This window comes from Brenneria izbisi (genome assembly GCF_025840185.1).
GTDB classification, from domain to species: domain Bacteria; phylum Pseudomonadota; class Gammaproteobacteria; order Enterobacterales; family Enterobacteriaceae; genus Brenneria; species Brenneria izbisi.
In genome coordinates this window covers 115,344-173,014 of record NZ_JAMPJU010000005.1, presented here as the reverse complement: position 1 = coordinate 173,014, position 57,671 = coordinate 115,344, and the positions used below count along the sequence as shown (strand labels likewise).

The following is a 57,671-nucleotide window of genomic DNA, read 5'->3' as shown; positions in this document are numbered from 1 at the left end:
GCGACCCGGCGCTTTCCGAACTCTACCTGGTGGAAGGGGACTCGGCGGGCGGCTCTGCCAAGCAGGGGCGTAACCGCAAGAATCAGGCGATCCTGCCGCTGAAAGGCAAGATCCTTAACGTTGAGAAAGCGCGTTTCGACAAGATGCTCTCCTCGCAGGAAGTCGCCACGTTGATTACGGCGCTGGGTTGCGGCATTGGCCGTGATGAATACAACCCGGACAAGCTACGTTATCACAGCATCATTATCATGACCGACGCCGACGTCGATGGTTCTCATATCCGTACTCTGCTGTTGACCTTTTTCTATCGTCAACTGCCTGAAATTATTGAACGCGGCCATGTTTATATCGCTCAGCCGCCGCTGTACAAAGTGAAGAAAGGTAAGCAGGAACAGTACATCAAAGACGACGAAGCCATGGATCAGTACCAGATTGCGCTGGCGCTGGATGGGGCCACGTTGCATGCCAATGCCCACGCTCCGGCGCTGGCGGGAGAACCGCTGGAAAAGCTGGTGTCTGAGCATTACGCCGTTCAGAAAATGATTGGCCGTATGGAGCGTCGCTTCCCGCGCGCACTGCTTAACCGTTTGATCTATCAGTCCGCATTGACGGAAGCCGATTTGGGCGATAGAGCAAAGGTACAACAGTGGATTGAAGCGTTGGTCATCAGTTTGAATGAGCAGGAAGTGCATGGCAGCGCCTATAGCTTTGTGATCCATGAAGATAAGGAACGTCAGCTTGTCGAACCGGCGTTGCGCGTGCGTACCCACGGCGTGGATACCGACTATCTGCTGGGCGCAAGCTTCATCACGGGTGGCGAGTACCGTAAGCTGAACCAACTGGGCGAAAAACTGCGCGGCCTGATTGAAGAAGATGCGTACATTGAGCGTGGCGAGCGTCGTCAACCGGTCGCCAGTTTCGAACAGGCGCTGGATTGGCTGGTAAAAGAATCCCGACGCGGCCTGGCGATCCAGCGTTATAAAGGTCTGGGAGAAATGAACCCGGAACAGTTGTGGGAAACCACCATGGACCCCACCAGTCGTCGCATGTTACGTGTGACCGTGAAAGATGCGATTGCCGCCGATGAGTTGTTTACCACGCTGATGGGCGATGCGGTTGAACCACGCCGGGCGTTTATCGAAGAGAACGCCTTGAAAGCAATGAATATCGATATCTGATAATCCCTTGCGCCAACAATCAGACAGGCCGGTGTTCCGGCCTGTCATGATATTTCGTTAATTGCCATTCGTTATAAAGTCCCCCCCTGTTTTTATCATCATGAAATAATAAATATAGCGTCACTTTTTCGCCACGCGCGCCTGTTTATGATCATGTTCAAAGATTATCAAACCCAATATGAAACCGGTGGCATGTTATTCCCTATATTGCTTGAATGAAAAAAACAAGCGATGAGGTGCGGGATGAAGAGGCTCTTACTCTGTTGTGCGGCGGGGATGTCTACCCGCATGTTAGTCCAGCGGATGGAGAAAGTCGCAAAAGAAAAAGGGATTGATATAGAGATAAAAGCGGCAGGATTTAATGACTTTGGCGATGTGATTGATGAATATGACTGTTGTCTGCTCGGACCGCAAATTAAATATAAACTGGCTGAGTTTAAAATTATTGCGCAGGGAAAGAATAAACCGATTGCGGTTATCAATACTACCGATTACGGCATGATGAACGGCGAAAAGGTACTGAATGACGCCCTCAAAATGATGCGCTAGATCCCGTATTTCAGGATAGCCCATCATCTTTCAGGTTCCGATACCCTGTATGCCGGGCCGCGTCGTCGCTGATCTATTACCCCTTATCCAAAATGTAAGCGCGCCAGCTTTTAGAGCAGGAGCAACGATCATAGGAAACCCAGGAGAGTCACTGATGAAGCTGGATGAAACCACTCTTATGGAATTGATTATTTATGCCGGAGAAGCGCGTTCGGATGCTATGGAAGCGTTGCGCGCGGCCAGAGAACATGACTGGGAAAAGACAGATCGGATGCTTAATTCGGCGTCTGTGGCGGCACGTAAAGCTCACCAGATCCAAACGTCGCTGATCAGCGCGGATGAAGGTCGTGGAAAAATTTCGGTTAATCTGATTCTGGTGCATGCGCAGGATCACCTGATGAACGCGATCCTTTGCCGTGATCTGGTGGAGGAACTGGTTTATCTGCACCGGGAAATCGCCGAACTGAAACGGGGATGATGCCGTATAAGGCCAGCGCGACTTTTTACTTTATATCTAATGGGTGTGTCATCACGCAGCATTTCACTGGCGACTTCATCGCTGAATCGCGTTAGCATAAAAACAAATACGGTGATGTAGGAAAATTATGTCTATAAAACTGATCGCAATTGATATGGATGGAACGTTACTGACGCCGCAAAATCAAATTTCTCCGGCGGTGAAAGCGGCTATCGCCGCGGCAAGAGCGAAAGGCGTCCAGGTGGTGCTGGCGACCGGGCGCCCGTTCATTGGCGTGGCGCGTTATCTGGCGGAACTGGATTTGCAGCAGGAAGAGTGTTTTTGCATCACCAACAATGGCGCGCTGGTTCAGCGTGCGATAAATGGCGAGTGCGTGGCGCAAACAACGCTGAGCTTTGATGATTATCTCTATTTTGAAGCGCTGTCCCGCAAACTGAATGTTCATTTTCACGCGATGGATTTCAATTTTGTTTATACGGCCAATAAAGACATTAGCGCTTATACCGTTCATGAATCACATTTGACCGGTATCCCGCTAAAATATCGCACGGTGGAAGAGATGGATCGCAGCATGACCTTCCCGAAAGTTATGATGATTGATGAGCCGCCGCTGTTGGATCACGCCATCAGCCAGATCCCGCCGCAAGCGTTTGAGCGCTATACCATCATGAAGAGCGCCCCTTATTACTTGGAAATTCTGGATAAGCGCGTGAATAAAGGCGCAGGGGTGAGAATGTTGGCCGAGCACCTTGGTATTGCGCGTGAAAGCGTCATGACGCTGGGCGATCAGGAAAACGATCTGGCGATGCTGGAGTATGCCGGGCTGGGGGTAGCGATGGGCAATGCCATTGAAACGGTGAAAGCAATCAGTCAGTTTGTGACTAAAACCAATCAGGAAGATGGCGTGGCCTATGCGATTGAGAAATTTGTGCTCAATGATGAGTGGGATGGCCAGTCGGTAGCCTAATTAAAATCCGCGTAAAAAAACGGACTTTCCTCTGATATGAGGAAAGTCCGTTTAATTTTTTGATTATCTTTTCAGGCCGCATCAGTTATAGATAACCGCAGTCCCGCGCAGCAGGTTATTACCGGTTGCAGAGGTGATGCTATACGCTGTAGCGCCCGCTTTTTCCGCTTTCTCAGCCAACTGTGCTTGCAGAGAGCTCAGGTCTTTGGCGGTTGCGCTGACCACGCCGGCTTTCTCCAGCTTCTGCGCCTGTTGAGCAGACACATAATCAGCGGCGGAAGCGCCGAAGGATAGGGTTGCGAGAGCGGCGGCGGCGGCGAAGAATTTTACGTTTTTCATGTGATTTTTCCTGTTCAATGTTGTTAGGTGTAAAAGGTCATTGCCTTTCGATGAAGGGAATACTACGCCGATAGAGGATGAAGAGAAAACGGAGCTTATTGAGGTATTCTTTCAGTATTTTTGATTTTTAGCGAAGCGTCTGCCATAACGTGTTTAATGATAAGGCGGGGAGGATACATATAAGGAAACGACCATGTTTTCCGGTCGTTTAATCACGCGGTTTTGCCTTCAATGAGGGTTTCTGCCGGTACAAATGGCGCCCTATCTGCGTTGCCAATCACTTCATTTAATTGAAATAACAGGGTGAATGCTTAGCAAGCGGTACCCGCCAACTCACTGCTTATCCCTCCTTGATTACCTGAGTATTGAAATTTATTGGCTATATATGTTGCAAAATTGTTTTTTATGCTCGTTTTGTGATCTTGATTGTAGTACGAATAATATAGATGGTACTACAATCAATTCAAGAAAGAAGCGTATGTGGCGGTTATTGTGCAACAGTTCTACGACGCTCAGCGGCATGACAGGTAAAGTAAAGGAAGCGATATCAACCCGTTTTGTATCTCTGAGGTGACGATGAATAAGCAGGAATTGAGTAAAACCGACCGCATCATTCTGAATATTGGTCAGCAAATTGTTGGCGGCAAGTACGCTCCCGGAGCGTCATTACCGGCAGAGGCAGAGTTATGTGAAGAGTTTCAAACCTCGCGCAACATTATTCGTGAGGTTTTCAGAGCGCTGATGGCTAAAAGGCTGGTGGAAGTAAAGCGGTATCGCGGCGCGTTTGTGGCGGCGCGTAACCAGTGGAATTATCTGGATACCGACGTATTGCAATGGGTTCTGGCCACCGACTATGACCCGCGGCTAATCCGCGCCATGAGCGAGGTGCGTAATCTGGTCGAACCGACGATTGCCCGCTGGGCTGCGGAACGGGCGACCTCAAGCGAACTGGCGGTTATTGAAGCGGCGTTAAACGACATGATCGCCAATCACCAGGATCGCGATGCGTTTAACGAAGCGGATATCCGCTTCCATGAAGCGGTGTTGGCGGCGGTACATAATCCAGTATTACAACAACTTAGCGTGGCTATCAGTTCGTTGCAGCGGGCGGTGTTCGAGCGGACCTATATGCCGGATAACGCTAACATGCCGCGCACGCTGCGTGAGCATCAGGATCTTTACGATGCTATCCGGCATCAGGATGCTGATGCGGCGGAACAGGCGGCGCTGACCATGATCGCCAGTTCGACGAAACGACTAAAGGATATTACATGAGTGAAAGCTATATCGCGGTTGACTGGGGATCGACCAACCTGCGGGCCTGGTTGTACCTGGATGGCGTTTGTATCGACACGATGAAGTCCGAGGCGGGCGTCACGCGATTAAACGGCCAGACGCCGCGGCAGGTTTTTCAGCACCTCGTCGCACCCTGGCGGCAGCACAATGTACCCGTGGTCATGGCGGGCATGATTGGCAGCAATGCCGGCTGGTTGTCGGTGCCTTATCTCCCTTGTCCGACGCGGTTGACGCAAGTGGCCCATCGGCTGACGCGGGTAGAGGAAGCCAGGCCGTTATCCGCCTGGATTGTCCCCGGCCTGAGTATTGAGCGGGACGATAACTGCAATGTAATTCGCGGTGAGGAAACCCAGCTTATCGGCGCGTATCGTGAATGTCCGGCACCGCTTTACCTGATGCCGGGCACGCATTCGAAGTGGGTGCGGACTGATGACAGCAATGTACTGGATTTCCGCACGGTGATGACCGGCGAACTTCACCATCTGTTGATGACGCACTCGCTGATTGGCGTGGGATTAGGTGAGCAGCAACCTGCGCCACAGGCATTCCAGCAAGGTCTGGCGCTTGCTTTCCATGATGACAATATCGTTCGTTGCCTGTTTGAAACTCGCGCGGCGCATGTGTTGGGCCGATTAGACAAACATGCGGTCAGTGACTGGCTATCAGGATTACTTATCGGTAATGAGGTGTCGCAAATGCAGCGCCACTATCTGGTGACGGCGGACGAGCCGATTACGCTGGTCGGTTCGCCCGCGCTGACAGCACGCTATGAGCAGGCATTATCACTCGCCGGATTGCGTTGGCAGTTACTTGATGGCGATCGGGCTTTTCAGGCAGGTATAAGGAGCATGGTTAATGAGTTGGCAGACTAATCTTCCCTTGATTGCCATTTTACGCGGCATTACGTCAGACGAGGCGGTGGAACATATCGCCGTATTGCTGGATGCGGGATTTGATGCGGTGGAGATCCCGCTGAATTCGCCAAATCCCTATCACAGTATTCAACTGGCGATTGAGCATTTTGGCGATCGCGCGCTGATTGGCGCGGGGACAGTGTTGCAGCCTGATGCGGTTGATCGGTTGCATCATATCGGCAGCAAGCTGGTTGTGACGCCCAATATTTCTCCCGCGGTGATCCGTCGGGCCATTGATTACGGCATGACGGTCTGTCCCGGCTGCGCCACCGCTACGGAAGCGTTTACCGCGCTGGATGCCGGCGCCCAGTCATTGAAAATTTTTCCGTCGGCGGCATTTGGGCCGGATTATATCAAGGCGCTGAAAGCGGTTTTGCCAAAAGAGATACCCGTCTTTGCCGTCGGCGGGGTAACGCCGGAGAACCTGAAGGATTACTTGCGCGCGGGTTGCATCGGCGCCGGATTAGGTAGCGATCTTTACCGAGCCGGACAGTCGGTCGATGTGACAGCGCAAAACGCGCATGCATTTGTTAACGCCTATAAGGATGCTGTTCTATGAAAATTACCAAACTTACCACGTACCGGCTGCCGCCTCGCTGGATGTTCCTGAAGATTGAAACCGATGAAGGTGTTGTCGGTTGGGGCGAACCGGTTATTGAGGGCCGCGCGCGTACCGTTGAAGCCGCCGTCCATGAACTGTCCGACTATCTGATCGGCCAGGATCCGGCCCGTATTAATGACATCTGGCAAGTGCTATACCGGGCGGGTTTCTACCGAGGCGGCCCAATCCTGATGAGTGCGATCGCCGGTATCGATCAGGCCTTATGGGATATCAAAGGCAAAGTGCTGGGCGTGCCGGTTTATCAATTACTGGGCGGACTGGTGCGCGATAAAATCAAAGCCTACAGCTGGGTAGGGGGCGATCGTCCTGCTGAGGTAATTGCGGGGATCGCAAAGCTGACAGAAATTGGTTTCGATACGTTTAAGCTGAACGGCTGTGAGGAAATGGGCATTATCGATAACTCACGCAAGGTGGATGCCGCGGTTGCGGTAGTGGCCGAAATTCGTGAGGCCTTTGGCAACAGCATTGAATTCGGTCTGGATTTTCATGGGCGCGTCGATGCGCCGATGGCGAAAATTCTAATCAAAGAACTGGAGCCGTATCGCCCTTTATTTATTGAAGAACCAGTTCTGGCTGAACAGGCGGAATATTATCCTCGTCTGGCGGCGCAAACCCATCTGCCGATTGCCGCAGGAGAGCGTATGTTCTCCCGTTTTGACTTCAAGCGTGTGCTGGCGGATGGCGGTCTGGCCATTATTCAGCCTGATTTATCTCACGCAGGCGGCATTACTGAGTGCTTTAAAATTGCGGCAATGGCGGAATCTTATGACGTTGCTTTGGCGCCGCATTGTCCGTTGGGGCCTATTGCATTGGCGGCCTGTTTACATCTTGACTTTGTTGCGCGTAACGCGGTGTTTCAGGAGCAAAGTATGGGTATTCATTATAATAAAGGCGCCGAACTGTTGGACTATGTAATAAATAAAGAAGACTTTGCCATGACCGACGGTCATTTTTATCCCCTGAATAAACCCGGACTTGGGGTGGAAATTAATGAAGACCTGGTTATTGAACGCAGTAAAAACGCCCCTGACTGGCGTAACCCGGTATGGCGTTATCCTGATGGCGCAGTTGCAGAATGGTAATAAGCCGAATGGTAATAATAAAGTAGAACGATTCACCAACGCATTATAGCGATTAAATATCGACTATCACACATATATTTATTTTGTGTGCGGGTGACTGTTTTGATTTTTATTGGCTTGGGGGGGTACAGTTTTTTTATGGCGTTCCATTATCAAGTTGAATCGAAATTTTTGTCCACCAGGGACATGTAAATAATCATTGCCATTATCTAGCCCACTATCTCAATAAATATTGAGATAGTGCGGTCATACCGGGGAAAAACAAAAGCATACCACCTGCTGGTGTTGTTTATATCTCAAAACAGTGGGCGGGAAAGATTACCGTCCGCGTAATAAATAGCGATAACAGGAATATAAGATGGATATAACATTAACTACCCGTCCTACAAAACGACGCTATCTCACATTACTGATGATATTTATTACCGTCGTCATTTGTTATGTGGATCGCGCTAATCTGGCTGTGGCTTCGGCTCATATTCAAGAAGAGTTTGGTATTACTAAAACGCAAATGGGATATATATTTTCAGCATTCGCCTGGACGTATACGTTATTCCAAATTCCAGGGGGCTGGTTCCTTGATCGCGTCGGCTCAAAACTGACCTATTTTATTGCCATTATGGGATGGTCGGTCGCCACGTTATTACAGGGGTTTGCGACCGGTCTGGCGTCATTAATCGGTTTACGGGCGCTGACCGGGTTATTTGAAGCCCCCGCTTTTCCGACCAATAATCGCATGGTGACAAGCTGGTTTCCTGAGCAGGAGCGTGCCTCTGCCGTTGGGTTCTATACCTCCGGGCAATTTGTCGGTTTAGCATTTTTGACGCCTTTGCTCATTTGGCTCCAGGAGCTCATGAGTTGGCACTGGGTATTTATCGTCACGGGCGGGATCGGCATCGTCTGGGCGCTCATCTGGCATTTTGTTTATCAGCCGCCGAAAAAAAGTAAAAAGATCAATCAGGCAGAACTGGACTATATTGCCACTGGCGGCGGTATCATTGATGGTGATGCGCCGTCTGAGAAAAAATCCCGCGCGCCTTTAACCGCCGCCGACTGGAAGCTGGTGTTTAACCGTAAACTGATTGGTGTGTATATCGGGCAGTTTGCGGTGACATCGACGCTATGGTTCTTCCTGACCTGGTTCCCAAATTACCTGACGCAGGAAAAGCAGATCAGCGCGTTGACCGCCGGCTTCATGACGGTTGTTCCCTTCCTGGCCGCGTTTTTTGGTGTGTTATTGTCAGGGTTTGTGGCTGATCGCCTGGTGCGCAGTGGTAAATCGATAGGATTTGCCCGTAAAACGCCCATCATCTGTGGTTTATTAATTTCAACCTGCATTATGGGCGCTAATTATACCAACGAACCGATCTGGATCATGACGCTGATGGCCGTCGCTTTCTTTGGCAATGGGTTTGCCTCCATCACCTGGTCACTGGTTTCGTCGTTGGCGCCGATCCGTCTGATTGGTTTGACCGGCGGTGTATTCAACTTTGTCGGTGGCCTTGGCGGGATTACCGTACCGTTGATTATCGGTTATCTGGCGCAGGATTACGGTTTTGCCCCCGCGTTAACCTATATTGCCGCGGTTGCTCTGATGGGTGCATTGTCTTACATCTTTCTGGTGGGCGACGTTGAACGCGTAGGGTAATCATTTGACGATATAAATTATCCCCAGCTAAAAAACCGGCTTGTCCTGATGAGGGGACAAGCCGGAAGAGGGTAATACTGATAAAGCTAATATTAGTTATAAATTACCGCAGTACCACGCAGCAGGTTATTACCCGTTGCGGACGTGATGCTATATGCTGTGGCGCCCGCTTTTTCCGCTTTATCAGCCAACTGTGCTTGCAGAGAACTCAGGTCTTTGGCCGTTGCGCTGACTACACCGGCTTTCTCCAGATTTTGCGCCTGTTGTGAAGACACATAATCAGCGGCGGAAGCGCCGAAAGACAGGGTAGCGAGAACGACAGCAGCAGCGATGGTTTTTACGTTTTTCATAATGTCTTATCCTATTCTGATTGATAAAGGTGAAAGGTGATGCCCTTTCGATATGAATAATGTTACGCCGATGCTAATGAAATAGATAACGGATGTTATTGAGGGTGTTGTTCTATTTTTTTGAACAAAATGCTGTCCAGACGTTCTGTTTTTGAGTTGATAAAACAATAACTTATACATAAAGTTGAATTTAATTTACAAAGTGTTGACGGGTGATAATTGTATGGAGAGATGATTTGCCTAACGAACTACAGTTAACGTTTAATGCTGCTGGTCATCAGATTACCAACATTAATGCCTGGTCATGTGATGGAAATTGGCTGGTTTATGATGTCAGGCCGCATGGATCTTCATTTACCGGACTGACCATTGAACGGGTTAACCTCTATAGCCGCGAAACCGAAGTGCTCTACCAGGCTAAAGCCGGTGCGCATGTCGGTGTCGTGACCTGTAGCCCGCAAGAGCCGCTGCGTTATGTATTTATTCATGGGCCGGAAAACCCGGATAGTCAGTGGCAATATGATTTTCATCACCGCCGTGGCGTTATCGTCCATGATAATCTTCCTGGTCATGCGGTGACGTTGGATGCATTTTCGATTACGCCACCTTATCAGGCTGGCGCGCTGCGTGGCGGAACGCATGTGCATGTATTCAGCCCGGATGCCAGCCGGATGAGTTTTACCTACAACGATCATGTCTTACATGAGATCGATCCGGCGCTGGATTTACGCAATGTCGGCGTGGCGGTGCCGCTATCGCCGATAACCGTGCCAAAAGCGCATCCGCGGGAATATGACGGCAGCCACTATTGTGTGCTGGTCAGCCGGACGACGCCGCATCCTCGCCCCGGCAGCGACGACATTAATCGCGCCTATGAAGAGGGCTGGATCGGTTGCGGCGGGTATCGTCGTCCCGATGGTACGCGGCAGCGCTGGGCGCTGGCCTTTATTGGCGATACGCTTTCGGCAGCGGCAGAGAAAGTGCCGGAAGTCTTTATTGTCGATTTACCAGAGGAACTGGCGGGTTATGCTTGTGCCGGAGAAATGCCGCTGGCAGGCACCGCCACAACGATGCCCGCACCGCCGCAGGGTGTACGGCAACGTCGCCTGACTTTTACTCAGCATCGCCGTTATCCTGGATTGGTGAACCAACCTCGTCACTGGCTGCGGGCTTCACCCGACGGCAACGCCATCGCTTTTTTAATGAAGGATGACAACGGCATTGTTCAACTGTGGACGATTTCCCCCAATGGCGGCCAACCCCGCCAGGTCACGCAGACGGCACATAGCATTCAGTCGGCATTTAACTGGCGGCCTGATGGTCGCTCGCTGGCTTTCGTCTGCGACAACAGCATCATGCTGTGTGACGCTGCAACCGGTGAATTGGTTCGCCTGACTCGGCGTACGGAAAAGACGCCCAGTGCGGATGCGGTGGTGTTCTCACCAGATGGCCGACACATCGCGTACATGCGCGAAATTAACGGATTTAATCAGCTTTTTGTCGTGGCTGCGCCCGCGTGAGGCAAATATTAAGGCGAGCGCGGATTAAAGCTGATTGTGGGCAGCGGTCGTGGGCGGTGAACCGGCGCTTTGGTTCTCTTGCTCACTTTGGTGAATGCGATCGTGCATAGAGGTGTGGTCATGCCCTGAACGATAATAGTCATAAGGCAGCAACAGAGTATCGGCAGCCGCGGAAAACGGCAGGTCAAGCGCCACCAGCGGCAGCATAGCCCAACTGGTATCGTCGTCGCGCAACATATCCATACTGGCGCGAGTGCCGGAGTAGTACCCTTGTTCGGAACCGGTGCGCGTCATTACGCTGGAGCAACCACTAAGCGAGGTGATGGCGCAGCTTGTGATGATGAAAGAGAAGCAAGCTCTTTTCAGTATGGCCGTTTTTAGCCTGATCATTGTATCGTCCGCCAGAGGAAAGCCTGTTCGCCCAGTCATCAAATATACCTGTCATCCCTCAAATGTTCGCGCACTTGCCTTGCTTGAAGATCGGATAAGCGCGATTCAGTGATTACGCAAATGTATCTTGTCTGTCGCTTATTGAGTGTATGTGATAACACCCATTTTATGAGTGAATTTTGCATGAAAAGCACGAATTTTTCTTTTCAGGCAATTGAAAGTCTGAGAAGGGTCACCATATTGATAACAAGCCGGACGAAAAGGATATGCCGTAAGGATATCTGTTCTGGCGGTGAACCTGTCCTGAGGGAAGGTTGATAGTTAATCCTCGCTGAATATATTAGGAGGCTGTTTTATGCGTAACCCTGATTTTTCTCCGCTTTATCGTTCCGCTATCGGTTTTGATCGCTTGTTTAATCTGTTGGAAAGCGGTCAGGCTCAAGGTAATGGCGGTTATCCCCCGTACAACGTCGAGTTGGTTGACGAAAACCAATACCGCATCGCCATTGCTGTGGCCGGTTTTGCCGAACAGGAACTGGATATCACCGCTCATGACAACATGCTGATTGTGAAAGGCGCGCATGCCGGTGAACAAACAGCCCGCAACTACCTGTATCAAGGCATTGCCGAGCGCAATTTTGAACGCAAGTTCCAGTTGGCTGAGCATATCCAGGTGAAAGGCGCCAATTTGCAAAACGGCCTGCTGTATATCGATCTGGAGCGTATCGTGCCGGAAGCGATGAAGCCGCGTCGGATTGACATCAAATAACCGACGTTGCCCTGCGGTCAGTTGTGACGGCACACGCCTGAGTGAATAAACCTGTCTCGTCCGCCGAATGGGGACGAACCCAGACACGCCTTGCCGTGACTGGGAGAGATTGTCTCGCTTCATAGAAGGAGTAAATATTATGCGTAACTATGATTTATCACCTCTGCTGCGTCAGTGGATCGGTTTTGACAAATTAGCCAGTTCGATGGGCGGTCAGGAGCCTATTGAGTTCCCGCCGTATAACATTGAGAAAAAAGACGATAACCACTATCGGATCACTCTGGCTTTAGCCGGATTTCAGCAAAGCGAACTGGATATCGAGGTGGAGGGGCCGCGCCTTACAGTGAAAGGCAACCCGACACCGGCGGAAAAAGAAGTGCAATACCTGCATCAGGGTTTGGTGTTTAAACCTTTCTCCCTGAGCTTTACGTTGGCGGAGCATTTGCATGTCTTTGAAGCACATTTCGAACACGGCTTGTTGCATATTGATCTGGTGCGTGAAGTGCCGGAAGCGCTGCAACCGCAGCGGATTGCGATTGGCGGTAGCCAGCCGGTATTAACCCAGTCTCCCGCAGAGAGTGAATCTAACGGGTAAGCTGACGGTTTGCGCCGGCGGTAACGCCCGCCTTGACGGGCGTTACCGAAAGTCGCGGTCTGATGGCGCGTAAATAATGCCGGTTTTGTTGGTTGTACCCGTGGCTTAGCCAAGCCGCGGGTATTGTTATGGCGGGCTATCTCTGTCCGCCAAAAGCGACGTTAAAAATTTCCCCTGGAAATTTTTTGTGCTGCCCGCCACATTTCTCCCTGAATCGTTCTGCCAGAATCAATAACAGTAAAAGCCCACACTCAAACGAGTGTCTGCTTTTGCTCATTTTCCAGGCAGACAAGTCCGTGCAATAAGGATATAAGGTATGAGTGATATCGCGCTTACCGTGTGTATGTTGGCGCTGGTGGCGGTTTTGGGCTTATGGATTGGTAACTGGCGGATTTATGGCGTCGGTTTAGGAATTGGCGGCGTCTTGTTCGGCGGGATCATTATCGGGCATTTCGCTCAGAGCTATCAGCTTAGTTTGAATAGCGATATGCTGCATTTTATTCAGGAGTTTGGGCTAATTCTGTTTGTGTATTCCATTGGTATTCAGGTCGGTCCGGGGTTTTTCTCCTCTTTGCGTGTTTCCGGTTTGCGTCTCAACGCCTTTGCCATTCTGACGGTATTTATCGGCTCTGCGGTAACCGTCGGCATTCATAAAATTTTCGATGTCCCTTTGCCTATTATTCTCGGGATTTTCTCCGGCGCCGTAACCAATACGCCCTCGCTCGGCGCCGGGCAGCAAATCCTGACCGATCTCGGTTCCGATGGTGCGATGATAAACCTGATGGGGATGGGCTACGCTATGGCTTATCCGCTGGGGATCTGCGGTATTTTACTGGTGATGTGGGTGTTGCGCGTGTTGTTTCGTGTGGTGATTGAGACAGAGGCAAAACAATTTGAAAGCCATTATGGGCAACACCATGAGCAACTTCATACGATGAACGTATCGGTGACCAACACCAATTTACAAGGGTTGGCGATTCAGGATGTGCCTATTCTGAATCATGACACGATCGTTTGCTCTCGCCTGAAACGTGGCGATGAACTGATGGTGCCTTCACCAATGACGGTTATTCAACTGGGTGACTATTTGCATCTGGTGGGGACGAAAAACGATCTGGAACAGGCGCGACTGGTGATCGGCCAGGAAGTGGATACATCGTTATCGACTCATGGTACTGATTTGCATGTCGAGCGGGTGGTGGTGACTAATGAAAAGGTGCTGGGCCGCAAGATCCGGGAACTGAACCTGAAGCAAAACTACGATGTGGTGATTTCCCGCCTGAATCGCGCCGGTGTCGAACTGGTCGCCAGTAACAATGCCAGTCTGCAATTCGGCGACATCCTCAATCTGGTCGGACGCCAATCTTCCATTGATACCGTGGCGGATATCGTGGGGAACGCGCAGCAGAAACTCCAGCAAGTACAGATGTTGCCGGTATTCATCGGGATTGGTCTGGGCGTTCTGTTGGGGTCGATTCCGCTGTTTATTCCTGGATTTCCTGTCGCGTTAAGGTTGGGACTGGCGGGCGGTCCGTTGGTGGTGGCGTTGATTCTGGGGCGGATTGGCGGTATCGGCAAATTGTATTGGTTTATGCCTCCCAGCGCCAACCTCGCGTTGCGTGAACTGGGGATTGTGCTGTTTCTGTCGGTGGTCGGGCTGAAATCCGGCGCAGGCTTTATTGATACCCTGTTGTATGGCGATGGGCTGTGGTGGATTGGTTACGGCGCGTTGATCACCATCATTCCATTGCTGATTGTCGGTATGCTGGCGCGGATATTGGGCAAGATGAATTATCTGACGCTGTGCGGTATGTTGGCCGGATCAATGACGGATCCGCCCGCGCTGGCGTTTGCGAATGGACTCCATGCGACCAGTGGCGCCGCGGCGCTTTCCTATGCCACGGTTTACCCGTTGGCGATGTTTTTACGCATCATGTCGCCTCAAATACTTGCCGTTCTGTTTTGGGCGATGTAGCTCATGCTCCAGGGGTTGAAAAATGCTGCTTAAAAAATGTGCTTGAATGTTATCGACAGGCTAAAAAATAAAACGAATAAGGCGAGGTGAACGACTCGCCTTAATTATTTTTTTTAATGAGAATATTGTGCTAAAAATAAATAAAGCCATATAACTGGTTGCCTATAAAAAGGAATGTTAAAACCATGCTAGAGGTAAGGCTTTATTGATGGGTTCAGAAGAAGAACGCTCGTTAATTTTATGTTCTTTTATTGTTGATTAATATTGAATTTAAAGGTTTTTTTGTTCTTTAAGTGTATTAAAAAATTTTTTATAAACAAATTAATAATTACATTTAGTAACTAAAGTAACGCTTCTTCCAGGGCGCTTTATAATATTATCTTTTCATTAGTTATTCGGTTTGATGGGGCGAGAAAAGCACCCTGACCTGATTATTTTCTCGTCTTTTTTTTCCACAGATGTTTCCTGTTGTGCTTGTTAATACCACATTAACTTGCAGGGTGATGAAGGAAGAAGAAAAGAAACACCAACTCCTCCGCACGGGACATCCGTTGTGAATTAACGATTTCGTTTTAATGAAGAGTGGTGTTCTTATGTCTGCAAATAGTAGCAGGTTGCTAAAGCTCCTGATTATCGTCTGTATTGCCGGTGGGTTATGGTTACTTCCGGTTCCTGAGGGGGTTCAACCCGATGCCTGGCACTTAATGGCGATTTTCATTGCCACCGTGGTCGGCCTGATCCTCTCTCCGTATCCTCTCGGCGCTATGGCGATGTTCAGCCTGACGTCTGTCGCAATATTAGGTCTGTTATCCATTAAAGAAGTTTTGGCCGGATTCAGCGATCCGACCATCTGGATGATTGCCTGTGCGTTCTTTATTTCCCGCGGATTTATTAAAACCGGTTTTGGCCGGCGTATCGGCCTGCTGTTTATCAGCAAGTTGGGTAATAGTTCGCTGGGGCTGGCCTATGGTCTGGTGTTTACCGATTTATTGTTCGCGCCAGCCATGCCGTCCACCTCTGCCCGCTGCGGTGGGATTATCACGCCGCTGTTCCGCTCCATCTCGGAAGCGTATGACTCAACGCCGGAAAAAGGCACGCAACGCCGTATTGGTGCTTTCCTGGTGCAGTCTATTTTCCAGTGCAATGCCGTGACGTCGGCAATGTTCATGACGTCCATGGCGGGTAACCCGATGGTCGCCAAGCTCGCTTCCCAGTTTGGTATTCACATCAGTTGGACCGACTGGGCATTGGCTACCTTGTTGCCGGGCTTCCTGTCGCTGGCGCTGATCCCTTACCTTATCTACCGTTTTTATCCGCCGGAACTGAAAAAAACCTCGGAAATGCGTGCGATTGCCGTCGAAAGACTGCGTGAAATGGGGCCGATGAGCCGCAATGAATGGATTGTGCTGGGCGTTTTCTTTGGTCTGGTCACGTTCTGGGTGCTGGGTTCTACGCTGAACATTGACGCCACCCTGACGGCGCTGGCGGGCCTGAGCGTGTTGTTGCTCAGCCGTGCATTGACCTGGGATGATGTGGTCAGTGAAAAAGAAGCGTGGCATACCGTTGTCTGGTTTGCCGTGCTGATGACGCTGGCGGGACAGCTTAACAAAATGGGGCTGATTTCCTGGCTGGGCGGTCTGGCGGGCAACGCGGTAAGCGGTATGCACTGGTTGCCGATGCTCGGTCTGTTGCTGCTGATTTACTACTACAGCCACTACCTGATGGCGAGTGCGATTGCCCATATTAGTGCGATGTATGCGATTTTTGTTTCCATTGCGCTGGCGGCAGGCGCGCCTCCGATGCTGACTGTGCTGGTTTTCGGTATCTTCAGTAACCTGTTTATGTCCACAACCCACTATTCCAGCGGTCCGGCACCGATTCTGTTCGGTTGCGGTTACATGCCGTTGAGCACCTGGTGGAAGATTGGTTTCTCTATCAGCCTGGTGATTATTCCCATCTGGCTGGGTGTGGGCTCCATGTGGTGGAAACTGCTTGGTTTCTGGTAAGGCCAGATAACGCATTTGTCTTCAGTTTTATTCAATTCTCCTTCTACTATGACGCGCTCGGCCACTTGTGGTGAGCGCGTTTATCCCAACACGCGGAAAGTGATGAAACAGTATAAAATAACGGTGTAATGATGGTTATTCGGGAGAGCGACATGAGCAAGAAAAAAACACCGCTGAAATTAGGTACATCGGTGTTTCTGATGGTTTCTGTTGTGCTTGGCGCCGTACTGTTGGTAGTGTATTCCTTATTATTTTTTCGTATCAATCAATTATCAGAAGATCATCTGCGGGAAAAAGCCTTCTCGATTGCCCGAACACTTGCCTCGTCTCCTGCGGTCATTAATGAATTGAATGGGATTGGTGATCCAGAAACGGTACAAAGGGAGGCGGAAATGGTTCGGCGTCGTAACCAGTTGCTCTTTGTGACCGTCACCGATATGAATACTGTCCGCCATAGTCACCCGGAGCCTCAAAGAATTGGTGAATATTTTGCAGGCCGTGACATTTATCCCGCGCTGCTTGGGATGGAGCACTCCTCAATCAATCGCGGTACGCTTGATCCGGCATTAAGGGTTTTTGCACCGGTTTTTGATAGCAATAATCGACAGGTTGGCGTGATCGCGTTGGGTATTGCGCTGACCAGCGTGCAAAAAGTCATCAGCGAAAACCGTTGGATGATCCCCTGGGCCATCCTTGCCGGGGCGCTGGTTGGTTGGTTGGGGACCTTGATGTTGGTGAAAGTGCTCAAACGAATTATGCTGGGTTTTGAACCCTACGAAATATCCAATCTGTTTGAGCAACGTAATGCCATGCTAAAGCATATCAAGGAAGGCGTGATCGCGGTGGATGAGCAGGGGCGCATTACTGTCATTAATGATGAGGCCAGACGATTATTCCGTCAGGATAATCAGGATAATTCGGTAGAGTTCATCAGTGAGCAGTCGTTGGACCACTTGCATCTTAAACAGGTTCTGGAGAGCGGGATCCCGCTGCGGGATGAAGAAATCAACTTTAACGGACACCTGTTGCTGACCAATACCGTGCCGGTGTTTGTGAAAGGCGATATGATTGGGGCCATCGCCACATTCCGTGATAAAACGGAAATCAGTCAGTTACTGCAACGTTTGACGGGGATGTCCTACTATGCGGATGCGCTAAGAGCGCAGTCGCATGAATTTATGAATAAACTGCACGTCATATTAGGGATGCTGCATTTAAAATATTATTCTCAACTGGAAGATTATATTTTGAAAACCGCCAATAATTATCAGGCGGAAATTGGTTCGATTATCCGTAAAGTAAAATCGCCGGTGATAGCCGGTTTCTTATTGGGTAAAATTAACCGAGCGCGCGATCTTGGCATTACGTTATCCATCAGTGAAAAAAGTCTGCTGCCGGACACGGATGACGTCGATGCAACCAATGAATTGATTACTGTGCTGGGCAACCTGATTGAAAACGCCATGGACGCCATAAACGGCCAGGAAAATTGCGAAATCAGCGTCAGTTTCCATCATCAGGATGGACTTTTACATGTTACTGTCGGTGATGATGGACCTGGGATTGCGCTGGCGGATCAGGAACGTATTTATGAGCATGGTTTTTCCACCAAAGGCAGTGGACGCGGCATTGGCCTGTATCTGACCAAACAGAGTCTGGAGAAGATTGGCGGCCAAATCGATTTTGAGTCGGAACCTGAGGTATACACCCAGTTTTTCGTTATTATTCCCTACCAAGCAAGGCTGTTTGACCATGATTAATGTACTGATTGTTGATGACGATGCCATGGTTGCAGAGCTAAATAAATCTTATCTGAATCAGGTTTCTGGATTTAGCTGCTATGCGACAGTACCTACATTGCAGCAGGCGAGAAATCTTCTGATGCAAACCAACTCTGAAATCGACCTGGTGTTGCTGGATATCTATATGCAGCAGGATAACGGTCTGGATTTATTGCCGACCATCCGGGAATTCAGCGAAAAAACGGATGTGATTATTATTTCTTCTGCCAGCGACGTCTACACCATCAAAAAAGCGTTGCACTACGGCGTGGTGGATTATCTGATTAAGCCTTTTCAGTTTTCGCGTTTTGAGCAGGCATTGACGGCCTACCGCGAAGAGGCGAATTTGCTAAAACATCGCGACTTCGTTGCGCAGTCTGATATCGATCATCTAATCCGTCGTACCAGCAGCACCTCGGCCAGCGAGCGTAAGAAATTGCCGAAAGGACTGACCAGCTTAACGCTGCGTACCGTTTGCGAGTGGATTGAAGGTAATCAGGGGGCCGAGTTTTCAACGGAAATGTTGGCGAATGCCATTGGCATTTCCCGCGTGTCGTGCCGTAAATATCTGATCTATCTGGCTGAGACGGGTATTCTTGCCACCAATATTCTCTATGGTTCCACGGGCCGGCCAGTGTACCTCTACCGCCTATTGCCAGAGAAACAGGATGCGTTGCGGCAGTATTGCGAGTAAGTCTGGCACCTCTGGTGGTGGATTCTGGTAATGAAAAGCGCCCCGGCAAACTGATGCCGGGGCGCTTTTTTTCGTATGAGTAAAGGTGTATGAATCAATGTTCTATCAGAATATTACATCAACCAGCCCAGCAGCAGTGTCGCGCCAATTACCGTTGATGCGCCGCCGATACGGGTAGCGATCTGCGCGAACGGCATCAGCGACATACGGTTGGACGCTGAAAGAATCGCAACATCGCCGGTTCCGCCCAGCCCACTGTGACAGGTTGTCACGATAGAGGCTTCAATTGGATACATATTCAGGCGCGGCGCGATCAGGAAACTGACCACGGCCATCGACAATACAACCGAGCCGCAGACAATCACGTACCCGACCGAGAATACCGCAACCACGCTTTCCAATGGGATATACAGCATGCCTAACCCGATCATCAACGGCCACACCAGCGAACTGGAAACAAACTTGTAAACGCTGTGGGCGCCGGTTTCCATTATGGCGGGGATAACGCGGCCATATTTGCAGAATACGGCAATCAGAATCATCAGTACCGGTCCTGGAATTTGCACCACATGCTCAAGTAGTCCACCGACGATAAAGAAAGCACAGATCATCAGCAGACCGCCGCCCATCAAGTGGAAATCCACCGGTTTTGGCGCTTCATTGACGGCGAACATGGCGTTGTCTTCATCGCTGCGTACCAGACGGCCTTCCCCGTTCAGATCTTTACGACGCATACCGAGGCGAGACAGCACTCCTGCGCACAGAATGGCGAAGATGTTGCCGACAACGGCTGCCGGGGCAAGTTGCGCGACATAAACATCCGGGCTTTGTCCCAGAATGGCTGAATAGGCCAATGACAGAGGCAGAATGCCTTCGCCGATACCGCCGCCGATGATTGGCACAATAATGAAGAAGAAGGTGTGGTAAAAGCTGTAGCCACACAGTTTGCCGACCAGCAAGCCGGTCGTCACGGCGGTTATCGTACCGATAACCAGGGGAACGAACATGCGGATCATACCCTGAATCAGTATCTTGCGGTTCATGCCCAGAATACTGCCGACCACCAGACAGGCGATGACGAAATAGAGGAAATTCGCCTCTTTCATCAGCAGGTGTACCGTCTTCATGGTATTGTCGTTGAATAAATCAAAATAGACCATAACCGACGGCACCATCAGGCAGAGAATTGCCGGACCGCCAATATCTTTAAATACTGGAATATTTTGCCCGATATGCGCCAGTAAAAAACCCATGGTCATGATAACGGCGAAACCGCCAATCATATTTTTAGGCAGAAAACCCGCATAGGCGGAGACGGAGACAATTACGGCAATTGCAATAAAAAGGAGGATAGGGACAGATCCTATTTTCTTTTTTAAAATAGTATCCATGAATGAGGTGGATAGCGACGAATCTATGGGCATATTGTTGTCGCATAGAATATCTGTTTCGGTTTTTTTCATTGTCTTCACCCTGCTAGGACAGTACGGTACAGGAAATCCTGTGTTTATTTTTGGTAAAGTAAGAAGTCCATTTTTTTGTTTTTTATCAATAGGTAACAAAAAACATAGAATGGTATAAATTATTTCATTGCATATTTTTATTAGCGGTAATCTATCATGAGTGAATGTTAAAAATAATATGTTATTTCATGATTTGTGAAGTTATCAGCAACTCCATTTTAAGTAACTTATATTCTTTTTTCGTAATTAAATTAATTTACAGAAGGGTTAAATAGGAATATTAACGGGGAAAAAAAGAGGGGATGAATTAAAAATACCACTTTATAAAAATAAGTAAATAAGCAATTCATATATTGATGAAAATAATTTCATAACTATGTTTTTAGTTTATTTTTAGTGTGAATTATATGAATATTCCCAATAGATTGCGAATTGCAAATTTGTCGGTAACCGGTTTGGCCGTAGCTTATCGTTCCGCATAAACCTGTCTTTGTCGTCAGCTTGTTCGCGCGAGCGACGCATTTCCATTTCCACCTTTCAGATCGCCAAATGATCCCCTTACCGCAGGTGGCGGTAAGGGTTTTCTATACTCGTCATCTACCCATCAATAGTTTTTTTATGAAGCGTAGATAGTCATGCTTGCGCTTATGATAGGTCAAATCAATATCAGTTTTACTTATTATCTGGCAGGATTATCACCTATCGTTAACCTTTTTAACAAAAAATAGTGCTCATGTTTTGGACAGGCAAGTGGCTATTGCTATAGTTTTTTTAATGGTGATAATTTCTTTTTGTCGATGGTTTAGTGGTTTTTTTGCCTGGTTTGGTGGATTAAAGCGATATATAAATATTGCTTTTATTTTAAAATATGAATTTTATTTTTATCTCGGATTGGATTTGGGATTGTAAATCCCCACGGCTTATATTGACGTTCCGGCGATCTGTTGACAAATTGGGGGCGTTATTAAAGGGGGAAGCCGCGGACGGCATAAAGCGGCCTGTAGGAATCATACAATATACAGGCGGCCATATGCTTTGTGCGCGCTGTAGCAAGCCGCCTAAATTATTTTAATCATGCCCGCGGGCAACAGGGTACGGACCGAAGCACTTAAAAATACAAGTCTGACCAAATGAACACACAACATCATCTACAGTGGAGCACAAGTAATGGCAAATTCCCTGGTTAAATCAAGGGTACTGAAACTCGGCCTTGGTCTGCTGGCAATGTCTGTCGCGGCAGGTTTGCAGGCAAAAACTCTCGTCTATTGTTCTGAAGGTTCTCCTGAAGGATTCAACCCTCAACTGTTTACCTCTGGCACCACGTTTGATGCCAGTTCAATTCCTATTTATAACCGTTTGATCGAATTCAAAGACGGCACCACCGATCTTGTACCGGGTCTGGCTGAGAAATGGGAGGTTAGCGAAGATGGAAAAACCTATACCTTCTATCTGCGTAAAGGCGTGAAGTGGCAAAATAATAAAGATTTCAAACCTTCCCGTGAGTTCAATGCTGATGATGTGGTTTTCTCCTTTATGCGTCAGCAGAATGCCAATCACCCGTATCACAAAGTTTCCGGCGGCAGCTATGGATACTATCAAGGTATGGGCATGCCGGAGTTGATCAGCAAAATCGAGAAAGTGGATGATTATACCGTCCGTTTCCAACTGACACGTGCCGAAGCGCCGTTTCTGGCGGATCTCGCGATGGACTTCGCGTCGATTATGTCGGCTGAATATGGCGATAACATGCTGAAAGCCGGTACACCGGAGAAAATCGATCTCAACCCGATCGGTACGGGGCCGTTCCAGTTGCAACAGTACCAGAAAGATTCCCGTATTCTGTACAAAGCCTTTGATGGCTTCTGGGGCGCCAAGCCGGGTATTGATCGTCTGGTCTTCTCCATCACTCCGGACGCGTCCGTGCGTTACGCCAAGCTGCAAAAAAACGAATGCCAGGTGATGCCTTATCCGAATCCGGCCGATCTTGCCCGCATGAAAGATGACAAGAACATTACGTTATTGGAGAAACCGGGCCTGAACGTGGGCTATCTGGCTTATAACGTTGAGAAAAAACCGCTGGATAACGTGAAAGTGCGTCAGGCGCTGAACTATGCGGTCAACAAATCCGCCATCATTGATGCGGTTTATCAGGGGGCCGGACAGACCGCGAAAAACCTGATCCCGCCGACCATGTGGGGCTATAATGACGATATCAAGGATTACGAGTACGATCCGGAAAAAGCCAAAACCTTGCTGAAAGAAGCGGGAGTGCCGGACGGTTTCTCTATCGATCTGTGGGCGATGCCGGTACAGCGTCCTTACAACCCGAATGCCCGCCGTATGGCTGAAATGATCCAGTCAGATTGGGCGAAAATCGGTGTTAAAGCCAAGATTGTGACCTACGAGTGGGGCGAATATCTCAAGCGCGCCAAAGACGGCGAACACCAGACGGTATTGATGGGCTGGACAGGCGATAACGGGGACCCGGATAACTTCTTCGCCACGTTGTTTAGCTGTGATGCGGCGAAAAATGGATCCAACTATTCCAAATGGTGTTACAAGCCGTTTGAAGATCTGATCCTGCCGGCGCGTTCCACCTCCGATCATGAGAAACGTATCGAGTTGTACAAACAATCTCAGGTTATGATGCACGAGCAGGCGCCGGCATTGATTATCGCGCACTCCACGGTGTATGAACCGATACGTAAAAACGTCAAAGGCTACGTGATACAGCCACGCGGCGTGCATAGTTTCAACAACGTCACATTGGATTAATTCAGTCACTGATTTTCATGGACATTGAAAACCCCGACCTTGCGGTTTCTCGTCAGAGGAAGCGTGAGGCGGGGTTTCTTGCCCGTTAAATTTGCTGCCTGTTACCCACGGGCCGTCGCACGCGACGTTTAAAATCGCGCCTGGCGATTTTTTAATTGTGAGCAATGATAAGCCTGACCGCCAATGAGCAGCCGGGCATTAACAGAGAGTTTGGAATATGTTGCAGTTCATACTCCGGCGTTTGGGGCTGGTTATCCCAACGTTTATCGGTATCACCCTACTGACCTTCACTTTTGTGCACATGATACCGGGCGATCCGGTGATGATCATGGCGGGTGAACGCGGTATTTCCGCTGAGCGACATGCACAACTGTTGGCCGAAATGGGGCTGGACAAGCCGCTTTGGGAGCAATACCTCCACTATATTGGCGGCGTGTTGCAAGGCGATCTGGGGATTTCCCTCAAGAGCCGCATCCCGGTCTGGGAAGAGTTCGTTCCTCGTTTTAAAGCGACGCTGGAACTGGGCGTTTGCGCGATGATTTTTGCCGTTATCGTCGGTATCCCGGTCGGTGTGCTGGCGGCGGTAAAACGCGGTTCAATTTTCGACCACACTTCTGTCGGGCTGGCGCTGACCGGCTATTCGATGCCCATTTTCTGGTGGGGCATGATGTTGATCATGCTGGTTTCCGTTCAGCTTGACCTGACGCCCGTCTCAGGGCGGATCAGCGATACGGTTTTTCTTGATGAAAGCATGCCGCTTACCGGGTTTATGATCATCGATACCCTGTTTTGGGGCGAACCGGGCGACTTTATTGACGCCATCGAACACATGATCCTGCCTGCCGTGGTGCTGGGGACGATCCCGTTGGCGGTGATTGTGCGCATGACGCGCTCCGCCATGCTGGAAGTGCTGGGAGAAGACTACATTCGTACCGCGCGCGCCAAAGGATTAAGCCGTCTACGCGTGATAGTGGTTCACGCGCTGCGTAATGCCATGTTGCCAGTGGTGACTGTAATTGGATTGCAGGTCGGCACCCTGCTGGCTGGCGCCATATTGACGGAAACTATCTTTTCCTGGCCGGGGCTGGGCCGCTGGCTGATCGACGCCTTGCAGCGTCGGGATTATCCGGTGGTGCAAGGGGGCGTGTTGCTGGTAGCGACCATGATCATTCTGGTGAACCTGCTGGTGGATGTGCTCTACGGCGTGGTTAATCCGCGCATCCGTCATAAGAAATAAGGGGAAGGCTGAGATGACACAAGTCACTGAACCTGTTGTAAATAGTGCGCCCAAGCCAATGACCCCGGTGCAGGAGTTCTGGCACTATTTCAAACGTAACAAAGGGGCGGTGGTCGGCATGGTTTATGTCGCGCTGATGCTGATTATCGCCGTAGGCGCCAATGTACTGGCGCCGCACGCGCCCGCCGAGCAGTTCCGCGATGCCTTGCTGCATCCCCCGGTCTGGCAGGAAGGCGGAAGCTGGCGGTTTATTCTGGGTACGGATGATGTCGGGCGTGATGTCTTGTCCCGTCTGATGTACGGCGCGCGCCTGTCGCTGCTGGTGGGCTGTCTGGTGGTGTCGTTATCGCTGGTGCTGGGGGTGATTTTCGGTCTGCTGGCCGGCTATTTCGGCGGCGTGATTGATGCCATCATCATGCGTATCGTCGATATCATGCTGGCGTTGCCAAGCCTGCTGTTGGCGCTGGTGCTGGTTGCCGTATTCGGACCGTCGATTGTGAATGCATCGCTGGCGCTGACTTTTGTGGCCTTGCCGCACTATGTCCGTCTGACGCGCGCCGCGGTGCTGGTGGAGGTCAACCGCGATTATGTTACGGCTTCGCGCGTGGCGGGCGCCGGGGCGATCCGGCAGATGTTCGTCAACATTCTTCCCAATTGCCTGGCGCCTTTGATTGTCCAGGCGTCGCTTGGTTTTTCCAACGCCATTCTTGATATGGCTGCTTTGGGTTTCCTCGGTATGGGCGCACAGCCGCCAACGCCAGAGTGGGGCACCATGCTGTCCGACGTTTTGCAGTTTGCGCAAAGCGCCTGGTGGGTGGTGACATTTCCCGGCCTGGCGATTTTGCTGACGGTGTTGGCGTTTAACCTGATGGGGGACGGCTTGCGTGATGCTCTCGACCCCAAACTCAAGCAGTAACAGAGGTAGAGAGATGGCGTTACTCAACGTAGATAAACTGTCGGTTCACTTTGGTGACGAAGATCTGCCGTTCCGTGCGGTCGATCGTATCAGTTATCAGGTGGAAGAAGGACAGGTGGTCGGTATTGTCGGGGAATCCGGTTCCGGTAAATCGGTCAGTTCGCTGGCGATTATGGGACTGATCGATTACCCCGGCAAAGTGATTGCCGACAAGTTGGAATTTAATCAGCGCGATTTAAAACGAATTTCCGAGAAAGAGCGGCGTCAACTGGTCGGTTCTGAAGTAGCAATGATTTTTCAGGATCCGATGACCAGCCTGAACCCTTGTTACACCGTCGGTTTCCAGATTATGGAAGCCATTAAGGTGCATCAGGGCGGCAACCGAAAAACCCGTCGTCAGCGCGCCATCGACCTGCTGACATTGGTCGGTATCCCCGATCCAGCCTCGCGTCTGGATGTCTATCCGCATCAGCTTTCCGGCGGCATGAGCCAGCGCGTGATGATTGCTATGGCGATCGCCTGCCGGCCAAAACTGCTGATCGCCGATGAGCCGACCACCGCGCTGGACGTCACCATTCAGGCGCAGATCATTGAGTTGTTGCTGGAACTGCAACAGCGCGAAAATATGGCGCTGATCCTGATTACGCACGATCTGGCGCTGGTGGCGGAAGCGGCGCACCACATCATTGTGATGTATGCCGGTCAGGTGGTGGAATCCGGCAAAGCGGCGGATATCTTCCGCGCGCCGCGCCACCCGTATACTCAGGCGCTGCTGCGCGCGTTGCCGGAATTCGCGGCGGATAAATCGCGTCTGGCGTCATTGCCGGGCGTGGTGCCGGGTAAATATGACCGTCCGAACGGTTGTCTGTTGAATCCGCGCTGTCCCTACGCCCATGACCGTTGCCGTCAGGAAGAGCCTGAATTGCGGGATATTCCTGGCCGTCAGGTGAAATGTCATACACCGCTGGATGATGCAGGGAGGCCAACTCTATGAGCGAACTGAACGTGACATCGCAGCCGCATTTACTGCATGCGATTGATTTAAAAAAACATTATCCAGTGAAAAAAGGGCTATTCGCGCCGGAGCGTATGGTCAAGGCGCTGGATGGCGTGTCATTCACGCTGGAACGCGGCAAAACGCTGGCGGTGGTGGGCGAATCCGGTTGCGGCAAGTCCACGCTGGGACGTTTGCTGACCATGATCGAAATCCCTTCCGGCGGGGAGCTTTACTATCAGGGACAGGATCTGCTCAAGCCGGATCAAACGGCGGAAAAGTTGCGCCGCCAGAAGATCCAGATCGTGTTTCAGAATCCTTACGGATCGCTCAATCCGCGCAAGAAGGTCGGCCAGATCCTGGAAGAGCCGCTACTGATCAATACCCAATTGTCAAAAGCCGAACGCCGTGAAAAGGCGCTGGCGATGATGGCGAAGGTTGGGTTGAAAACCGAGCATTACGACCGTTATCCGCACATGTTTTCCGGCGGTCAGCGGCAGCGTATCGCCATTGCCCGCGGGTTGATGCTGGACCCGGATGTGGTGATTGCCGATGAACCGGTTTCCGCGTTGGATGTATCGGTACGCGCTCAGGTTTTAAACCTGATGATGGATTTACAGCAGGATATGGGGCTGTCCTACGTGTTCATCTCTCATGATCTGTCGGTGGTGGAGCATATCGCCGATGAAGTGATGGTGATGTATCTGGGGCGTTGTGTCGAGCAGGGCAGTAAAGACGCGATCTTCAATAACCCACGTCACCCGTATACGCAGGCGCTGCTGTCGGCCACCCCACGGTTGAACCCGGATTTACGCCGCGAGCGCATCAAGCTGACTGGTGAATTGCCCAGCCCGCTGAATCCACCGCCGGGCTGTGCGTTTAACGCCCGCTGCCCGCGCTGTTTCAGCACCTGCACGCAGTTCCAGCCGCAGTTGAAACGTTACGGCGAACAAAAAGTCGCGTGTTTTGCGGTCGATCAGGATGAACAAGACGCCTCATCCGTTCATGCCAACTGATAGGTTGTCTCTGACCCACGCTTTCTCAATGGGGCGTGGGTTTTCTGTTTTTGTTTTCAACGTGCCGCCACGCTAGTCACGATCAATCGCGAATGGTGACCATGCCTGACGCACCGGCATAACCTCTATCCGGTTGATATTCATATGATCGGGCAGCGTCGCCACGGTATAGATTTGCGCGGCGATGTCTTCGGCGGTCAGTGGGGTGGTGCCGCGGTACAGGTTATCGGATGCGGCTTGATCGCCTTTGGTTCTCACCAGCGTAAATTCGGTTTCGGCGATGCCGGGCGCCAGATCGGTGACCCTTACGCCGGTTCCTTGCAGGTCACAGCGCAGGTTATAGCTGAACTGTTTGACGAACGCTTTTGAGGCGCCGTAGACATGGCTGCCCGGATACGGCCACTGTCCGGCGATTGAACCGATATTGATGATGCTGGCGCCTTTGCCGGTGGCGATCAGCGTCGGTAATAAGGCATGGGTAACATTCACCAGTCCGGTGATATTGGTGTCGATCATGGTGTGCCAGTCGGCTAATTCAACCTGTTGAGCCGGCTGGGGGGATAACGCGAGTCCGGCATTGTTCACCAGCGTTTTGACCGCCCTGAATGCTTCAGGCAGGGTTGCCACCATGTCCCGCACGGCCTGCGCGTCACGCACGTCCAATACGGAATAGTGAACGGGGACATGCGCCGAAAGCTCATCCGACAGCGCTTTCAATCGCGCGTCACGCCGACCAGAGAGGATCAGCGACCAGCCATTGGCGGCAAAGTGCCGTGCCGCCGCGTGGCCGAAACCGGACGTCGCCCCGGTGATAAATACAATATTCCCCATGAAAACATCCTCTTTTGAGCGTGATAAACGGTTTCCAACTTTACGAAGGGATATTTGTCCGCGACAGGGCCAGTTGCGCGTAATGGACGGGACAAAGCAGGCGCTGGCGCAACTGGCACATGGTTATTCGCCATCTGGCTCTATCCCCGTTGTCTTTTTTGTCTCTAGTCTGATTTTCACTACATTGATAAGGGTATGTATGGCGTCACTCTGCATTTGTCGGCTGTTGCAGCCCCAGTGTGCGCGATATGCCGATGAAACGCTGAGGATGGAAAGATGGCATCGAAGAATGAAGCTGAATTGTCTAATGATTATGTCCGTCAGTTGGACAGACAGTATGTTTTTCACTCCTGGTCGACCCAGGGCGCATTGAATCCGTTGGTGGTTGCCGGTGGAGAAGGATGTCGGCTTTGGGATTATGACGGGAAATCCTGGCTGGATTTCAGCAGCCAGTTGGTTAACACCAATATCGGTTTTCGTCACCCGAAAGTGGTTGCGGCGATCAAGGCGCAGGCGGATTTACTGGCGACCATTGCGCCGGCAACCGCTAATCTGGCACGCGGCGAGGCGGCCAAACGTATCGTGGCGCGTGCGCCCGAAAAATTCAACAAGGTGTTTTTCACCAATGCGGGCGCGGATGCCAATGAAAATGCCATCCGCATGGCGCGGCTGTTTACCGGCAAAGCGAAGATCCTGTCCGGCTACCGCTCCTACCACGGGAATACCGGCAGTGCGATCGGCGCCACCGGCGACTGGCGGCGGTTGCCCAATGAATATTCCCGCGGTCATCTGCATTTCTTCACCCCTTATCTGTACCGCAGCGAGTTTCTGGCAACCACTGAGGCCGAAGAGTGTCGGGCGGCATTACACCATCTGCGTCGCATCATCGAGTGCGAGGGGCCGAATACCATTGCCGCGATCCTGCTGGAAACCATTCCGGGCACGGCTGGTATCCTGGTGCCGCCGACAGGCTATCTGGCTGGCGTGCAGGCGTTGGCTAACGAGTTTGGCATTATGTTGATTATGGATGAAGTCATGGCCGGTTTTGGTCGCACCGGTTCCTGGTTCGCTTTTGAACATTATGGCGTTGAACCGGATCTCATCACGTTCGCCAAAGGAGTGAACTCAGGCTATGTGCCGGCAGGCGGCGTCCTGATTTCCGAACCTATCGCCCATTACTTCGATACGCACATGTTCCCCGGCGGTCTGACCTATTCCGGGCATCCTCTGGCGATGGCCGCCATCGTCGCGACGCTGGATGCGATGGAAGAGGAAAAAATCGTCGACAATGCCGCCCGGATTGGCAATGGCGTTGTGGCGGATGGCTTACAGAAGATGGGGGAAAAATATCGGATTGTCGGCGATGTGCGTGGTCTTGGCGTGTTCCATGCGCTGGAACTGGTTGCCGACCCGGTGAATAAAACCCCGCTGCCCGCGTCGGTGATGGGAGAAATAAAAACCCAGTTGCTGGCGAAAGGATTGCTGGGCTTTATCGCGGAAAACCGCCTGCATGTGGTTCCGCCTTGTATCGTGACCGCGGATGAAGCGCATCAAGGGCTGGCGATCATTGATGATGTGTTGAGTGAGATTAACGGCAGATTTGTCTAATCTCGTCGGCTGTGCTCCCGGTGGTTTTGTGTCCGGGAGGGGTGTCGACCGCGGTATTTTCTACCCGATTTATCCGCAAGACGGGGCAAGAGGCGATTTTTCCTCTGGCGCAAAAGCCCCGTCCGTCAATCGTCGGCAGGTCAAGGCATCGCGCCGATTGAACGCGCCTTGTCGGGGGGCAATATAGCGATACCGTGATCCTCACGCCTCAAATCTCACCCAACCTGCATCCGAGGCAAAACGCGCCCGGTAAAATCCAAATATACGTTTTTTGTATACATATTGCTCCAAATGGAGGCAATTGCGCGGCGATTTGCACCAAATGTGCTGATACGTGCCGCAATGTCGGAGTGAAAGCCCGTGCTATTCGTAAGGTCGGGCGAAATAGAAACGTTGGCATGGAAATGGCATCAGTCAGTTCAGAAACCTAACCAGATAGTCAGAAATAAAATAGTCGGAAACCAAATAGTCAGAAACCGCCATCAGGGGAGACCGGTATGAGCCAACTCATATATGCAGATGAGCCTTCTCTCATCACGACGACAGTAGCCCCGGCAACCGCCAGACCAGCAATCGTTGTACGTGACGCCAATGTTATCTATCCCGCCGCCGATCAGCCGGTACACGCGCTGAAAGATGTGAATCTGACTATCCGTCAGGGAGAGTTCGTGTCTTTTATCGGTCCGTCCGGCTGTGGCAAAACGACATTGCTGCGAGTGATTGCCGATCTGGAATCAATTACCTCAGGCGAGGTTTGGGTCAATGACATGACGCCATCGCAAGCCCGTCAGGAACGCGCTTACGGCTATGTGTTTCAGGCGCCGGTGTTGCTACCGTGGCGTACCGTGCTGGCTAACGTCATGCTGCCGTTACAGATCCAGGGCATGATGCCTGCCCGCATTGAAGAGATTGCCCGCGAGCAGCTATCACGCGTCGGGCTGAGCGGCTTTGAGAAAAAGTATCCGTGGCAACTGTCGGGCGGTATGCAGCAACGGGCCTCCATCGCCAGGGCGCTGGGTTTCGAACCGAAAATTCTGATGATGGACGAGCCTTTCGGCGCGCTGGACGAGTTGACCCGCGATAACCTGAATCAGCAATTGCAGCAACTTTGGTATCACGAGCAGCGCACGATGGTGTTTGTGACGCACTCCATTGCCGAAGCGGTTTATCTATCCACCCGCATCGTCATTATGTCGCCGCGCCCCGGTCGCATCATCAAGGTCATCGATTCGCCGTTACCGCGCCAGCGGGATTTATCCCTGCGTGACTCACCGGCGTTTATTCGTCTGGCGCAAGCTGTGCGTGAAGCGCTGATCGAGGGACACCATGAACAGTAATGCTTTACGTTACCGGGCCTTGCCCGTTGGCGTGGTGATCGCCATCGCGTTGGCGTGCTGGTATCTGCTGGCGATCGGGCTGAATGCGCAGGGCGCGATTGAGCGCACGCTGGCCCCAGCGGGTGACTGGAATTGGCGCGATCTGCTTCATTCCACGCTGAACATGACGCGTCCGGTACTGCCGACGCCGCACCAGATACTGACGGATATCTGGACTAGCCTGACCAAATGGCCGGTCACGTCTCCCCGTAATCTGCTATTGCACGCCTGGGTAACGGCCAGCGCCGCCTTGACGGGGTTTGCGATGGGGGTGGTGTTTGGTCTGCTGCTGGCGATTTTTATTGTGCACTCCCGCACACTGGACAAAGCCTTGTTGCCGTGGATTGTGGCGTCGCAAACGGTGCCGGTGCTGGCTATCGCGCCGATTGTACTGGTGATCCTGGGCAGCCTGGGGATTACCGGCTTGCTGCCGAAGGCCGCCATTGCCATGTACCTCTGTTTCTTTCCGGTGACGATTGCTACCGTACAAGGATTGCGTTCGCCGCAGAAACTGGAAATGGAGTTGGTGCATACCTACGCCGCCAGCCGTATTGATACTTTCTGGATGGTGAGGCTGCCGTCCGCGTTGCCTTATTTATTTCCAGCATTTCGGGTGGCGATTGCCAGCGGACTGGTTGGCACGATGGTGGCGGAACTGCCGACAGGCGCGCAGGCGGGATTGGGCGCGCGACTACTGACCGGATCTTACTACGGCAACACCATTCAGATCTGGTCTGCTCTGGTGATGGCGTCGGTGCTGGGGCTGCTCCTGACCGCGTTGGTCAGCCTGACGGAATATGTCGTAATGAAACGCCGTAAAGGGGGGCAGTGATGCGTAAATTCGTTCCCGGCGGTATTGGCCTGGTCGCGGCATTGCTCACCTCGTTGCTGGGGCTGGGTCAGGCGCTGCCCGATATATTCACCGGCGCTGACAACGCGGTGACGGCGATTTTACTGTTGCTGCTGTGTACGACGCTGGTGGCGATGTTGCCGTTATTGTCAGCGTGGTATCTGACCTTGCTGATGATCCTGATTGCGACGGCGGCCGGGCTGCTACTGCTTCCTGACGTGATGGCGCGGATCGATGCGTCGTACTGGTTGGCTATTTTGGCTTTGGGGCTATTGGCGTGCCATAGCGTACAGCGTCTGGCGACGTTCAACAGCCGTAAATTGCCTGCCGGCGTGGTGGCGACCCTGTTTGGCGTATGGGTGATCTATTTCTGGCAATTGCTGGTGACGGCCTTTGCCGTCCCTCAGGTGCTGCTGCCCGCGCCGTGGGATATCGTTCAGGCGCTGTACGAAAACCGGGGGCCGTTGGGCGGCGATTTTGTGCAAACGGTACTGAAGTCGGTGCTGGTGGGCTATCTGCTGGGCAGCGGTATGGGCATTGCGGTGGGGATTCTGATTGACCGGCTGCCTTTCCTGCAACGCGGGCTGCTGCCGCTGGCTAACCTGACGAGCACCATTCCGCTGGTGGGCGTCGCGCCGATTGCGGTGATGTGGTTTGGTTTCGACTGGCCTTCCAAAGCGGCGGTGATTGTGCTGGTGACGTTTTTCCCCGCTCTGGTCAGTACGTTGGCGGGCTTGCAGGCCAGCGGCAAGCTGGAACGTGAACTGATGTATTGCTATGCGGCCACGCCGCGCAAAACGCTGTGGGTATTGCGACTCCCGGCAGCGCTGCCGTTTATTTTCAATGCATTGAAAGTTAATTCCACGTTGGCGCTTATCAGCGCTATCGTCGCCGAGTTTTTTGGCTCTCCAACCTCCGGGCTGGGCTTTCGTATTTCGACGGAAGCGGCGCGTATGCATATGTCCACGGTATGGGCGGCGATCGTGGTGGCCTCCGTGGTTGGATCGGTGTTTTATGCGCTGCTGGTGCGATTGGAGAAAAAAGTGAATTTCTGGCACCCCTCGGTACGCGGGGAGTCGTAGTCCGTTTGTCGTTGTGTGTTCCACTTTACCTTGAGGATACTCAGATGAAAGATCGTTCCGCGTTCCGCAAATGCCTTATCGTGGCCGCCACAACGCTGGCGTTTTCCTTTACCAGCGGCGCCTGGGCCGCCGAGAAAATCACCTTGCAACTGAAATGGTTGCCTCAGGCGCAGTTTGCGGGCTATTACGTCGCGCAGGCCAAGGGCTACTACAAGGATGCCGGGCTGGATGTGACCATCAGGCCCGGCGGCACCGACATTTCGCCGGTGCAGGTGATCGCCGGGAAATCGGCGGATGTGATCGTCAACTGGATGCCGGATGCGTTGGCGGCGCGGGAATCCGGGGTGCCGCTGGTGAATATCGCCCAGATATTCGACCGTTCCGGCATGATGCTGACCTGCCGTAAATCCACCGGCATTAAAACGCCGGCGGATTTTAAAGGAAAAACGCTGGGCGTCTGGTTTGGCGGGAACGAGTATCCCTTCTTCAACTGGATGCATAAACTGGGCTACAAGCCGGATACGGATATCAAAGTACTGAAGCAGGGTTTTAACGTGGATCCGCTATTACAGAATCAGGCGGCCTGTATTTCGACCATGAACTACAACGAGTACTGGCAGTTGATCGACGCGGGTATGAAACAGGACGAACTGATTTCCTTCCCCTATGAGGATCAGGGCGTATCGACGCTGGAAGATGGTTTGTATGTGCTGGAATCAAGCCTGAATGATCCGGCATTTGTGGCGAAAATGGCGAAGTTCCTGCAAGCGACCTATAAAGGCTGGAATGAGGCGGTAAAAAATCCAGCCGAGGCCGCCGAGATTGTGGTGAATGAAGATATGTCCGGCTCTGCCACGCAGGAAGTCCAACAACGGCAGATGGAAAATGTCGCCAGGCTGATAACCAACGCCAACACGCCGAAAATCGGTTACCTCGATCCTGCGGCTTACCGTCGCACCGTGGGGGTATTGCTGAACGGCGGCGACGCATCGGTAATCAAAAAAGATCCCGGCGACAGCGCCATGACCCATGTCGTCTGGGAAGCGGCGGCGAAATAATCACGTACAGACGAGGCCCGTAACTTTGGGGGTTACGGGCTTTCTGCGGATTTGTTGCATCCGACCACTGCATAAGGTTTACCTGTCTCAATATTTCTCTATTCTTTTCTTCAGTCCTATGTGATGCAATAAGATCATATTGAAATAAGGAACGATGACAGCCTCCAAGAGAGAATGATGGTCACTTCGTCTCGTGTCCGTTATTGCTGGGTAAGATCAAAACGGATATATCCATAGTCAAAGGAGAATGACGATGCCGGGTGCCGCCCGTCTTAACGATATCGGAAGTGGTCATGACTGCTTCCCGGAAACCCCGATCATTGAAGGCAGCCCTGATGTCAGCATCAACGGTCAGCCCGCCGCCCGTAAAGGAGACACCGTTCAGTTTCACGGTTGTCCTTGTCCTGATAAACCACACGGCATGCACTCGCGCGTTATTGCTGAAGGCTCGTCGACCGTCTCTATCAATGGCAAACCCGCAGCCCGCATTGGTGATGGGATTAGTTGCGGCGGCGTGATTATCTCCGGCAGCGGCAACGTCATTATTGGTGATACGCCCTATAAATCTCCGGTTCAGGAATGCGCTAAACAGGCGGTGTTGAATCGTTCTCCGCTGTTGGCGTTAACACCGATGCTGGCAATGGAACCCGTGTTTGCAAAATCTTGTTTACGTCGCGCAGGCTGTACGGACGCGGGAACGGAAGAAGAGCCGCAGACCAATATTGGGGAAATGAGCGTGTATGTCGCTAAGCCTGTTGGTCATGCCGCCCCATCATCAGAAAAACCGGGTGAAGTGAAGCAATATGCGCAGGCGGCAAAAAAGAAAAATACGTCTCCGGTGCAGGCCAAAACCGATGCCTTTGTTTTCTCTAAATCATTTACCGGAGCATCATCCAACACGGTTGAGCGCCCAGCGTTGCCACCCATGGAGCCGTGGTATAAGACGATATTCGACCTATTGGTAGGTAAAGCCGATGCCGCGATGTTGCCGCCGCCTCAACAACTGGTAATGGTTAGCGCGGCAGCGCAAGCAGGTTCGGCAATCGCAGCAGGTGGCGCTGTAGCGCAGGCTAATCAGAATGCGGCTAAAGCACTAACACATCAGATGAAACATCTTTCAGGACCGTCAGTCTGGCAAGGCCAGTTGCAGATGGCGCCAGGTTTTTTGCTGATGGGAGCGTTGATTCAGCAGTATCTGAAAGGTGAAAAAGAAGACTTACTGACATCTGAAAGATTGCTGGACGTTGCTAAAAAACAGGGAACGGTGCCGAGTCGTGTTCGTTATCAATGGGTAGAAGATGAGGAAACGGGCAAGCTGAAAGTCGTAGGCTATCACACCAGTATGGAGAGCGGGCGTGATCAAGTACGTGTCAGGCTGTTGAAATATGACGTCCCCCATAACCGTTATGAGTTCTGGGAAGAGGGCGCAACAGGACCAACCCTCTTATGGACACCGGATAATCCGGGGATGGAATTGCCAACGGATACGGCGCACGATGAGCAGCCTGTTATCCCGTCAGCAATACCCGGATTTGAAATTCCAGAGAGGGGTGATGCCAGTATCCTTGCAACACCTATCCCGGACGAGAAGGATTTTCGGGATTATATTCTGGTATTCCCGGAGAATGCGTTTCCGCCGATTTATATTTATTTGAGCAAGCTGCCAGTAAACTTGTTGGATGTGGATTTGTACAAAAATTTTAAAGGACGTTCGCGGCAAGGAAAGTATGAAGCTGATCACATGCCATCAAGAAGTGCAGTTGAAGCATTTTTGGTAAATGAGTATCCGGGTCTTGATCAAAAATTGATTAGTAAATTGACAGATCTGGTTGCTGCTATAGTTATTCCCAAAGAAATCCATCAGAAAATTAGTCAAACTTACGGTAAACGTAATACCCCAGATCGAATAGCTAAAGACGCTAAGAACCTGAGAGAAGCATTGGATCTGAACTTTGATGCGATAAAGCCAGCCCTTAAAGAGTATGGTGTTACCGAGGAACAGCTTGAGGCCGCAAGGACGAAGATGCACAAACTGAATACTGAGCAAGGATTGTACAAATGACCGTGAATGTTGAAGCTTTGATACGCAGCTTAGGAAAAAGTTATAAAGAACTGATAGATGATGGCGTGATTACATACAAAAATGATCCTAAAGGAACATCAGGTTCACCTACTATCAGTCTTGATATGGCTAAAGAAGGTGTTTATTTAGCCTTCGCTCGAGAAGGTCGAATATTAAAAGAAGTGACATTGAGCATTCAGCATGATGAAGTAAAAAATTGGTCATTTCCCAATGAGTTGCCTTCACCCTTGCGGAAAAGCATGTCACGCCAATGGGTACATGAAAACATTGGTGAACCAGAAAATAGTATTCCACCAAGAGTGATTATGAAGCAGGAAATTGGTTGGGTCGAAAGATTCACTGTTACAGGCTTTCATATTTCAATTACGATGCAAATACGCTATGACATGGATGAAATGGTAGCGGCAGTCACGTTTCGAGAGCGTTAACGCTGTTTCGACTGTTCTAATGTATCTGCAACTTGCCCAGCCTGGGCAATCAAACCGTCAGCCCTGGCGTATCCCCGCTTCATGCCGTAGCTTTGCGCGGGGATGGTCGCCTTACCGTTATCACACTTCTTCAATCACCATGACGCACTGTCCGGCGCTGACCGGCGAGCCCGGTTGCGCCCTCACTTCGCGTACCACGCCCGCACAAGGGGAGGCGAGCGGGATCTCCATCTTCATCGACTCCAGCACCACCAGCGTGTCGCCGGGGACGACGCGGGAACCGACATCGACCGCCACCTGCCATAAATTACCGGCAATCGGGCTTTCGATGCCATGTTGACCGGGTTGCAAGGGGAGGCTTGCCTGAGCTTGCGTGGGCGCGTCCTCGTGGTCGACCGGGATCTGATCGGCATCGGCCCAGCGCAGCCGTTCGGCATTAAACGCCGCGCGTTGCTGGCGGCGGAAGGCGGCGATACTGTCGGCCTCATGCGCAAGAAATGCCTGATAATCGGTCAGCGCCAGTTCACAGTGTTCGATGCGCAGCGGATAACGTCCTAGCGGGAAATCCCGGCGGATTTGCAACAACTCATCGGCGCAAACCGGGTAGAAGCGGATCTGGTCGAAGAAGCGCAGCAACCAAGGCTTGCCGTCAAACGCGGACACTTCCCGGTAACGGTTCCACATTTGCAGGGTGCGGCCAACAAACTGATATCCGCCCGGCCCTTCCATGCCATACACGCACAGATAGGCGCCGCCAATGCCCACTGAATTTTCCGCCGTCCAGGTTCGTGCCGGGTTGTATTTGGTGGTGACCAGACGATGGCGCGGGTCCAACGGGGTGGCGACGGGCGCGCCCAGATACACATCGCCCAGCCCCATCACCAGATAGCTGGCGGCAAACACCCGATGCCGGACGTCATCCAGATCCGTCAGGTCATTGATACGGCGGATAAACTCCAGATTGCTGGGACACCACGGCGCATCTTTGCGCACAGTGGTCATGTATTTCTGGATCGCCAACTGGCAGGCCGGGTCATCCCAGGAGAGCGGCAGATAAACAATGCGCGACGGCACGCGCAAATCCTGCTTTTCACCGACCTTACGCCATGCGTCAGCCACCCGGCGCAGCAATTGCGCCAGCGGCAGCGTTTCCGGTTGGTAGTGAATTTGCAGCGAACGTATCCCCGGCGTGATATCGATAATGCCGTCAATATCATCAGTCTGAAGCATTTGCATCAGCACATGAGCACGCAGGCGCAGCGTCAGATCGAGTTCTGGTTCACCCAGTTCCAGCAACAGATAAGTGTCGCCGCTGAGACGGGCCACCAGTCGCTGGTTGCCCAGTCCATCGTCAAAGACCACTGGCGATTGGCGCGTCTGGGGATGCCAGTCCGGGCAAACGGCGCGCAATTCGCGATATTCGGTTTTTTGCGCCATCGCCAGTTGCCGTGCGGTGGCGATGCTGACCGGCGTAAAGCGTACCTTGTCGCCCGCCTTAAGTTGGCCGAGTTGCCACAAATCCGCTTCGATGACGGTGACCGGACAGACGAATCCTCCCAGACTTGGCCCGTCCGGGCCGAGGATCACCGGCATATCCCCGGTGAAGTCAACGGCGCCGATGGCATACGGGTTGTCATGAATATTGGAAGGATGCAATCCCGCCTCGCCGCCGCTGGCCCGCGTCCATGCCGGTTTCGGACCAATCAGGCGCACTCCGGTGCGGCTGGAGTTGAAGTGGACTTCCCACTCGGCGGCAAAAAACGTGTCAATATAATCTGGGGTGAAGTATTCAGGCGCGCCGTGCGGACCATAAATTACCCGCATCTCACGCACGGCGGGGAGCGAGGCGATCAAACCGGCAGGCAATTGCGCGCCGCTGGCGTGGTTCTGCAACGCAGGCAGATGCAGCACGTCGCCCGCGCGCAGCGCACGACCAGCATGACCGCCGAACTGTCCCAGCGTGAAGGTGCTTTTACTGCCGAGATAATCCGGCGCCTGAATACCGCCCCGTAAACACAGATAGCTGCGGGCGCCTGCGCCCGTCAGGGCGCCCAGGCGCAAGGTGGCGCCCGCCGGGATCGGGAACGCGGTGTTCATCGCTTGCGGTTGGCCGTCCAATAGCACGGGCAGTTCGGCCCCGGTCACCGCGGCGACGGCATTGGTATTGAAACGCAAAGTGGGGCCGCTGATGGTCACTTCCAGCGCCGCCTTGCCGTCGTCGTTACCCAGCAGGCGGTTGCCGAGACAGAGCGCTCGGCTATCCATCGGCCCGGAGGGTGGCACCCCGACCGCCCAGTAACCGAGGCGACCGGGATAATCCTGTATCGTGGTTTGCGTGCCCGCGGTCATGACTTCGAACGTATTGGCCTGATAAACCAGCGTTTCCAGACAGCGCGTCCAGGGCAAGCCGCTGGCAAACGGCGTGTCGGCGATGATTTGACGCAGATAATCGCGGTTGGTTTCCACCCCGTACAACACGGTATCGGCCAGCGCATGATCGAGCGTGCTCAGGGCGTTTTGGCGACAAGGCGCCCAGGCGATCAGTTTGGCGATCATCGGGTCGAAATAAGGGGGAATTTCGCTGCCCGCCTCGACCCAGGTATCGATGCGTAGTGCGTTATCCGTGGCGGGAGGGAAACTCACCGCCGTTAGCAACCCCGGACTGGGTTGAAATTGGCGTCCCGGATCTTCGGCGTACAGGCGCGCCTGGATCGCATGGCCCCGCGGCGATAAATCCTGCGCCAGCACCGCCAGCGGCGGCAATTCGCCCGCGGCCAGCTCCAGCATCCAGCGCACCAGATCCACGCCCCACACCTGTTCCGTCACGCCGTGCTCAACCTGTAAACGAGTATTGACCTCAAGGAAATAAAAACGCGCCGCCTGACTATCGTAGACAAATTCAACAGTGCCCGCACTGCGGTAATTGACCGCTTTAGCCAGCGTAACCGCCGCATCGCACAGCGCCTGATCCATCCCCGGCGGCAGGTTGGGCGCCGGCGTTTCTTCCAGCACTTTCTGGTTACGCCGCTGCACGGAGCAGTCACGCACTCCCAGAGCCAGCACCTCGCCGTGGCCGTCGCCAAAGATCTGTACCTCCAGATGACGTGCGCGCTCAATGTATTTTTCGACGAACACCCCGGCATCGCTGAAATTGTTCTGTCCCAAACGGCGAACGATCTCGAAAGCCTCCGCCAACTCGTCAGCGGACCAACACACGCGCATGCCGATGCCGCCGCCGCCCGCGGTACTTTTCAGCATCACCGGATAGCCGATGCGATTTGCCGCCGTCAATGCGGCGTCCACATCTTCCAGCAATGCCGAACCTGCCAGCATCGGGATGTGGCGCGCTTTCGCCAGCGCGCGTGCGGTGTGTTTAAGCCCGAATACTCGTAGTTGTTGCGGCGTGGGGCCGATAAAGGCGATACCGGCGGCTTCACAGGCTTCGGCGAACGCGGCGTTTTCCGACAGAAAACCGTAGCCGGGGTGAATGGCGTTGGCCCCGGTCTCTGCGGCGATGGCGAGGATCTTATCCACCATCAGGTAGGTTTGCGCCGCGCCGCCGTCTCCCAGACTGACCGCGATGTCGGCCTGCTGCACATGCAGGCTGGCGATATCGGCTTCTGAATAGACCGCTATCCCCTGAACATTGAGATCGTGCAGGGTGCGTAAAATACGACAGGCAATCGCGCCGCGATTGGCAATCAGGACGTTTTCAAACATGTGAAGCGCTCTCGGAGATGAGCAGGTCGTCCTGCTCTGGCTATGCTGCGCCACGGTCGTCCATGGCGGGGGATCGCCTATCCGCGACCCGTTGCGTTAGCAATCGACGTTATCCGACAGTGAGACGGAGCGCCGCGGCGTTATGACCATATCAACACTTCCGCAGGCGTCGGGTTCCAGCCGTTGCACGGGTTATTGAGTTGGGGGCAATTGGAAATCAGCACGATGACGTCCGTCTCCGCCCGCAGTTCCACATACTTTCCCGGCGCCGAGATGCCGTCTTCAAATGTCAGACCGCCATCGGGGGTGACCGGCACATTCATGAAAAAATTGATGTTGGCGCCGATATCTTTTTTGTCCAGACGGCCATCATGCAGGCAGGCGCACAGGAAGTTATCGCGGCAACTGTGCATATAGCGCGTGTCCCGCGCATAACGCACGGTGTTGCTCTCCTGGGCGCAGGCGCCGCCAAGCGTATCGTGGCGACCGCAGGTGTCGGCGACAATGGTCAGCAACGGATTGCCGAGATTGGAATAGAGCACGCTGCCGGTGGTCAGGTAGACGTTGTTCTGGCGGCGCAGAGTACGCTGCGGATCGTAACGTTCGCGCGGGTTGGCGGTCGCGTAAAACAGCGTATCGACCGCCTGATTGCCTTCCAGATCGAGCAAGCGCAGCGTTTGTCCTTTTTTAACCTCAAACAGATAGGGTTCGCCCGCCGGGATCACATGACGGAACAGCGCCTGTTCAGGCTGATGGTGGCTGGTGGTTAGGTTCATTGCATTGTCCCTCAAAGATATTGGCGTTCGGTGTTATGAAACGCGCGGGCGTTTTCCGCACGGAAATGTCGGCAACGTTCGGCGACGCCGTCGTGATTGGGCTGGAACCAATTCAGTTGCACGGGTTTGGGGGCATAGCGCGGATTAGGATCCATCGGATGCTGTAGCGCGGTGAGGATCGCCAGCGTATCCATCGGCGCGTAGAGCTCGATGTAGTCTCCCGCTTTGGCATTACCCGGCTGAAAGTGGAAGCCGCCGGTTTCATCCACCGTCACCTTGCTGAACAGGTTGACGACCATCAGCAGATCTTGCAGGTTCAGGTTCCACTTACCCATCTCCACCAGCAGGTTATCCACACCGTTGCGGTGGAAAGCGTTGCGCTGTTCCTGATAACGTCCCTGACCGTATTTCTCCGCGACTTCGTCGGCGTTGAGCACACCGCCAAAACTGTCGTGCCAGCCGCAGGTATCGGCGGTGATGGCCGCCAGAACCCGGCCCATATCCGAATACAGACAGTGGCCCGCCGTCAGTTTGGCCGTGTGCTGGCCTTTCAGGGTATCGGGCAGATTGAGCCGCTCGCTGGGCTGCGCCGCGTTCAGCAACATCAGGCTGACATTGGCGTCGCCTTCAATATCCGTGATGCGCAGCAGTTGTCCGCGCCGCAGAACAAACGAGGTATGTCCGCCGCCAGGGACGAGTTCTTCATATAAAGCGGACTGTAAAAGTAATGGGTTGGTCATGGGTAAAATCCTTATTGATGAGCGGTCGCCGGGGCGATGTGCGGCGGCAACACGTCGAGCGCACGGCGTGCGGCGCGGCGATCGGCGTTCAGGGGAATGTCATAGGTCACGCGCGCGCCATAGGCGTTCGGCGCCTGAGGATCGAGGCGCACTTTGTCGAATACCAGCAGTCGGGTGCCGAGATTGAAGCCTTCCGACAGATCGTGGGTGACCATAAAGGCGGTCAGCCGGGTTTCCTGCCAGAGTTCCAGCAACAGTTGATGCATATCTTTGCGTATGCCGGGATCGAGCGCGCCGAACGGTTCGTCCAACAGCAGAATGCGCGGACACATAATGAACGCCTGCGCAATCGCCAGACGCTGTTGCATGCCGCCGGACAACTGACCGGGGTATTTGTCCAGCGCGTGGCCCAGTCCTACCCGCTGCAACATATGTGTTGCCTTTTCTCTGGCCTGCCGTTGGCGGCGTCCGAAGAAACGGCCCGTGAAGCGCGCATACCGCAACTCCGGGCCGATGACCACATTGTCCAGTACGCTGAGATGCGGGAAGACGGAATAACGCTGAAACACCACGCCCCGGCTGGCATCGGGCTCATCCGCCAGCGGTTTGCCTTCCAGCAGCAGGTTGCCCCGGCTCGGTTTTTCCTGCCCCAACAGCAAGCGCAAAAATGTCGACTTGCCGCAGCCGGATGCGCCGACCATGGTGCAAAATTCCCCTTCCTCAATGGACAGGTTCAATCGTTCCAGCACCACATGGTCGCCATATTCCTGCCAGATATTGTTGATTTGAATAAAACTCATGCTTTTTCCCCCGCCGACCAGGGAAAAAAGCAGCGATTGAGACGTCTCAATGCGTAATCCATCAACCAGGCCAGCAGCGTAATCCACACCACATAAGGCAGGATCACGTCCATCGCCATATAGCGGCGCACCAGAAAGATGCGATAGCCCAGCCCGGCGGTAGCGGAGATGGCTTCGGCGGAGATCAGGAACAGCCAGGCGGCACCCAGCATCAGACGCAGCGAAACCAGCAGCCGCGACAGTAGCTGGGGCAGTACCACCCTGAGCACCAGCGTCCAACTGTTCGCGCCCAGCGTTTGCGCCTTGATCAGCAGTTCGGGCGGAATTTCCCTGGCGCGTTGTTCGAGATCGCGCGCCAGCACCGGCGTGATGCCGATGACGATCAGCATCACTTTTGACAACTCATCCAGGCCGAAAACGATAAACAGGATCGGCAGGATCGCCAGCGGCGGGATCATCGACAACACGGTCATCAGCGGCGATAGCGAGGCTCTGAACAGCGGAAATACCCCGGCGGCAATGCCGAGGCACAACCCCGCCAGCGAGGAAATGCCCAGGCCAATCGCCAGCCGACTCAGGCTGGCGGCGGTATCAGCCCACAGCACATACTCGCCGCTGCGTTTGTCCGGGGTAAACGCGACACGTTCTACCGCCTCGATCATCTGTGCCGCGCTGGGCAACAGTTTGTCGGCGGGATTATCCGCCAGACGGCTGGTTGAACTGATGAAATAGACGGCGAGCAGCAGTAAAAACGGCAGCAGGGTAAGGAGCAGCCGCCCGCCGCGGCCCGGATGACGATTGATGAAACGCATGGTCATTCCCCGCGGTGATTAAAGCCGCCCGTTGGCGGCCATTTGCGCAAAAGTGGCGTCGAAGCGCAGCATCACGTTGTTTTTGTCGCCGATAATCACCTCGCCGGGAAAAGCCATTCCCACGGTATCCGCGCTACGCGCCCCTTCGCCGAGCAGCCCTTTTTCAAAAGAGAAATTCGCTACTCGTTGCATGGTTTTCGGCAAGTCGGCGCTGGTCATAAAGCGCACAGCGTCATCGGGAGAGTAGAACAGGTGGGTGGTTTTGATCTGCGCCTGATAGCTGGCCAGATCGGTGCCTGAAGCGTTCGCCATCGATTCCAGCGCGGCCTTATCGCCCGCTTTCATCATCGCCATCATCTCAAACCAGGCGCCGGTCAGCGCTTTGCCCAGCGCCGGATTATCCCTGAGCGTTTGGCTATTGACGACCATCAGATCGATAATTTCGCCGGGGATCTGGCTGGAACTGAACACTTCCGTGACGCCGGGCGTGGCTTTGATGGCGGAAAGCTGCGGGTTCCAGGCGCCCGCGGCCTGGACGCCGCGCGTATTGAACGCGGCGACGATATCGGCGTCAGAGGTATTCACCACGCGGATATCTTTCTCCGCTAGCCCGGTTTTTTCCAGCCCGCGCACCAGCAAATAGTGAGAAACGGACAGTTCAGGCAGGTTGACGCTGACGCCTTTCAGATCGGCGAGCGTTTTATTCTCGCCTTTCATGACGATGCCGTCGTTGCCATCGGAAAAGCTGCCTGCGAGCAACGCGGTGGTATCGACGCCCCCCGCCGCAGGCATGGTCAGCGCATCCATGTTGGTCATAGTGCAGCCATCGAACTGACCTGCGCTGTACTGATTGATCGACTCAACATAGTCGTTAAGCTGCGTGACCTCGATATCGATACCGTATTTTTTTGCCCACTTGTCGATAATGCCTTCACTGCTGGCATAGCCCCACGGCATCCAACCGGCATAAATCGTCCAGCAAACGTTAAAGCGCTTTTTGGTTTCAGCGTGGGTGGAAAAACTCAGTAGCGTGAGGAGGCAGACAGCCAGAAGGCCGGATAGTCCAGGTTTTCTCATCAGTGTATCTCCAGTCAGGTTTACGGGTGCAGGAGCAGCAAAATACCTATGGGGTTAGGTTTGCTGTCTCCCGGGCTTTTATCCCGCCGTGTAACCTCACTGGAGGTCGCTAGCTCTCGGACCAGTCGTTCACCCGCGGTGAACCGGAACCCTAGCCAGCTATTGTAGTGCGCTCAGACGCGTTAGTACTGTGCTGCCCTGTTTGTTAGTTTAAGCAAAATGTATACCAATCTATAAATAAAATAAAAACAATGGGTTAGTTTTTTTTGCCGCAGAAAAAACGACAAAAAGGGTGCGATAAAACCTGCGTATGCCCAAAAAGAGAGCATGCTCCCCGGCTCAGCGCGTGTCATCTATCGGCACCGCCCGGACTGATGGCGATGGGCAGTGGCTGCGCGACTTTTTTGTCGATTTTGGCGTATGTCTTGCACCGCATAATTCAGGTAGAGTGGTATGAATGGTTGGAAAGGAGTTGCAGATGCTAAAACAAACGCTGGCCGATGAAGCGGTAAAAGGCCGTATCCGGCTGGATAATGAAGCGATTATCCTGCTGGCGGCGGAGCGCGTGTTTGCCCGCTTTGGTTTTAAAGGCACCACGATGGCGCTGATTGCTGAAGAAGCCGCTTTGCCTAAACCGAACCTGCATTACTATTTTGGCAATAAGCAAAATCTTTATTTGCGCGTGTTGGACGGTATTCTGCATGACTGGCTGGCGCCATTGGAACATTTTCAGCCGCAGGCCGATCCCCGCACGGCGATTGCACAATATGTACGGGAAAAGATGACGTTAACCTTTGAACGTCCCCACGCTTCGAAGCTGTTTGCCAATGAATTGCTGCAAGGCGCGCCGATGGTGCATGACCTGCTGCGTACACAACTCCATGATCTGGTTGACAGTAAAGCGGCGGTCATTGATGGCTGGGTCGAACAGGGGCTGCTGGCGTCCCTGGACAGTAAACATCTGTTTTTCTCCATCTGGGCCATTACGCAGACTTACGCGGATTTTGATATTCAGATCGCCGCGGTGCTGGGCAACGAGGCTGATGAACCCTGGGCGCGCCAGCGTGCGATGAACCATGTGTTGACCAGCGTGTTCAGAATGTGCGGCCTTGAGGACGCATTGAACCCTTAATCGATTCTTCCCGCTTTGCCCCCGGTATTAAACGCGTGTTGCGCGCCCTTCCTGATTGATGCTCCCCTTGTTGGCGCAATCTTCGTCAATAGTGGAGTAGTTTGCACCGAAACGATCCATAAAATCCGTCATCGTGAAAAGTTATGACCAGATAACGCCTTGTTTTTGGGGTTATTGATCGTTTCTGAAGAAATGGCACATAAATCGCATGGTTGGATTGGAAAACTTAACCATTCGGTCAAGATTTTACGCAGGGTGTGGCGCCGCCGGCCTTTCCCTTCATCCGACGTTAGCGGGAGAATCACCATGAGCCATCGACAGCAAAACCGTATCGGCAGATTATGGCGCGAGTTACCGATGCGCTGCCCTCGTGACCTTGATTGTATCCAGCCACAGGAGTACGCCGCATGAAAACTTTATTGCCAGTCGGCCTTGATGCGCCGGGTATTCAGGCTGGCCGACTCAGTGACGCGGAATATGCCGATAACTTTAGCGATAGCGCCGCGCCGCTCAGCAAAATTCAGGCCGTGATCGAATCCGAGCGTTGCTATTACTGCTATGACGCCCCCTGTACCCATTCCTGTCCGGCGGACATTGACGTGCCGAGCTTTATTCATCGCATCGCGCAGGACAATGTTCGCGGCGCGGCTCAGGCCATTCTGAGCGAGAACGTGCTGGGCGGTATGTGCGCGCGAGTGTGTCCGACCGAAACTTTGTGCGAGCAAGCCTGCGTGCGCAATCAGCAGGATGGCAAGCCGGTGCAAATCGGTCTGTTGCAGCGTTATGCCACCGACGCCTATCTCTCCAACCCCGGTCAACCCTTGTTCAACCGCGCCACGCCAACTGGTAAAAAAGTGGCGGTGGTCGGGGCGGGACCGGCGGGACTGACCGTTGCGCACCGCCTGGCGCAGAGCGGGCATCACGTGGTGGTGTTCGATGCCAATGATAAACCCGGCGGGTTGAATGAGTATGGTCTGGCAACCTACAAGACTACCGACGATTTCGCCCAGCGTGAAATCGCCTGGTTATTGTCGATCGGCGGCATTGAGTTGCGTCTTAACCATCGTCTGGGACAGAACATCACGCTGGAGGCGCTGCGTCAGGATTATGACGCGGTATTTCTCGGCATGGGGCTGGGCGGCGTGAATGCGCTTGGCGTGGAAGAAACGCCGCTGGAGGGCGTGCGCGAAGCGGTGGATTTTATCGCTCAGTTGCGTCAGGCCGCGCATCCCGGCGCGGTCGCCATCGGGCGTAACGTGGTGGTCATCGGCGGCGGCATGACCGCCGTGGACGCCGCGGTGCAGGCGAAAAAGCTGGGTGCGCGCGAGGTCACGATGGTCTATCGCCGTGGCGAACAGGACATGAAAGCCTCGCCATACGAGCAGGCATGGGCGAAAACCAACGGCGTCGCTATCCGCCATTGGGCGGCTCCGCAAGCGATTGAAGGGGAGAACGGCAAAGTAAAAGCGGTGTCGTTCATGATGATGCAGTTGCAGTCCGGCGCGCTGACGGCAACCGGTGAAACCTTCACCCTGCCTGCCGATATGGTGCTGAAAGCGATTGGGCAGACCTATGACGCCAGCCTGACCGGGGCGTCGATCATCCTCAAAGCGGGCCGTATCGCGACGGATGAACAGGGACGCACCTCGCTGGCCGGGGTGTGGGCGGGCGGCGATTGTTGCGCGGACGGCTTGGATCTGACGGTCGATGCGGTGCGACAGGGTAAAGCGGCGGCAAAGTCCATCGACGCGATACTGCGTCCTGAAGCCCATCAAGCGCTGTCCGGCAAACCATCAATGAACTCGCGGGAGTATCAACATGGCTGATCTCAGCAGTAACTTTTTGGGTATCAAAAGTCCCAATCCTTTCTGGCTGGCTTCCGCGCCGCCGACCGATAAAGAGTACAACGTCGTGCGAGCTTTTGAAGCGGGCTGGGGCGGGGTAGTCTGGAAAACGCTGGGACAGGATCCGCATGTGGTCAACGTCAATGGGCCGCGCTACAGCACCCTGCGCACCACGGATCGGCGCATTATCGGCCTGAATAACATCGAACTGATTACCGATCGTTCATTGGATACCAATCTGGAAGAAATCGCTCGCGTGAAGCGCAACTGGCCTGATCGGGCCATGATTGTGTCGATCATGGTGCCTTGCGAGGAAGATGCCTGGAAATTCATTCTGCCGCTGGTGGAACAAACCGGCGCCGACGGCATTGAACTTAACTTTGGTTGTCCGCATGGCATGAGCGAACGCGGCATGGGCGCGGCAGTGGGGCAGGTGCCGGAGTACATCGAAATGGTCACCCGCTGGTGCAAACAGTATTGTCGCCTGCCGGTGATCGTCAAACTCACGCCCAATGTCAATGATATCCGCTATCCGGCGCGCGCCGCGTTGCACGGCGGCGGTGATGCGGTGTCGTTGATTAACACCATCAACTCGGTGATGGGCGTAGATCTGGAGCAGATGAGCATTCATCCCAATACCGGCGGCAAAGGTTCGCATGGGGGTTATTGTGGTCCTGCGGTCAAGCCTATCGCCTTGAATATGGTGGCAGAAATTGCGCGTGATGCGTTGACGCGCGGCTTGCCGATGTCCGGTATCGGCGGGATCGCCACCTGGCGCGACGCTGCCGAATTTATCGCGCTGGGCTGCGGCACGGTACAGGTCTGTACCGCGGTGATGGTGCATGGCTTCCAGATTGTGCGCGATATGGTCAGCGGCCTGGCCAATTTTATGGACGAACAGGGTTACCGCACGCTGGACGATTTCCGTGGCCGTGCCGTCGGCTCGGTAACGGACTGGCGCTACCTCAACCTCAATCACATCGACAAGGCGGTTATCGACCAGTCGCAGTGCATTAAATGCGGACGCTGTCATCTGGCCTGTGAAGATACCTCGCATCAGGCCATTACCAGCGTAAAAAATGGCGAGCGACATTACGAGGTGAAGGAGGAGGATTGCGTCGGCTGTAATCTGTGCGTCTCCATTTGTCCGGTGGAAAACTGCATTTCCATGCGCAGCCTGCAACCGGGAGAAGTGGATTTGCGTACCGGCAAAACCGTGAGCGGAGAATACGCCAACTGGACGACGCACCCGAATAATCCAATGGCGACCACGGCCTGAACGATCTGATCGTTGCTTGATACCCACGCCACATCGGGCTGTTCAACGGCCATGATCAGCAAAATGAGGGGGAAAATGATGAGTCATAACCTGTTAATCAAAGGCGGTACGGTCGTCAACGCCGATCGGATGTTTCTTGCCGATGTATTGTGCGCGGACGGCATCATCGTCGCGGTGGGCGAGGATGCCGCGCGACAGGCGCCAGCGGATGCCGAGGTGATTGATGCGGGCGGTCAGTATGTGATGCCGGGGGGGATCGATCCCCACACCCACATGAACTTTCCGTTTATGGGCACCGTCACGGTAGATGATTTCTACAGCGGCACCGCTGCTGGGCTGGCGGGCGGCACCACGACGATTATCGATTTTGTTATTCCCAATCCGCAGCAACCCCTGATGGAAGCATACCGGGACTGGCGCGGCTGGGCGGAAAAAGCCGCCGCGGATTACAGCTTTCATGTCGCCATTACCTGGTGGGATGAAAGCGTCCATCGGGATATGGGGACGCTGGTGCAGGAAGAAGGCGTCAACAGCTTCAAGCACTTTATGGCCTATAAAAATGCCATCATGTGTGACGATGAAACATTGATGAACAGTTTTCGCCGCTCGCTGGAACTGGGGGCCATGCCCACGGTACATGCGGAAAACGGGGAAATGGTTTATCTGCTGCAACAGGAAATGATGAAGCGCGGCATTACCGGGCCGGAAGGCCATCCGTTGTCGCGTCCGCCGGAAGTGGAAGGGGAGGCGGCCAGCCGCGCGATTTCCATTGCCAACGTTCTGGGCGTGCCCATTTATGTCGTGCATGTTTCCTGCATGGAATCGGCTGACGCGATTGCGCGCGCCCGTGCGCGTGGTCAGCGCGTCTATGGGGAAGTGTTGGCCGGACATCTGGTGGTGGATGACAGCGTGTATCGTCATCCTGATTTCAATCAGGCCGCCGCGCATGTCATGAGCCCGCCGTTTCGCCCTAAAGCGCATCAGGAAGCGCTGTGGCGCGGGCTGCAATCCGGCCAGTTGCACACCACGGCGACCGATCACTGTACTTTCTGCGCCAGCCAGAAAGCGGCGGGCAAAGATAATTTTACCAAGATCCCCAATGGTTGCGGCGGCGTTGAAGAACGGTTGTCGGTTATCTGGGATGCGGGTGTGAATACCGGTCGCCTGACGCCCAGCGAGTTTGTCGCCATTACTTCGGCCAATACCGCTCGCCTGTTCAATATTTATCCGCGCAAAGGCCGCGTTTGCGTCGGCGCCGACGCCGATCTGGTGGTGTGGGATCCTGAGGGCAGCAAGACGATATCGGCGAAGACGCACCACTCGAAAAATGACTTCAATGTCTTTGAAGGCCGCACCGTGCGCGGCATCCCGACCTATACCGTCAGTCATGGCGTGGTAGTGTGGGCGGATGGCGACCTGCGTGCGCAGGAAGGCGCCGGACGCTATATCAAACGTCCGGCCTTTGGCCCGGATTTCAAAGCCAACGCGCTGCGCGAGCGTTTGCTGGCGCCCAGGGCCGTCCTGCGCTGACCTGTCTGTGACCGCGTTCCATTCAAGAGGAAAACCGCGATGAATAGTGAGATGAATAGTGAAGTGTTATCGGCAACGAAAAAAGGGACTGATATTACCGATCTACGTGTCAATGGCGAACGTCTGTGGCAGTCGCTGATGGATCTGGCTGTTATCGGCGCGACGCCTAAAGGCGGCGTATGCCGGTTGACGCTGACGGATTTGGATCGCCAGGGACGGGATTTGGTTGTGAACTGGGGCAAGGCTGCCGGGTTGTCGGTCGAGATTGATAAGATCGGCAATGTGTTTATGCGTCGTCCCGGCCGCAATAATGCGCTGCCGCCGGTAGTGGCGGGAAGCCACATCGATACGCAGCCGACCGGCGGCAAGTTTGACGGCAATTTTGGCGTACTGGCGGCGCTGGAAGTGATCCGCACGTTGAATGATCAGCGGATAGAAACCGAAGCGCCGGTGGAGATGGTGTTCTGGACCAACGAAGAGGGCTCTCGTTTCGTCCCGGTAATGATGGGCTCCGGCGTATTTGCGGGCGTATTCTCGCTGGAGCAGGCGTATGCCGCGCTGGATGTGGATGGCAAAAGCGTGGGGGACGAACTGACGAAAATCGGCTACGCCGGACCGCAAACTCCTGGCGACCATCCGATTGGCGCGTATTTTGAAGCACATATCGAACAAGGGCCGATACTGGAAGATCAGGATATTACCATCGGCGTGGTGCAGGCGGTGCTGGGTATCCGCTGGTATGACTGCGTGGTGACGGGGATGGAATCCCATGCCGGTCCAACGCCGATGGCGCTGCGTAAAGACGCATTGCAGGTTTCCACCCGCATTATGCAGGCGGTGATTGCCATTGCCGACCGCTTTGCTCCTCATGGACGCGGCACGGTGGGGATGGTGCAGGTACATCCGAACAGCCGTAATGTCGTGCCGGGCAGCGTGAAATTCTCCATCGATTTACGCAATCTTACCGATGCGCTGGTGGATGAAATGGATGCCGCGTTGAAAGCGTATATCCAGTCTGTGGCGGCGGAAACCGGGCTGGATATTCAATTGACGCAGGTTTCTCAGTATCGTGCCGCGCCCTTCCATCCCGAATGCAAAGACGCAGTGCGGCGGGCCGCCAATCTGCTGGGCTATTCCAATATCGATATCGTTTCCGGCGCGGGACATGATGCCGTGTACGTTGCTGAACTGGCGCCGACGGGGATGATTTTTATCCCGTGCAAGGACGGCATCAGCCACAACGAAATCGAGTATGCCTCGCCGGAGCATGTCACCGCCGGGGCCAATGTCTTGCTGCATGCGGTGATGGAAACCGCGGGTGTGGCGGGGAGAGGGGCGCAGTAGAAGAAGTAGAAGTAAGAAGTAGAGGTGAGAGGCGGTTTGGTGCGCAAATACGTTGCGCACCAAACAAATATGATGACGTTACCTCGTGCAGAAAGTATTCCGCACGCTTACCCGTGCGCCATCGCCTTGTCGATTTCCTCCGCCAGAATCGCAATCCCGCGCTCGATTTTGTCGGGCTCCGGCACGTAATTCATCCGCAGGCATTGATGGGCGTGCGGCCAGTCCTGTTCCAGGCCGGGGAAGAAATAGTGGCCCGGCACCATCAGTACGCCGCGTTTCTTCAACCGCTGATACAGCAATTCCGTGGTGATAGGCAGGTCTTTGAACCACAGCCAGAGGAAAATCGCCCCTTCTGGTTTATGAATCAGACACTGTTCGGGGGAAAGGTAACGCCGAATGAGGGCGATAGTTTCGCCGACGCGTCGCTGATAAAACGGACGAATCACCTCGTTGGACAGCCGCAACAAATCGCCGCGCTGGATCATTTCCTGCGCCAGCGCCGGTCCAATCGCCCCTGGCGACAGGCTGATGATGCCGTTCATGTTGCCAATGGCGGAAATGACCTTTTCATCGGCAATGACAATGCCGCAGCGTGAACCGGGCAGCCCCAGTTTGGACAAGCTCATACACAGGATGATGTTGGGGTTCCACAGCGGCGTGGCATCGCTGAAAATAATGCCAGGGAACGGCACCCCGTAGGCATTGTCGATCAGCAACGGAACATTGTGCTGTTGCGCCAGAATATCAAGGTGCATCAGTTCGTCATCCGTCAGTACGTTGCCGGTCGGGTTGGTTGGGCGTGAAACGCAGATAAGCCCGATATCCTCGGTGATCGACAGGTGATCAAAATCCACGTGATACTTGAATTGCCCTTCCGGTAACAACTCGATTTGCGGACGCACGGACACAAACATGTTTTCATCCAGCCCGGAATCGCTGTAACCGATATATTCCGGGGCCAGCGGAAACAGTACTTTTTTCAAACTGCCATCGGTGTGACGACCGGCAAACAGATTAAATAAGTAGAAAAAAGCACTCTGACTGCCATTTGTTAGAGCAATATTCTGTGGTCCAATCTGCCAGCCTAATTCATCCCGCAGCAGGTCAGCCAGGGTGCGGAGCAGCGTATCTTTTCCCTGCGGGCCATCGTAATTGCACAGCGCCTCGGTCAGTTTCCCCTGCTCCAGCATCTCCTGACAGAGTTGCTGGAAATAGGTATCCATCGCCGGAATATGCGCCGGATTGCCGCCCCCCAGCATGATGGCTCCCGGCGTGCGAAGTCCCTCGTTCAGATCGTCCATAAGCTGGGTGATGCCTGCATGACGGGTGAATTTGTTGCCGAAAAGAGAAAAGTTCATAGTTTGTCAGTAAGTGTTCATACATGGGTAAGTGGCAACCATAGCGTTTGCGCTGCCAGTGTGCAATGTGGCTTGAAATCGGCCATTTCGTGTATTTAACTGCTTTTCTGATGATTGCTTAGCATTATTGTCTGAAAAATGGCGTAGGGTTCAGTCATTCGCCGTCGGCAATCTGCTGAACGCTATCGCGGTGAGCGGCGTGGCGATTTTCCGGGCAAAAGCTGAATCGATATCAGGAATAGCCGATCTGTCTCCCATTTATAGTGCAAGGAATTCGATGATATTTAATGTAATCGTGATCTTGATTGCGAAAAATTCGCAACAACACAGAATTTTTCCATCTGGTGATAACTGTCACATTCTGGTAACGGACAGATTTGTAGTCTTGATTTCGCATAAGCTAAATCAATTCAGCAAAAAGGGATAATGAAATGAAAAAATTACCGGTGATGGGGATCGCATTGGCGCTGACCTCATGGCAACTGTCTGCCCAGACGTTCGTGCTGACAGATGCTGAAAGCAGTGTGGAAAAGGGAAATTGGCAAATAAGCAGCGACGCGCTGAAGGTCAAAGATCAGCATTTCAGCATTGAGCAGACCGTTTTGCACGGCGGGCGTCAGGAAGGCAGTAAAATCATTACCATCAATAGCCAGAATGGGTTGAAAATTGTACTCAGCCCAAGCCGGGGTATGGATTTGCTGCATGTAACGGGTAAGAACATCCGTCTGGGATGGGATTCGCCGGTGAAGGAAGTGGTCAACCCGAATACCATCAATCTGGAAAGCCGTAACGGACTGGGTTGGCTGGAAGGCTTCAATGAAATGATGGTGCGTTGTGGCTATGAGTGGACCGGTCATCCGGTTGTGGATAATGGCATGATTTATACGTTGCACGGTCGTGCCGGCAACACGCCAGCCTCAAAAGTGGTGGTGGACGTCAGTGAAAAAGCGCCTTATCAAATAACCATCCGTGGTCTGTTGAAAGAGAGCAGCTTCAAGCAATCCAATCTGGAAACCTGGACTGAACTGCGTTACACCCCAGGCAGCACATCGTTTACCGTACATGATGTGCTGACGAATAAAGCGGACTATGCCCGTGATTATCAGATTATCTATCACAGTAATTTTGGTACGCCGATCCTCGAAGATGGCGCGCGGTTTATCGCCCCGGTAAAAGAAATTTCGCCTTTTAATGATTACGCCAAGGCCGGGTTGCAGGAATGGCAAACGTATAAAGGCCCAACCAAAGACTTCGACGAAATGGTGTTTAATCTGACGCCCTATGCCGATAAACAGGGGAAAACGCTGGCGGCGCTGGTAAACCGAGCGGGCGACAAAGGCGTATCGATTGAATTTGATACCCGACAATTGCCGCTGCTCACATTGTGGAAAAATACCGATACCGTGCAGCAGGGTTATGTCACCGGCATTGAACCCGGCACCAACTACGCCTATCCGGTTACCATTGAGCGGGAACAAGGACGGGTGAAACAGCTTCAGCCGGGGCAAAGTACCGAATTTGAACTGACCTACAATTTGCTCGACAGCGCGGACGCCGTTCAGCGAACAGAACAAAAAGTGCAGGCTATTCAGGGAGAGAATAAAACCACACTGACGGAAAAACCGATTGCGGTTGAGTGAACCCGGTTTCCGGCAAGGCCGCCGTCGCGCCGCCTTGCTTTTCCACCGTATTCACACCGCACGCTATTTCAGCACTTGCGGGTTGACGCAGTTTTCTTTGACTGTGCCGGTTAGCGCGGCAATCAGGTTATCCACCGCGCAAGCCGCCATGTCATAGCGCGTGTCATGGGTGGCCGAGCCAATGTGAGGCAACGCCACCACGTTAGGCAGGCTTAACAGCGGTGAATCCATTGGCAGCGGTTCCTTAACGAACACATCCAGACCGGCCGCGTGGAGGGTGCCGTTGCTGAGCGCTTCGATCAGGGCATTTTCATCCACCACCGCGCCACGGCCAATATTAATCAGGATCGCGCTGGATTTCATTTTGGCCAGTTGCTCACGGCCAATCAGATTTTTCGTCTCAGTGGTCAGCGGCAGCGTAATGCACAGAAAATCCGATTGGGCGAGCAGCGTATCCAAATCGCAATAACGGGCGTCAAAACGTTCCTCCGCTTGCGGATGATGACGGCGGGCATTGTAGAGAATCGGCATGCTGAAACCGAAATGCGCTCGCTGCGCCACCGCCAGCCCGATGCGCCCCATGCCGAGAATACCCAGCGTTTTATGATGCACATCGGTGCCGAACCAGTCGCTGTCGATACTGCTTTTCCACTCGCCTGCTTTGACGCGCTCCGCGACTTCCACGACCCGGCGGGCGCTGGCCAGCATCAGCGTCAGTACCGTATCGGCCACGGTTTCGGTCAACACGGTCGGCGTATGCATCAGGACGACCCCTTTCTCATTCATGGCATCCACATCAAAGGTATCGTAGCCGACGGAGATGGTGGAGGCGGCCCGCAGACGCGGCGCATGCGCCAGAAACGCGCTATCCACATTACCGCCTGCGCCGAGCAAGCCTTCCGCCTGCGCCAGCGCGGGATGATCGGTTGCCGGGAAATCATCAAGCTCAGTGACGGTGAAATGTTGATCCAGGCGGGCGCGCAAGTCGTCAGGAATTTTTCTGTACACAATGACGTGAGGTTTCATCGCAAACTCCGTTATGGTTAGGGAGGCAAAGCGGCAATAACTGTGGGAATCATCGCGTAGCGAGCGGCAGACTGCAAGCCATACCTGTCCGGCGTAAGTCTGCGGCGAGTGATTAAAGGGAGAAGCGCAAGGGGAAACACGTTATCATCCCCGCACTGTTCCTCAGGCATGAAAGCAGAGATGAACGCAAACGATACGTTGATTGAACATCTGCGTGTGCGCTTTACACAGACGGATAAGCTGCCACTCTACATGAAGTTTTCAGAGACGATCCAACGGCTGGTGCAAACCGGCGAGTTGGCGTGCGGCCATTTTCTGCCGAGCGAGCGGGAGTTTGTCCAGGCGCTGGGGATATCACGTATCACGGTGCGCAAAGCGCTTGAGTTGCTGGAATCGCAAAATATCGTCATCCGCAATCGTGGATATGGCACCTATATCAATGATCAATTGGAATATCACCTCAGCGTGGCGCAGGGATTTTCCGATCAGGTGGCTTTGAAAGGGAAAAAACCAGGCTCTCACTGGCTGGAAAAGGCCAGAATACCCTGTGAGCCTGATATCGCCGAACGGCTGAGTATTTCAGCGGGCAGCCCGGTGTTTATCCTCAAACGTGTGCGTGACATTGATGGTGAACGTGTCTCTATTGAAGAGTCCTATGTTCCCGCCAGTCTGATCGACGATGTGGAACATATCGGCGTTTCGCTGTACGCCTACTTCCAAAGCCAGAATATTTTCTTGCAGCGGACTCGTAGCTGGGTATCCGCTCAGACGCCCAGCCAGGAATTTATGACGCATATCAAAACGCCGGCGTCTCTACCGGTGCTGGTGGTTAAAGAATTGGCGTTTGATAACACTGGCAAGCCTGTCGAATACAGCATTAATTACTGTCGTTCAGACATGTACGTGTTCTTTTCGGCGTAGCCCTGTGTGGTACGTTGGTTGCCGAATCGCCTATTATTCCGCTTGTTCCCGCAGCATTCTTAATCGCAGCAACTCACTGCTGTAATGCTCGATATCAATGTGATTGGCTTCATCCAACTGCTGTTTAAAGTGCGGCGCGATGCTGCCTATTCCATTTATCGCGCCACAGATCGCGGTCGCCATCGCGCCGATGGTGTCAGTATCTCCGCCAAGGTTGGCGCACAGAATGGCGCAGCGATTCGGATCGGTGGCGGATAATTCGACCATGGCGATCGCGGCAGGAACGGATTCAATCATTTCAGCGCCCGTACCAATCAGATCATAAACGTTTTGCAGCGCGTGTTCCGTATCCTGCATCGCCTTCACTGTCTGTAAGGCCAGTGCGATCCGTGCCGACATGGAGGGACCGTAGGTGGTGACGCGTTTTTCCTGTGCCGTTTTCGCGACAGCGGGAAGCGCATCGCTGATTTCCTGCCACGAGGCGCCTTCGATCCCTTTTGATATCGCCCAGGCGATGACGGTAGCGCCCGCGATAGCCACATCGGATTTATGCGTCGCGCTGGAAGCGAGTTCGACATCGCGGATGAAATCGTCCAGAGAATGGGTGGGCACCAGACAACCTAACGGCGAAATGCGCATCGCGGCGCCGTTGGTTAATCCGTTGTTGTCCAGTTCACGAATGTCGGTGCCTTGCTGTAATGCGGTCAGCGCCAGTTTTGAGGTTGGTCCGAGGATATTTTTCTCGAACGCATTGAATGATAACGCCCAGTGGAGAATGTGTTTGCCGATGGTGACCGGATCG

49 protein-coding genes and 1 riboswitch (2 of these 50 cut by a window edge) are annotated in these 57,671 nt (G+C 53.4%); of the genes, 35 read left to right on the top strand and 14 right to left on the bottom strand.

Annotated elements, in window-relative coordinates; translation table 11 throughout:
- The 4 genes from gyrB to yidA form a co-directional block, all read left to right on the top strand.
- On the top strand, window positions 1–1,178 hold the 3' portion of the coding sequence (gene gyrB, locus NC856_RS08950) for a DNA topoisomerase (ATP-hydrolyzing) subunit B (protein WP_264090087.1). The gene continues 1,240 nt to the left of window position 1, outside the view; only the last 1,178 of its 2,418 coding nucleotides appear in the window; its start codon lies beyond the left edge, outside the window; the stop codon is at window positions 1,176–1,178.
- Between the two features lie 243 nt (window positions 1,179–1,421).
- The gene (locus NC856_RS08945; protein WP_264090085.1) at window positions 1,422–1,727 is read left to right on the top strand and encodes a PTS sugar transporter subunit IIB; all 306 of its coding nucleotides are present in this window, start codon (window positions 1,422–1,424) and stop codon (window positions 1,725–1,727) included.
- A gap of 154 nt (window positions 1,728–1,881) precedes the next feature.
- Window positions 1,882–2,205 (top strand): PTS lactose/cellobiose transporter subunit IIA, encoded by a 324-nt coding sequence (locus NC856_RS08940; protein ID WP_264090084.1) that lies wholly within the window; start codon window positions 1,882–1,884, stop codon window positions 2,203–2,205.
- Between the two features lie 127 nt (window positions 2,206–2,332).
- Window positions 2,333–3,172, top strand: a complete 840-nt coding sequence (gene yidA / locus NC856_RS08935; protein WP_264090083.1) for a sugar-phosphatase — start codon at window positions 2,333–2,335, stop codon at window positions 3,170–3,172.
- A gap of 81 nt (window positions 3,173–3,253) precedes the next feature.
- Here the strand turns inward: yidA and bhsA (NC856_RS08930) are convergent, their stop codons facing one another.
- Window positions 3,254–3,511, bottom strand: coding sequence for a multiple stress resistance protein BhsA (gene bhsA, locus NC856_RS08930; protein WP_264090082.1), 258 nt, complete (start codon window positions 3,509–3,511; stop codon window positions 3,254–3,256).
- Window positions 3,512–4,087: 576 nt separating this feature from the next.
- Here bhsA (NC856_RS08930) and dgoR point away from each other — a divergent pair.
- The 5 genes from dgoR (at window position 4,088) to NC856_RS08905 (ending at window position 9,073) form a co-directional block, all read left to right on the top strand.
- Window positions 4,088–4,786 carry a D-galactonate utilization transcriptional regulator DgoR gene (gene dgoR, locus NC856_RS08925; protein ID WP_113865659.1) on the top strand — a complete coding sequence of 233 codons (699 nt, stop codon included), beginning with the start codon at window positions 4,088–4,090 and terminating at the stop codon, window positions 4,784–4,786.
- Window positions 4,783–5,679, top strand: coding sequence for a 2-dehydro-3-deoxygalactonokinase (locus NC856_RS08920; RefSeq protein WP_264090081.1), 897 nt, complete (start codon window positions 4,783–4,785; stop codon window positions 5,677–5,679). Before dgoR ends, NC856_RS08920 begins: the two co-directional genes overlap by 4 nt.
- Entirely contained in the window at window positions 5,663–6,280 is a 618-nt protein-coding gene (locus tag NC856_RS08915) for a 2-dehydro-3-deoxy-6-phosphogalactonate aldolase (protein ID WP_264090080.1), read from the top strand. Before NC856_RS08920 ends, NC856_RS08915 begins: the two co-directional genes overlap by 17 nt.
- Entirely contained in the window at window positions 6,277–7,425 is a 1,149-nt protein-coding gene (gene dgoD, locus NC856_RS08910) for a galactonate dehydratase (protein ID WP_264090079.1), read from the top strand. The genes NC856_RS08915 and dgoD overlap by 4 nt, the downstream gene beginning before the upstream one ends.
- Before the next feature lie 358 nt (window positions 7,426–7,783).
- A complete protein-coding gene (locus NC856_RS08905; RefSeq protein ID WP_264090078.1) occupies window positions 7,784–9,073 on the top strand; it encodes an MFS transporter in 1,290 nt (429 codons plus the stop codon).
- A gap of 92 nt (window positions 9,074–9,165) precedes the next feature.
- On the opposite strand, the gene bhsA (NC856_RS08900) is transcribed toward NC856_RS08905, so the two are convergent.
- The gene (gene bhsA / locus NC856_RS08900; RefSeq protein WP_264090077.1) at window positions 9,166–9,423 is read right to left on the bottom strand and encodes a multiple stress resistance protein BhsA; all 258 of its coding nucleotides are present in this window, start codon (window positions 9,421–9,423) and stop codon (window positions 9,166–9,168) included.
- A 236-nt stretch (window positions 9,424–9,659) separates the two neighbouring features.
- Between bhsA (NC856_RS08900) and NC856_RS08895 the strand changes: the two genes are divergently transcribed.
- Window positions 9,660–10,943 (top strand): DUF3748 domain-containing protein, encoded by a 1,284-nt coding sequence (locus NC856_RS08895; protein ID WP_264090076.1) that lies wholly within the window; start codon window positions 9,660–9,662, stop codon window positions 10,941–10,943.
- Window positions 10,944–10,967: 24 nt separating this feature from the next.
- Here NC856_RS08895 and NC856_RS08890 read toward each other — a convergent pair whose 3' ends face one another.
- A complete protein-coding gene (locus NC856_RS08890; protein WP_264090075.1) occupies window positions 10,968–11,372 on the bottom strand; it encodes a YceK/YidQ family lipoprotein in 405 nt (134 codons plus the stop codon).
- A 316-nt stretch (window positions 11,373–11,688) separates the two neighbouring features.
- On the opposite strand from NC856_RS08890, the gene ibpA reads away from it, so the two are divergent.
- The 6 genes from ibpA (at window position 11,689) to dcuR (ending at window position 19,153) form a co-directional block, all read left to right on the top strand.
- Window positions 11,689–12,102: a small heat shock chaperone IbpA gene (gene ibpA / locus NC856_RS08885; protein ID WP_264090074.1), complete on the top strand. Its 414-nt coding sequence runs from the start codon at window positions 11,689–11,691 to the stop codon at window positions 12,100–12,102.
- A 139-nt stretch (window positions 12,103–12,241) separates the two neighbouring features.
- Window positions 12,242–12,697: a small heat shock chaperone IbpB gene (gene ibpB / locus NC856_RS08880; RefSeq protein WP_264090073.1), complete on the top strand. Its 456-nt coding sequence runs from the start codon at window positions 12,242–12,244 to the stop codon at window positions 12,695–12,697.
- 316 nt (window positions 12,698–13,013) lie between these two features.
- Window positions 13,014–14,672 carry a putative transporter gene (locus tag NC856_RS08875; protein WP_264090071.1) on the top strand — a complete coding sequence of 553 codons (1,659 nt, stop codon included), beginning with the start codon at window positions 13,014–13,016 and terminating at the stop codon, window positions 14,670–14,672.
- A 593-nt stretch (window positions 14,673–15,265) separates the two neighbouring features.
- Window positions 15,266–16,678, top strand: a complete 1,413-nt coding sequence (locus NC856_RS08870) for an anion permease (protein ID WP_264090070.1) — start codon at window positions 15,266–15,268, stop codon at window positions 16,676–16,678.
- 152 nt (window positions 16,679–16,830) lie between these two features.
- The gene (locus tag NC856_RS08865) at window positions 16,831–18,438 is read left to right on the top strand and encodes a sensor histidine kinase (RefSeq protein WP_264090069.1); all 1,608 of its coding nucleotides are present in this window, start codon (window positions 16,831–16,833) and stop codon (window positions 18,436–18,438) included.
- The gene (gene dcuR / locus NC856_RS08860) at window positions 18,431–19,153 is read left to right on the top strand and encodes a two-component system response regulator DcuR (protein ID WP_264090068.1); all 723 of its coding nucleotides are present in this window, start codon (window positions 18,431–18,433) and stop codon (window positions 19,151–19,153) included. Before NC856_RS08865 ends, dcuR begins: the two co-directional genes overlap by 8 nt.
- Window positions 19,154–19,266: 113 nt before the next feature.
- Here the strand turns inward: dcuR and NC856_RS08855 are convergent, their stop codons facing one another.
- Window positions 19,267–20,616, bottom strand: coding sequence for a 2-hydroxycarboxylate transporter family protein (locus NC856_RS08855; RefSeq protein WP_264090067.1), 1,350 nt, complete (start codon window positions 20,614–20,616; stop codon window positions 19,267–19,269).
- Window positions 20,617–21,783: 1,167 nt separating this feature from the next.
- Between NC856_RS08855 and dppA the strand changes: the two genes are divergently transcribed.
- From dppA to dppF, 5 genes are all read left to right on the top strand, one after another.
- Window positions 21,784–23,391: a dipeptide ABC transporter periplasmic-binding protein DppA gene (gene dppA / locus NC856_RS08850; RefSeq protein ID WP_264090066.1), complete on the top strand. Its 1,608-nt coding sequence runs from the start codon at window positions 21,784–21,786 to the stop codon at window positions 23,389–23,391.
- A gap of 217 nt (window positions 23,392–23,608) precedes the next feature.
- Window positions 23,609–24,628 carry a dipeptide ABC transporter permease DppB gene (gene dppB / locus NC856_RS08845; RefSeq protein WP_264090065.1) on the top strand — a complete coding sequence of 340 codons (1,020 nt, stop codon included), beginning with the start codon at window positions 23,609–23,611 and terminating at the stop codon, window positions 24,626–24,628.
- A gap of 13 nt (window positions 24,629–24,641) precedes the next feature.
- Window positions 24,642–25,544 carry a dipeptide ABC transporter permease DppC gene (gene dppC, locus NC856_RS08840; RefSeq protein WP_264090064.1) on the top strand — a complete coding sequence of 301 codons (903 nt, stop codon included), beginning with the start codon at window positions 24,642–24,644 and terminating at the stop codon, window positions 25,542–25,544.
- A 13-nt stretch (window positions 25,545–25,557) separates the two neighbouring features.
- A complete protein-coding gene (gene dppD / locus NC856_RS08835; RefSeq protein ID WP_264090063.1) occupies window positions 25,558–26,538 on the top strand; it encodes a dipeptide ABC transporter ATP-binding protein in 981 nt (326 codons plus the stop codon).
- Entirely contained in the window at window positions 26,535–27,554 is a 1,020-nt protein-coding gene (gene dppF, locus NC856_RS08830; RefSeq protein ID WP_264090062.1) for a dipeptide ABC transporter ATP-binding subunit DppF, read from the top strand. The genes dppD and dppF overlap by 4 nt, the downstream gene beginning before the upstream one ends.
- A 72-nt stretch (window positions 27,555–27,626) precedes the next feature.
- Here dppF and NC856_RS08825 read toward each other — a convergent pair whose 3' ends face one another.
- Window positions 27,627–28,385, bottom strand: coding sequence for an SDR family NAD(P)-dependent oxidoreductase (locus tag NC856_RS08825; protein WP_264090061.1), 759 nt, complete (start codon window positions 28,383–28,385; stop codon window positions 27,627–27,629).
- A gap of 276 nt (window positions 28,386–28,661) precedes the next feature.
- On the opposite strand from NC856_RS08825, the gene NC856_RS08820 reads away from it, so the two are divergent.
- From NC856_RS08820 to NC856_RS08790, 7 genes are all read left to right on the top strand, one after another.
- A complete protein-coding gene (locus tag NC856_RS08820; protein ID WP_264090060.1) occupies window positions 28,662–29,993 on the top strand; it encodes an aspartate aminotransferase family protein in 1,332 nt (443 codons plus the stop codon).
- Window positions 29,994–30,490: 497 nt separating this feature from the next.
- On the top strand, window positions 30,491–31,330 hold the full coding sequence (locus tag NC856_RS08815) for an ABC transporter ATP-binding protein (protein WP_264090059.1): 840 nt from the start codon (window positions 30,491–30,493) through the stop codon (window positions 31,328–31,330).
- Window positions 31,320–32,201 carry an ABC transporter permease gene (locus NC856_RS08810; RefSeq protein ID WP_264090058.1) on the top strand — a complete coding sequence of 294 codons (882 nt, stop codon included), beginning with the start codon at window positions 31,320–31,322 and terminating at the stop codon, window positions 32,199–32,201. The genes NC856_RS08815 and NC856_RS08810 overlap by 11 nt, the downstream gene beginning before the upstream one ends.
- Window positions 32,201–33,301, top strand: a complete 1,101-nt coding sequence (locus tag NC856_RS08805; RefSeq protein WP_264090057.1) for an ABC transporter permease — start codon at window positions 32,201–32,203, stop codon at window positions 33,299–33,301. The genes NC856_RS08810 and NC856_RS08805 overlap by 1 nt, the downstream gene beginning before the upstream one ends.
- A gap of 44 nt (window positions 33,302–33,345) precedes the next feature.
- A complete protein-coding gene (locus NC856_RS08800) occupies window positions 33,346–34,359 on the top strand; it encodes an ABC transporter substrate-binding protein (protein WP_264090055.1) in 1,014 nt (337 codons plus the stop codon).
- Between the two features lie 253 nt (window positions 34,360–34,612).
- Window positions 34,613–36,421 (top strand): S-type pyocin domain-containing protein, encoded by a 1,809-nt coding sequence (locus NC856_RS08795; RefSeq protein ID WP_264090054.1) that lies wholly within the window; start codon window positions 34,613–34,615, stop codon window positions 36,419–36,421.
- Window positions 36,418–36,870, top strand: coding sequence for a DUF6392 family protein (locus NC856_RS08790; protein ID WP_264090053.1), 453 nt, complete (start codon window positions 36,418–36,420; stop codon window positions 36,868–36,870). The genes NC856_RS08795 and NC856_RS08790 overlap by 4 nt, the downstream gene beginning before the upstream one ends.
- 120 nt (window positions 36,871–36,990) lie before the next feature.
- Here the strand turns inward: NC856_RS08790 and uca are convergent, their stop codons facing one another.
- The 6 genes from uca to NC856_RS08760 form a co-directional block, all read right to left on the bottom strand.
- Window positions 36,991–40,590, bottom strand: a complete 3,600-nt coding sequence (gene uca, locus NC856_RS08785; RefSeq protein ID WP_264090052.1) for an urea carboxylase — start codon at window positions 40,588–40,590, stop codon at window positions 36,991–36,993.
- Window positions 40,591–40,730: 140 nt separating this feature from the next.
- The gene (locus tag NC856_RS08780; RefSeq protein ID WP_264090051.1) at window positions 40,731–41,366 is read right to left on the bottom strand and encodes an urea amidolyase associated protein UAAP2; all 636 of its coding nucleotides are present in this window, start codon (window positions 41,364–41,366) and stop codon (window positions 40,731–40,733) included.
- A gap of 11 nt (window positions 41,367–41,377) precedes the next feature.
- Window positions 41,378–42,106 (bottom strand): urea amidolyase associated protein UAAP1, encoded by a 729-nt coding sequence (locus NC856_RS08775; RefSeq protein ID WP_264090050.1) that lies wholly within the window; start codon window positions 42,104–42,106, stop codon window positions 41,378–41,380.
- A gap of 11 nt (window positions 42,107–42,117) precedes the next feature.
- The gene (locus tag NC856_RS08770) at window positions 42,118–42,906 is read right to left on the bottom strand and encodes an ABC transporter ATP-binding protein (protein ID WP_264090049.1); all 789 of its coding nucleotides are present in this window, start codon (window positions 42,904–42,906) and stop codon (window positions 42,118–42,120) included.
- Window positions 42,903–43,718, bottom strand: coding sequence for an ABC transporter permease (locus tag NC856_RS08765; RefSeq protein WP_264090048.1), 816 nt, complete (start codon window positions 43,716–43,718; stop codon window positions 42,903–42,905). The genes NC856_RS08770 and NC856_RS08765 overlap by 4 nt, the downstream gene beginning before the upstream one ends.
- An 18-nt stretch (window positions 43,719–43,736) precedes the next feature.
- A complete protein-coding gene (locus tag NC856_RS08760) occupies window positions 43,737–44,795 on the bottom strand; it encodes a putative urea ABC transporter substrate-binding protein (RefSeq protein WP_264090047.1) in 1,059 nt (352 codons plus the stop codon).
- A gap of 65 nt (window positions 44,796–44,860) precedes the next feature.
- Window positions 44,861–44,961, bottom strand: a riboswitch (guanidine-I (ykkC/yxkD leader).
- A gap of 312 nt (window positions 44,962–45,273) precedes the next feature.
- On the opposite strand from NC856_RS08760, the gene NC856_RS08755 reads away from it, so the two are divergent.
- From NC856_RS08755 to NC856_RS08735, 5 genes are all read left to right on the top strand, one after another.
- Window positions 45,274–45,927, top strand: a complete 654-nt coding sequence (locus NC856_RS08755; protein ID WP_264090046.1) for a TetR/AcrR family transcriptional regulator — start codon at window positions 45,274–45,276, stop codon at window positions 45,925–45,927.
- 407 nt (window positions 45,928–46,334) lie between these two features.
- A complete protein-coding gene (locus tag NC856_RS08750) occupies window positions 46,335–47,753 on the top strand; it encodes an NAD(P)-dependent oxidoreductase (RefSeq protein WP_264090045.1) in 1,419 nt (472 codons plus the stop codon).
- Window positions 47,746–49,050: an NAD-dependent dihydropyrimidine dehydrogenase subunit PreA gene (gene preA, locus NC856_RS08745; protein ID WP_264090044.1), complete on the top strand. Its 1,305-nt coding sequence runs from the start codon at window positions 47,746–47,748 to the stop codon at window positions 49,048–49,050. The genes NC856_RS08750 and preA overlap by 8 nt, the downstream gene beginning before the upstream one ends.
- Before the next feature lie 78 nt (window positions 49,051–49,128).
- On the top strand, window positions 49,129–50,580 hold the full coding sequence (gene hydA / locus NC856_RS08740; protein WP_264090043.1) for a dihydropyrimidinase: 1,452 nt from the start codon (window positions 49,129–49,131) through the stop codon (window positions 50,578–50,580).
- Between the two features lie 51 nt (window positions 50,581–50,631).
- Window positions 50,632–51,924, top strand: a complete 1,293-nt coding sequence (locus NC856_RS08735) for a Zn-dependent hydrolase (protein WP_264090198.1) — start codon at window positions 50,632–50,634, stop codon at window positions 51,922–51,924.
- 107 nt (window positions 51,925–52,031) lie between these two features.
- Here NC856_RS08735 and NC856_RS08730 read toward each other — a convergent pair whose 3' ends face one another.
- Window positions 52,032–53,282 carry a valine--pyruvate transaminase gene (locus NC856_RS08730; RefSeq protein WP_264090042.1) on the bottom strand — a complete coding sequence of 417 codons (1,251 nt, stop codon included), beginning with the start codon at window positions 53,280–53,282 and terminating at the stop codon, window positions 52,032–52,034.
- Window positions 53,283–53,713: 431 nt separating this feature from the next.
- Between NC856_RS08730 and NC856_RS08725 the strand changes: the two genes are divergently transcribed.
- A complete protein-coding gene (locus NC856_RS08725) occupies window positions 53,714–54,922 on the top strand; it encodes an aldose 1-epimerase family protein (RefSeq protein WP_264090041.1) in 1,209 nt (402 codons plus the stop codon).
- A 63-nt stretch (window positions 54,923–54,985) separates the two neighbouring features.
- On the opposite strand, the gene ghrB is transcribed toward NC856_RS08725, so the two are convergent.
- On the bottom strand, window positions 54,986–55,948 hold the full coding sequence (gene ghrB / locus NC856_RS08720; RefSeq protein ID WP_264090040.1) for a glyoxylate/hydroxypyruvate reductase GhrB: 963 nt from the start codon (window positions 55,946–55,948) through the stop codon (window positions 54,986–54,988).
- 180 nt (window positions 55,949–56,128) lie between these two features.
- Between ghrB and NC856_RS08715 the strand changes: the two genes are divergently transcribed.
- Window positions 56,129–56,869, top strand: a complete 741-nt coding sequence (locus NC856_RS08715; protein ID WP_264090039.1) for a GntR family transcriptional regulator — start codon at window positions 56,129–56,131, stop codon at window positions 56,867–56,869.
- A gap of 33 nt (window positions 56,870–56,902) precedes the next feature.
- On the opposite strand, the gene NC856_RS08710 is transcribed toward NC856_RS08715, so the two are convergent.
- Window positions 56,903–57,671, bottom strand: the 3' portion of a protein-coding gene (locus NC856_RS08710) for an ADP-ribosylglycohydrolase family protein (RefSeq protein ID WP_264090038.1). It continues 248 nt past the right edge of the window; 769 of the gene's 1,017 nt are visible here — the last part of the coding sequence; its start codon lies beyond the right edge, outside the window; it ends in the stop codon at window positions 56,903–56,905.

Coding starts and splice junctions, on each gene's coding strand:
- NC856_RS08945 (WP_264090085.1), top strand. CDS start 1,422: ATGAAGAGGCTCTTACTCTGTTGTGCGGCGGGGATGTCTACCCGCATG.
- NC856_RS08940 (WP_264090084.1), top strand. CDS start 1,882: ATGAAGCTGGATGAAACCACTCTTATGGAATTGATTATTTATGCCGGA.
- yidA (WP_264090083.1), top strand. CDS start 2,333: ATGTCTATAAAACTGATCGCAATTGATATGGATGGAACGTTACTGACG.
- bhsA (WP_264090082.1), bottom strand. CDS start 3,511: ATGAAAAACGTAAAATTCTTCGCCGCCGCCGCCGCTCTCGCAACCCTA.
- dgoR (WP_113865659.1), top strand. CDS start 4,088: ATGAATAAGCAGGAATTGAGTAAAACCGACCGCATCATTCTGAATATT.
- NC856_RS08920 (WP_264090081.1), top strand. CDS start 4,783: ATGAGTGAAAGCTATATCGCGGTTGACTGGGGATCGACCAACCTGCGG.
- NC856_RS08915 (WP_264090080.1), top strand. CDS start 5,663: ATGAGTTGGCAGACTAATCTTCCCTTGATTGCCATTTTACGCGGCATT.
- dgoD (WP_264090079.1), top strand. CDS start 6,277: ATGAAAATTACCAAACTTACCACGTACCGGCTGCCGCCTCGCTGGATG.
- NC856_RS08905 (WP_264090078.1), top strand. CDS start 7,784: ATGGATATAACATTAACTACCCGTCCTACAAAACGACGCTATCTCACA.
- bhsA (WP_264090077.1), bottom strand. CDS start 9,423: ATGAAAAACGTAAAAACCATCGCTGCTGCTGTCGTTCTCGCTACCCTG.
- NC856_RS08890 (WP_264090075.1), bottom strand. CDS start 11,372: ATGACTGGGCGAACAGGCTTTCCTCTGGCGGACGATACAATGATCAGG.
- ibpA (WP_264090074.1), top strand. CDS start 11,689: ATGCGTAACCCTGATTTTTCTCCGCTTTATCGTTCCGCTATCGGTTTT.
- ibpB (WP_264090073.1), top strand. CDS start 12,242: ATGCGTAACTATGATTTATCACCTCTGCTGCGTCAGTGGATCGGTTTT.
- NC856_RS08875 (WP_264090071.1), top strand. CDS start 13,014: ATGAGTGATATCGCGCTTACCGTGTGTATGTTGGCGCTGGTGGCGGTT.
- NC856_RS08870 (WP_264090070.1), top strand. CDS start 15,266: ATGTCTGCAAATAGTAGCAGGTTGCTAAAGCTCCTGATTATCGTCTGT.
- NC856_RS08865 (WP_264090069.1), top strand. CDS start 16,831: ATGAGCAAGAAAAAAACACCGCTGAAATTAGGTACATCGGTGTTTCTG.
- dcuR (WP_264090068.1), top strand. CDS start 18,431: ATGATTAATGTACTGATTGTTGATGACGATGCCATGGTTGCAGAGCTA.
- NC856_RS08855 (WP_264090067.1), bottom strand. CDS start 20,616: ATGAAAAAAACCGAAACAGATATTCTATGCGACAACAATATGCCCATA.
- dppA (WP_264090066.1), top strand. CDS start 21,784: ATGGCAAATTCCCTGGTTAAATCAAGGGTACTGAAACTCGGCCTTGGT.
- dppB (WP_264090065.1), top strand. CDS start 23,609: ATGTTGCAGTTCATACTCCGGCGTTTGGGGCTGGTTATCCCAACGTTT.
- dppC (WP_264090064.1), top strand. CDS start 24,642: ATGACACAAGTCACTGAACCTGTTGTAAATAGTGCGCCCAAGCCAATG.
- dppD (WP_264090063.1), top strand. CDS start 25,558: ATGGCGTTACTCAACGTAGATAAACTGTCGGTTCACTTTGGTGACGAA.
- dppF (WP_264090062.1), top strand. CDS start 26,535: ATGAGCGAACTGAACGTGACATCGCAGCCGCATTTACTGCATGCGATT.
- NC856_RS08825 (WP_264090061.1), bottom strand. CDS start 28,385: ATGGGGAATATTGTATTTATCACCGGGGCGACGTCCGGTTTCGGCCAC.
- NC856_RS08820 (WP_264090060.1), top strand. CDS start 28,662: ATGGCATCGAAGAATGAAGCTGAATTGTCTAATGATTATGTCCGTCAG.
- NC856_RS08815 (WP_264090059.1), top strand. CDS start 30,491: ATGAGCCAACTCATATATGCAGATGAGCCTTCTCTCATCACGACGACA.
- NC856_RS08810 (WP_264090058.1), top strand. CDS start 31,320: ATGAACAGTAATGCTTTACGTTACCGGGCCTTGCCCGTTGGCGTGGTG.
- NC856_RS08805 (WP_264090057.1), top strand. CDS start 32,201: ATGCGTAAATTCGTTCCCGGCGGTATTGGCCTGGTCGCGGCATTGCTC.
- NC856_RS08800 (WP_264090055.1), top strand. CDS start 33,346: ATGAAAGATCGTTCCGCGTTCCGCAAATGCCTTATCGTGGCCGCCACA.
- NC856_RS08795 (WP_264090054.1), top strand. CDS start 34,613: ATGCCGGGTGCCGCCCGTCTTAACGATATCGGAAGTGGTCATGACTGC.
- NC856_RS08790 (WP_264090053.1), top strand. CDS start 36,418: ATGACCGTGAATGTTGAAGCTTTGATACGCAGCTTAGGAAAAAGTTAT.
- uca (WP_264090052.1), bottom strand. CDS start 40,590: ATGTTTGAAAACGTCCTGATTGCCAATCGCGGCGCGATTGCCTGTCGT.
- NC856_RS08780 (WP_264090051.1), bottom strand. CDS start 41,366: ATGAACCTAACCACCAGCCACCATCAGCCTGAACAGGCGCTGTTCCGT.
- NC856_RS08775 (WP_264090050.1), bottom strand. CDS start 42,106: ATGACCAACCCATTACTTTTACAGTCCGCTTTATATGAAGAACTCGTC.
- NC856_RS08770 (WP_264090049.1), bottom strand. CDS start 42,906: ATGAGTTTTATTCAAATCAACAATATCTGGCAGGAATATGGCGACCAT.
- NC856_RS08765 (WP_264090048.1), bottom strand. CDS start 43,718: ATGCGTTTCATCAATCGTCATCCGGGCCGCGGCGGGCGGCTGCTCCTT.
- NC856_RS08760 (WP_264090047.1), bottom strand. CDS start 44,795: ATGAGAAAACCTGGACTATCCGGCCTTCTGGCTGTCTGCCTCCTCACG.
- NC856_RS08755 (WP_264090046.1), top strand. CDS start 45,274: ATGCTAAAACAAACGCTGGCCGATGAAGCGGTAAAAGGCCGTATCCGG.
- NC856_RS08750 (WP_264090045.1), top strand. CDS start 46,335: ATGAAAACTTTATTGCCAGTCGGCCTTGATGCGCCGGGTATTCAGGCT.
- preA (WP_264090044.1), top strand. CDS start 47,746: ATGGCTGATCTCAGCAGTAACTTTTTGGGTATCAAAAGTCCCAATCCT.
- hydA (WP_264090043.1), top strand. CDS start 49,129: ATGAGTCATAACCTGTTAATCAAAGGCGGTACGGTCGTCAACGCCGAT.
- NC856_RS08735 (WP_264090198.1), top strand. CDS start 50,632: ATGAATAGTGAAGTGTTATCGGCAACGAAAAAAGGGACTGATATTACC.
- NC856_RS08730 (WP_264090042.1), bottom strand. CDS start 53,282: ATGAACTTTTCTCTTTTCGGCAACAAATTCACCCGTCATGCAGGCATC.
- NC856_RS08725 (WP_264090041.1), top strand. CDS start 53,714: ATGAAAAAATTACCGGTGATGGGGATCGCATTGGCGCTGACCTCATGG.
- ghrB (WP_264090040.1), bottom strand. CDS start 55,948: ATGAAACCTCACGTCATTGTGTACAGAAAAATTCCTGACGACTTGCGC.
- NC856_RS08715 (WP_264090039.1), top strand. CDS start 56,129: ATGAACGCAAACGATACGTTGATTGAACATCTGCGTGTGCGCTTTACA.